Origin of the sequence: Corallococcus aberystwythensis, assembly GCF_003612165.1 — a bacterium.
GTDB lineage: Bacteria > Myxococcota > Myxococcia > Myxococcales > Myxococcaceae > Corallococcus > Corallococcus aberystwythensis.
The window spans coordinates 1-55560 of record NZ_RAWK01000007.1 but is presented as its reverse complement, the minus strand read 5'-3'; the positions used below and the strand labels follow the sequence as shown (position 1 = coordinate 55560).

Genomic DNA, 55560 nt, shown 5'->3' with positions numbered 1-55560 from the left:
CTCACGCACGCGCTCGAGCGCTCGCGTCTGCGCGGGGAGGTGGCCGAGCTGCGGCGGCGCATGGGGGAGGAGGGCGAGCCCCTGCTCCTGGGCGTCAGCGAGGCCATTTCGCGCGTGCGCGAGGTGATTGCCCGCATTGCCCCCACCGACGCCACCGTCCTGCTCACTGGCGAGAGTGGCACCGGCAAGGAGCTGGCGGCGCGGATGCTCCACGTGCTCTCGCGACGCAAGACGGAGCGCTTCGTCGCCGTCAACTGCGGCGCCCTTCCGCCAGAGCTGCTGGAGAGCGAGCTGTTTGGACACGTGAAGGGCGCGTTCTCCGGGGCCGTGCGCGAGCGCGAAGGCCTGTTTGGCGCGGCCAACGGCGGCACGCTGTTCCTGGATGAGATTGGCGAGGCGTCTCCGTCCGTGCAGGTGAAGCTCCTGCGCGTGCTGCAGGAGCAGCGGCTCACGCGCGTGGGCGCGGACGAGGAGGAGTCCGTGGACGTGCGGGTGGTCGCCGCCACCAACCGGGACCTTGCGGAAGAGGTGGCCGCGAAGCGCTTTCGTCAGGACCTCTACTTCCGGCTGCACGTGGTGCCCATCGAGCTGCCACCCTTGCGTGAGCGGCTCGAGGACATCCCCCTGCTCGCGCAGCTCTTCCTGGAGCGCACGGCGAACCGCTACGGCCTGCGTCCGCCGCGCCTCGCGCCCGCGACGGTGGAACTGCTGCAGCGCTATGTCTGGCCTGGCAACGTCCGGGAGCTCATCCATGAGATGGAGGCCGTGGTGCTCCTGGCCGGCGCGGACGAGCTCCAACCGCGGCATCTGTCCCGCCTCGGTCAGGCGCTGGAGCGGCCCCCAGCGGAGAGCGCGCAGCTGCCAGGGGTTCCAGGAGGGACCGAGGCATTGCCCTCGCTGCGCGAAGCACGCGATGCCTTCGAGCGTGCCTACCTCGCGGAGGCCATGCGCCGCAGCAGCGGCAGTGTCAGTGCCGCGGCTCGAATGGCCGGGCGCAACCGGAGTGACTTCTACGACCTGCTCAAGCGGCACGGACTGTCCGCCGCTGACTTCAAGGGAACAGTCCGTTCCGAGCCCCCTGATTGAGTCAAGGCGCCGCGCGCCCGCCAATCTCCGGAAAGCGCTCGTAGGTCTGCTTGAGCGTGTCCAGGTGGGCGGGGTCGTCCAGGTCAAGCGGCACGTCGGTGAGCTGAACGATCCAGCCTCCCGATACCGTGCGCCGGGCTCGTGAAAGCAGCTCGGCGTCGCGGGCCGGGTCCGGGAACCCGATGGCCTCCGCGGCAGCGGCCGACCAGTAGTTCAGCCACCCGAGGTAATAGGGAATCTGGGGCGCGCGGATGTGCTCGAGGCGCTTCAGGGCGGGCAACCCTCGGCGTGGGGACGGCGGCCCTTGCAGCGTGGGTGCTGTCTGGTACGCGATGTCCAGCGCAGCGTCGTCTGGCGTCGCATGCCCCCAGTACGCGCGCGCGCCCTCCGCAACGCGCTCCAGCACCTCCGCCCCTGCCGCGATAACGGCAGCGTCTAGCGGCAGCTTTGCATGGACATCAAGCAATGACTGCCCGCCCGGAGCCAGGCTTGCAGGTGTTGTCAACCCGCTGATCTTCACGGGGAAACGCTCATCGCCATTGCATACGAAAGGGAACTTTCCTCCTGCCGCAGCCTCAATGAGCCATTCGTCTCGCTGTGGCAACATGGCAAGCTGTCGCTTCTCGGTAACTTCCCACTCCAGGCGCAAGCCGGGCAAAGCTCTTTCCATGCCATGGACTACTGCGAGCGTGCGGTCATCATTTCGCACGAGTGACGAGGCGTAGACGGCCAGAACGAGGCGCTTTTTTGTGGTCATCGTTTGCATCCCGTGACGACGATTTTGAGGGAGGAGTCGAGAGCAAACAGCGCATCTTTGTGTGCTTGGGTGCTCACACCGACAACGAAGTCGTAGCCACAGGCTTGTGCCACCTGGCGCTCATTGCGCAATTGCTCAATCTCCTTCTCGATCTCCTGATCCCGGATGAATTCGTTGTATGTATCAAACTGGTGGGTCTTGATCTCCCACAGCACTCGCACGCCGACTTGCAGCGCATCGAAGCGAACACCGCCAACAAGCACGTCCATTCCAGGATAACGGTTGGGAGGAACCCTATCGGCGCACTGATTGTGCATGTCGTCTCCTCCCCGGTGCTTTACCGGAACAGGCTCACAACTGGCGCGGCCCGTCCGGTCCACGGGCACAGGCGGCACTGGGGGCTGCCAGTCCTGTCCCGCTGGCTCGGGCTTCAGCTTGGGCTTGCGTTGCGCTTCAGCGTCCCGGGATGCCACCTTCGTTCCTCGTGAGGTCCCTGCTTCCTCGGGGTAGGCGTGGCGGAGTTCATATGCATCCAGCGCTTCTTTGATGGCGACGGCGACCACCACCACGCCAAGCACGATCACGGCTCCTACCGCGATCTCAGGAGCCGCCAGCACGCAGAACCCGACGCCCACGGCAGCGGCGCCAGCGGAGGCGACCGCGCATCTTCCCGTGGTGTCGTGAAACTCGAGCCGGTCATGGTCGAGGGCCTGATAGCACCGCTCCACCAGGACAGGCCAAGGCTGGGACGCTTCGCGGACCACGCACCGCCCATTGTCAGCCCAGGGCAGCCTCGCCGCCCGCTCAAGGTTGGTGAGTCCCTGACTCCGCGTTTCGCGTGTGCCGCGAGCCGGCGTAGCGCACGCCGAAAGGAGAAGCAGGAGTGCGATGCAAGCGCGGAAACGCATGGCGATATCCTCGCAGCAAGAGAGGTCCTCCCGCTGCTGACTTCAAGGGAACACCCGAGGGTGGGCCCTTGCGCCCGACGCCCCGCGATCCTTGACAGCATCCCTTCACGTGGGGAACGTGCGCGCCCCTCATGTGAAAGGTCCCGCGTGTCCGCCTTCTCCGCCGCCCACCTCGTCACCCTGGGGTCGCTGCTGCTCGCCGCGTCCCCGGCCCGCGCCCAGGCGACCGAGCCCGAAAAGCCCCCGGAGCCCCCCAGCGTCCAGCTCTCCGAGGAGGGCTACACCTTCTCCACCGCCGACAAGGCCTTCGTGCTCAAGGTCCGTGGACAGCTCCAGGGGGACGGCCGCTTCTACGTGGCGGACTCGGACCGAAGCGGCACCAACACGTTCCTCATCCGGCGCCTGCGCCCCTTCCTGGACGGGACGCTGTTCGGCTTCGTGGACTTCCGGCTCATGCCGGACTTCGGCGTCAATCAGCCGCTCATCCAGGACGCGTATGTCGACCTGCGCCCCGTCGAGTGGCTTCGCCTGCGCGCTGGCCGCTTCAAGGCGCCCTTCGGGCTGGAGCTGCTCCAGGCCAACACGGACGTCCCCTTCATCGAGCGCTCGCTCACCTTCGACCTGGTCCCCGTCCGCGACGAGGGCCTGCAACTGCACGGCGACATCGCCGGGGGGCGCCTCCACTATGCGTTCGCGGTGATCAACGGCACTCCTGACGGTGCCAGCATCGACGTCAACACCGACGACAGCTTCGACCTGGTGGCCCGCGTCTTCGCCCAGCCCTTCAAGGGCGATACGGACTCCGCGCTCCAGGGCCTGGGCCTGGGCGTCGCCGTCTCCCGGGGCCTCCAGTTCGGCACGCCCTCCAGCACCGCGTCCGCGACCGGCCTGGTGCCCCAGCGCAGCACCGGCCAGGAGATCATCTTCAGCTTCCTGAACAACGGGACCACCGGACCGACCGCCATCGCGGACGGAGAGCACGTGCGCCTCTCGCCCCAGGGCCACTTCTACTGGGGGCCGGTGGGGCTCCTCGCGGAGTACGTCCTGTCGTCACAAGAGGTGAGCATCGGGGATCAGCGTGCGCGCCTGCGGCACCACGCGTGGCAGGCGTATGCGTCGTATGTGCTGGGCGGGGACGCGTCCTTCACGGGCCCCAAGCCCCACCGCCCCTTCGACCCCAAGACAGGGAAGGGCGGGGCGCTGGAGCTCTCCGTGCGCTACCAGGGTTTGGACATGGACGACGATGCGTTCCCCGTCTTCGCGGACCCCACCCGCTCCGTGAGCCAGGCCCGGGGCTTCGGTGTCGCCACCCTCTTCGCCCTCAACCGGCGCGTGCGCGTCGCGTTGAACTACCACCGCACGAACTACGTGGGCGGGGCTCCAGAAGGGGACAGGGAAGCGGAGAACGTCGTGATGTCCCGGTTCCAGGTCGCGTTCTGAGACACGGGCACCGGGTGGGTAGCAATTGCACGGGCCTCCGGTGTTTGGTTCGCACACCGCGAATTCACCTGGAGGACTTCGGATGCTCACCCATCGGTCGGGTCGATGCGTACTTGGCGTAACGCTGTTGCTGTGGGTCTCGGGTTGCGAGAAGGATGATGGCCCTGTCTGTGACCGGCTCGCGCCCCGGCTGCAGCACGCGCTCGAGGAGGCCGCCTCGGCCGGGGATCTCCCAGGGGTCACGGCCTCGCTGCGTCTCCAGGACTGTACGTGGCGGGGCGCGGCGGGCGTTTCCAGGATGGAGCCCTCCACCGGACTGAAGGCCGAGGACCGGCTGCGCGTGGGCAGCATCACCAAGACCTTCACCTCCGTGGTCGTCCTGCAGCTCCAGGCCGAGGGAAAGCTGTCCCTGGACGCGCCGCTGGCCACCTGGGCGCCGGACTTTCCCCGCGCGGACCGCATCACCGTGCGCCAGCTCCTCAATCACACGAGCGGCGCGTTCAACTACACGCAGAGCCAGGACTTCCTTGCCCAGGCCGAGGCGAACCCCGGGAAGACGTGGACCGCCGAGGAACTCATCGCGCTGGGTGCCGCGAAGTCCCCCGCCTTCGAGCCAGGGACGCGCTGGGATTACTCCAATACCAACTACATCCTCCTCGGCCACATCCTTGAGTCGGTGACGGGGACGCCGCTGGCGCAGCAGATTCGCACGCGCATCCTCGAGCCGCTGGAGCTGGGCAGCACGGGGCTGGACGGCGCCGAGCCGCTGCCGCCCCTCGCCGTGCGGGGCTATTCGCGGGATCCGCGCGATGGCTCGTGGATGGACTTCACCGACTTCATCCATCCGTCCGCAGCCGGCGCGGCTGGCGCCCTTGTCTCCAGCGCCGACGACCTCAGCGCCTTCTACCAGGCCCTGTTCGAGCGCTCGCTGCTCGCCCCGGTGCAGCTTGCGGAGATGACCGACTGGGTGGCGACGCCCATCCCAGACATGCCCGGGTATGGCCTGGGCCTGGTGCGGGCCGTCACCCCCGTGGGCCCTGGCCATGGCCATGACGGCGAAATTCCCGGGTTCTCCGCCCTGGCCTTCTACCTGCCCGAGCGCAAGGCCTCACTCGCGGTGCTGACCAACCGCGAGAGGGCCGCCGTGTCGGGTGTCACCCAGAAGTTGCTGGAGGTGCTCGCCACGGAGTGAGGTGTGGAGGCAGCGTGGTGCGCCATTGCCCAGCCGGGATGCGTGACCCCGATGTAGTCCGGGGCCGGAGCGCCCGGGACTCACGCAAGCCCGTCCCGGGCATTCCGACTGCGCTCCGCCGTCATCCCCCCTTGTGCTGCCAGCCCTTGAGCTTCGCGTAGAGCGAGCTGCGGGAGATGCCCAGCTTCGCCGCCGCGCGCTCCACGTGGCCGCCCTCGCGCGCCAGCACGCGATCGATGTGGCGGTGCTCCAGCTCCTCCAGCGTGAGGTCCTCGCCCAGCGGCTCCTCCGCGGGCAGCAGGGACTCGAAGCGCAGGGCGCTGCGCGACAGGCGGGGGCTGCCGGACAGGAGCACCGCGCGCTCCAGCACGTTGCGCAGCTCGCGGATGTTGCCCGGCCAGCTGTAGGTCATGAGGGCGCGCTCGGCGTCGGGCTCCAGCTCCACCTGACCGCGCCCCCGCTGCGCGCCCATCTCCGCCAGGAAGTGGCGCGCGAGCACCGGCACGTCCTCCGCGCGCTCGCGCAGGGCCGGCACGTGCAGGATGAGCGTGCTGATGCGGAAGTACAGGTCGTTGCGGAAGCGCTTCTCCCTCGCGGCCACCTGCAGGTCCTGGTGCGTGGCGGCCACGAGCCTCACATCCACGCGCCGGTCCTTCACGTCGCCCAGGCGCCGGAAGCGCTTCTCCTCCAGCACCTTGAGCAGCTTGGGCTGGACGGCCACGTCCATGTCGCCAATCTCATCCAGGAACAGGGTGCCCCGGTCCGCCACCTCCAGCAGCCCCTGCTTCGCGGCCACCGCGCTGGTGAAGGCTCCCTTCTCATGGCCGAACAGCTCCGAGTCCAGCAGGTCCTTGGACAGCGCGGCGCAATTCAAATCCACGAAGGGGGCCTCCTTGCGCGGTCCGCCTTCGTGCAGCCAGCGCGCGAGCACGCTCTTGCCGCTGCCCGTCTCACCGGTGACGAGCACCGGGCTGTCGCTGTCGCGCACGCGCTCCGCCTCGTCGCGCAGCGCGCGGATGGCGGGGCTGTTGCCCAGGAACGGATCCACCTGCGTGCGCGCCGTGCGCGAGCGGTCCGCCAGCAGGCGCTGCCGCTCCCGGCGCTGGGCCACGAGCCGCTCCAGCACCACCTTGAGCACCGCCAGCTCCAGCGGCTTGGTGAGGAACTGCTCGGCGCCTTCCTTCACGGCCTGCACCGCCAGCTCGATGGAGCCGTGCCCGGTCAGCACCACCAGGGGCACCGCCGCGTCCAGCTCCTTGAGCCGGGGCAGCAGCTCCAGCGCCGTGCCGTCCGGCAGCCGGTAGTCGATGACGGCCACGTCGGGCCGGTGCGTGCGGAAGCCCTCCTGGGCCTCCGCCACGCTGGTGGCTTCGTCCACGTCGAAGCCGTGCTGCGTGAGGTAGCCCTTCATGCCCAGCCGGACGCCGGGCTCGTCGTCCACGAGCAGGATGCGGGTGCGCGTCATGATACCTGTGACTTCGGAAGGGGCCCGGCGATCACAGCCGGGGGAAGGGCCGGCAGCAGGATGGTCACCTCGGCGCCTCCCTGGGGATGGTTGGACAGACGGATGCGCCCCTGGTGCTCCTCCAGGATGCGCTGGACGATGGACAGCCCCAGGCCGGTGCCTCCCCGGCGCTTGCTGAAGAAGGGCTCGAAGACGTGGGGCAGGTCCTCGCTCTTGAAGCCGGGCCCTCCGTCGTGGACGGTGCAGCGCACCCACGGGCGCCCTGCCTCCTCCACGGCCTCCGCCGTCACGTGGACGGTAGCGCCCTGGGGTGAGTGCTGCACGGCGTTCTCCACCACGTTGCGGAAGACGTGGAACAGGCGGCGCGCGTCCATGCGCACGGGGGGCAGCGCGTCCGACAGCTCGCGCGCGAGCTTCACGGAGGCCTTGTCGCCCGTGAGCGCGCAGGCGGACAGGGCTTCGGCGACCACCGCGCCCACGGCTCCGTCCGTCCACTCGCCCCGGGTGGGACGGCCGTATTCGAACAGCTCCTGGGTGAGGTGGGTGAGGCGGCGCACCTCGCCGCGCAGCACGTCCAGGTACGGCTTCAACTCCGGCTGGGCGCCGTAGGTGGCCTCCACCGCGTCCACGACGGCGGAGATGGAGAACAGGGGGTTGCGCACTTCATGGGCCACGCCCGCGACGATGGCGCCCATGGCGGCCATGGTTTCACCGCGCCGCACGTGGGCCTGCAACTCCAGCAGCCGCGTGACCTCCGTGGCCACCAGGATGATGCGAGGGTCCTCGCTGGCCTTCTCATCCACCCAGGCGGCCGACAGCTCCCAGGTGCGTCCGGACTCCGCGTCGTGCACTTGGCGGCTGGCGCTGGCATGCGTCGCGCGCAGCTCCTCCACCAGCGGCCCCGCGCTGGACCAGGGCGGGGCCCCGGCGGCGGCGGCGAGCGGCTGGCCCGCGGGGTCCGCCTCCCGGAAGAGCACGCGGGCCGCGTCGTTGAGCCGGTGGATGATGCCGTCCGCGCTCAGCACCAGCAGCGGCGACGACACCGCGTCGAAGGTGCGGCGCCACTCCGCCGCGGAGCGACGGAAGCTGTCGTTCAGCCGCTGGCGCAGGTCCTCGGCCAGGCGCCGGTCGGTGATGTCGGTGACGACGCAGCCCAGGTGCACGCCGCCCCGGTCGTCCAGGCCGGAGGCCGCGGCGCGGCTGCGCACCCAGCGCACGCGCCCGTCCGCGCAGATGATGCGGTGTTCAATCTCCACCTCGGTGCTGGGGGCCAGGGCCAGCGACTCGATGCACTCGCGATAGCGCGTCCGGTCCTCCGGGTGGATCATCTCCGCCCACAGCGGCGCGGGCGTACCCTCCGGGCCGGTGCCGGTGAAGGCGCTGGCCGGGTAGCCGGTGGTGCGCTCGATGACGGGCGTGCAATAGAAGTCACGCAACACGCCGTCCCGCAGCTTCCCGCCCCACAGGTAGTCCGGCAGCGACCGGGTGAGCACGTCCAGGCGCCCCTCATGGTCCTGGAGGGACGCCTCCGCGCGCATCCGCTCGGTGACCTCCGACAGGGACGCGATGACGCCCAGCACCGCGCCACCAGCGCCACGCACGCGCGAATAGCTCCCGAACCAGAAGCGCGTCTCGCCGGGCGCCGCGGGCGTCTCCACCTGGAGGCTCAGGTCCTGAAGAGGCGCGTCCGACTCCAGCGCGCGGGCCAGCCGGGGCGCGAGCGACGTGCCCAGCGCGGGCAGAACCTCCGAGACATGGCGGCCCAGGTGTGCCTTCGCGGGCAGGCCGTTCATCGCGGCGAGCGCGGCGTTGACGTGCACGTACTTCAGGTCGCGGTCGTAGAACGCGAAGCCCACCGGGGTGATGTCCATCACCGCGTCGCGCAGCGCCCGGGCGTCGTCCGCCTGTTCGCGCAGCCGGGCGCACTCGCGCTCGCTCCGGGCCAGCGCGCGCAGGGCGGACAGCGCGCCCACCGCCGCCAGCACGAAGGCGCTCACCGCCAGCACCGCGCAGCGAGGCCCTGTCGCCAGGTCCGCGGTCCCGGCTCCCACCAGGGCCATGATCACCGCGCAGGCCGCGGCGACGGCGGCGAGGCGGAGCAGCGTGGACATCGAGGAGGTCGTGGGCATGGCGCGCGACGAACGCACCTCACTCTACGGTTCCTCGCAGCTCCTTGCATCGCCGCACGGAAACATCCAACGCCGGCACTGGACGAAGGTCCAGGAGAGACAGGGAGTCGTTCTCTCCTGGTGAATGGGGTTGAACATCCGGTGTGTCAGGGTCGTGGGAACCCACCACCCGCGCGGACGCCTGCAATCTCAGACAGCGGGACCCGCGATGATCGCCGGCGGTCCCGGATGGTTGGGATCATGCGCGGGTGGCTCCTGGATGCCCGGCTTCACCTCGGGGTCCTGAAGGGGCGGCGGCGGTTCCTGGCGCCGGGGTTCGCCCGGCGGTGGATCCTTCTCCGGGGTGGACGGCCGGGGCGGCTCGATTTCAGGCGTGGGCTTCGGATCCGGCTCCTTCACCGGCTTCGTGGGCGGGTTCGTCTGTGGATTCGTCGGCATGTCCTTCCACACTGCGCACGCCGCTCTCCCAGGGAACCGCCGCACCCACCTCACCCGCGCGGGGTGCGTGGTTTTTGACAGGTGTCCCACGGGGCTGGGCCCAGACCTCCACCACCGGCTCGATGCGCGGGGTGAGCTGGAGCATGGAGCTGGGGAAGCAGCGCGCCGGCAGCCGGGCGAACAGCTGGCGTACGTCCTCCGCCTCCCGCGCGCTGGCCACGGCGACGTGCGGCCGGACGATGAGGTCGGTGAACTGGGCCGCCTGCTCGGGGCTACCGCGCACCAACCGGGCCGTGGCGGAGCTCTGGTAGAAGAGCACCCCCACGCCCGCCTCCCGGGCCCCGTCCAGGAACGCGTGCAGCGTGCGCCCCTCCACCGCGCCCACCAGCAGCGCCTCGGGGTCCCACCGCCCGTCCCCGGAGGGGGCCTCCTGGTCGCCCAGGGGACGGCCAATCGGCACGGGGGGCGCACGGTCGCTCGTCAGCACCGCGCCCCGTTCTCCTTGCCAGTAAAGGCGCGTTTCGTACTCGGTGATGGAAGCGGAGGTCATCGGGCATCTCCTCGGCAAGGGGCATGCGCCATGCGCCTTCAACACGCATGCCGGGACAATGCTTCACATCCCGAAGGCCCATGCCCTGGAGGACGAGTCTCCCCAGCCATGCCGATGATCGCGGGGCCACACGCGCACTGGCCGGGGATGCGGACCTCCACGAACAGCCCTTTTGGACGATTTCGCCCCCGCCGTTCTTGCTCCACATCACGCGCCTCAATGCCTGACATGGGGGGGCGGCATGGGTTCGTTGCGACGCGGTGGGGAGCGGTGTCCGTTGGCTGTATGGCTTTGCGAGGGCTTCCAGGGCCGCACGGCCTGATGGGAGCGCACCCCGCGCGAGGGGCACGCCCTGCGCCCGGAGGCCCGCCCGTGGACGGTTGGGCACCCTCCAGACGCATGGTCACCCTCAACGGGGAACCCCTTCTTGAACATGTCCATGCACGAAAGACGTGAGGCACCGATGGCCGAGGCGTATGCGAGTCAGCTCATCCAGGCACCCGCCGACGTGGTCTGGGACCGCGTGGGAGGCTTTGACAGCCTTCCGCGCTGGCACCCCGGCATCGTCTCCAGCGAGCGGGTGACGCATCCCGGGCCGGGGACCGGCCCCCTGCGCCGGCTCACCACGCGCGACGGCGAGGTGTACCTGGAGGCCCGGCTGGCGTACGACCCGCATGCGCGCAGCTATGCCTACGAGATGCTGGAAGGCCCGCTGCCGGTGCGCGACTTCGTGGCGAAGCTGCGGGTGACGCCGGTGACGGCGACCGGGCAGACCTTCGTGGAGTGGCACGCGACCTTCGGCCTGTCGCCCGGGCACGAGGGCGAGGCGGCGGCGCTGTGCCAGTGGATCCGCGAGGAGCTCTTCGCGCGGGGCCTGCGGGGATTGGCGCACACCTTCCTGCCGCCTCCGCCCCGGGTGTCGGCGCCGGAGCTGGAGTGGCGGCGCTGAAGGGGCCTCACAGCCGCTGGAGGAAGCGCACCAGGTCCTGCTTCTGCGCCGGGGTGAGGGACTCCGGCGGCCCGCCCGGGAACTCGGGCGGGTGCAGCGGCAGGCCCACGGTGGGAACGCCCGGGAGGATGAAGCGGCTGTAGGTGTCCACCGTCTCCGCGAGCGTCTCGTGGCTGTTGTCGTGGAAGTACGGCGCGGTGCGGGCGATGCCGCGCAAGGACGGCACGTCGAAGGCCTCGAACTCCGCGGGGTCGCCGCTGATCAGCGCGCGGCCCGGGTCGGTGGAGTACCACTGGGGGAACAGCGCGGGGCCCACGATGGGCGCGCCGTTCTCATCCAGGGCGGGGTTGATGTCATCCGGGTGGCCGCTCGCGGTGACGGGGATGGGAGGCAGGTCGGTGACGGGGTGCTGGCGCGTGCCGTCCGTGTAGAAGCGGAAGCGGTACTGGGGCAAGTCGACGGACATGTTGTAGAGGGGCACGACGCCGCGCTGTCCCAGGTAGGTCATGAGCGCATAGCCGGCGTTGATGAACTCGCTGTGAGGCCGGGGCACATTGACGGGCCTGGGCGGTGCCCCGGGCGCGGCGGTGTACTGGACGTTGCCGTCCGGCTTGAGGGCATAGAAGAGCGCGTCATGCGTGGCGCGGTTCACGATGCGGTTGCGCGTGCGGTCGCCGTGGCAGGCCTCGCAGGCCAGGTTGTAGACGTCGCGTCCGCGCCGCTCGGAGGCGTTGAGCAGCATCAGGGCGTCCGGATCCGGGATGGCGCTCAGGGGCCAGCCGCGCTCCAGCAGCTCCGACACGAAGCGGGCACGGGGGGAGCTGAACACGCTGCGCTCGAACGCGGCGATGCGCTGGAGCACGTGCGGCGCCACGGTCCCGCCCTCGCTGTGGTTGGTGACGGCGCTCTGGGCCTGGGTGACGAGGTCGGTCTCGCGGCCGTCGAACTGGAAGGGGCCGGAGAAGCCGGTGTCGGCGATGCTCGGCACGCCGCGCCAGACGGAGACCTTCCGGTCCGGCGCGGTGATGACATTCCCGTGCACGTCGATGACGTCCATGTTCGCGGGCAGGGGGAGCACCACGCGCACCAGCCCCTTCTTCAGGTGCTCGTAGGTGGGCACGGGGGCGGTGGGGTCATCCGCGTCGATGCGGTTGAACAGCGGATCCGCGGGGTTGCGCGCCCAGAGCGCCTCCACGTGCGCGGGCGTGAGCGCGGTGTCGTCCGCGAACACGTGGCACGTGGCGCAGGAACGGCCGTTGGTGCCGGGCAGGGCCTCCTGGAAGTGCTTCCTGCCGGCGGCCGCCTGGGCCACGGAGGCCAGCTCCGCCTGGGACGTCGCCAGTGTGGCGGTGGCTTCCACGGGTGATGCGTTGTCGGTGCAGCCCACGAGCCCGGCGAGCGCCAAGGCCCCAACGGTGCGCGCGATGAATCGATGCCCTGCCATGTGTTCCCCTCCCGGTTGCCGCGATGGAAGGGGAACACCGCGCGCCCTTTCTCGTGTCACCGCGAGGAAGAGGGGAGTTGTTGCGGCTCGCGAAGCGGTGAGGCTCAGGACTTCCGGCGGCGGGCGCGCGCCACCAGGCCCGCGAGCAGCGCGCCGGCCCACATGGCCGGAGCAGGCGTCGCGGCGCCGCAGCCCAGGCCGCCGCCGAGCATCTCGTCGTCGGGCGTCTGGCCAATCACGCCGGAGTCGTCCGGCGTCTGGCCACCGCCGGTGCCCGGGCCCGGATCCGTGGTGCCTCCCGTGCCGCCATCGACACCCGTGCCGGTGCCACCATCCGAGCCCGTGCCACCGCCGGCCGCCGGGATCATGTCCCAGCTGTGGCGCACCGCGATGCCGATGTTGCCCGCCGCGTCCACCGCGCGGACCTGGAGCGTGTGCGTCCCGGGCAGCAGGTTCTCCAGCGTGATGTTCGCCAGGCAGACCTGGAATGCCAGCCCGTCCACGCTGCACTGGAACGTGGCCGGCGTCTCGTTCGCGGAGAAGCCGAACGGCGCCACCGTCCCAGTGAGCACCGGCGGCGGATACGTCACCAGCGTCACCACCGGCGCCACCGTGTCCACCGTCCACGAATACGTGGCCGGCGTGGGGTCCGTCAGGAGCCCGAACAGGTCCCTGGAGCGCACCTGGAGCTGGTGCGGGCCCTCGGCCAGGCCCGTGAAGTCTCGCGGGTTGTCACACGCCGCGAACGTGTTGCTGTCCAGCGCGCACTGGTACGACACCAGCAGCGCGGACGACGCGAACACGAAGCGCGCCTTCTGCTGCGCGCTGTAGGCCGCCGGACCGCTGACGATGACCGTCTCCGGCCCCAGTGCCAGGATGCTGAACTGCACGCTCGCGGCGGGGCCCGTCTGGCCCGCGACGTTGGTGCTCACCGCCACCAGCGTGTGCACGCCGTCGGACAGGAGCTCCAGCAGCGACGGCGCGTAGCTCCAGTGGCCGTTCACGTCCGCCGTCACCGTCGCGATGACCTTGCCGTCCAGGCTGAGCGTCACCTTCGCGCCCACCTCCGCGGTGCCGCTGTAGAACGGCAGCGCGGTGGACAGCAGCAGGCCCAGCGTGGGGGTCAGGATGACAGGCGCCGCGGGGGGCGTGTCGGGGAGCGCCGCGGCCAGTGGATGCGGGGACACGGCGGGGGAAACAGGCGAGGCCTCGGCGGTCGCACGGGCATTCAGGCAAAGCGCGGCCAAGGCCCCCACGAGGAGGCGGTAGGAAGAGGTCGTCATGAGGGGCTCCGAATGAGTGAGGTGGGTGCTGCGGATGAAGGAGGGAGAAGGGGACGGACAGCGGCTCAGTCGTGCGGGACGATGTGGAACTCCACGCGCCGGTTGAGCTCACGGCCGGACGCGGTGGTGTTGGAGGCGACGGGCGCATCAGGGCCACGGCCGGCGGCCATCAGCCGGGCCGTCGCGACGCCGAGCGACTCCAGCTTCTGGATGACCGCGGCGGCGCGCTGCTGCGACAGCGTCCGGTTGGTCTCCGGACGGCCGCGCGAATCGGTGTGGCCCTCCACCAGGATGGCCGTCAGCTCCGGGTGGTTTTCGAGGACCTTCGCCACCTGCTCCAGCAGCGGGAACGAACGCGGCAGCACCTGCGCCTTGCCGGAGGCGAAGTAGACCTTCTCGCGGATCTCCAACCGGTCCTGGGTGATGACCACCAGCTGCTTCTGCTTCGCCGGGCAACCCTGGTTCGACGCGGGACCGGACTCCAGCGGGCAGTTGTCCACCACGTCCGCCACCGCGTCGCCGTCGTTGTCCACCTCCGGGCAGCCGTCCTCGTCCAGGAAGCCGTCGCGGTCCTCGGGGTCCACCGGGCAGTGGTCCTTCGCATTGGCGACGCCGTCGCTGTCGTCATCCAGGTTCGGACACTGCTCCAGCGAGTGGCTCTGATTCGGAGCGCACACGTCCACCACCGCCACCGGGGGCGCGACCGGCTCCGGCTCCGGCGCGGGGGCCTCCGCGACGCGGGGGCGCATCACCGGCCGGTCCACCTGGAGCGCGGCCACCGACAGGCCGGCCATCACGCGGAAGGCGGGCGTGCCCGGCGCGGTGCCCAGGCCGGGACCGCCCAGCGCGAAGACCTCCATCCGGGACCCCAGCGCGTAGCGGCCGCCCGCCAGCAGTTCCAGAGGCACCGGGCTGTCCGTCAGCGGCACCGCGGAGCGCAGGCCCAGCTCCCCGCGCAGCTTGTGGCCCGTGGTGGCCACCGTGGCCGCCCAGGGCAGCTCCGAGCCGACCTCACGCGACCCCACCGCCGTGCGGTTGCGCAGCCGGACGCCCGCCTCCAGCCCCAACACCACCGGCCCCACCGTGCGGCCCGCGGCCACGCGCGGCGTGACGTCCCAGCCGCCGCTGCCCTGGAGCGCGTCCTTGTTGCCCACGGGCAGCCCCACCGCCAGCTCCGCCGCAAGGGACACCGGCGCGGACGCCTCGTCCAGCAGCCCCAGCCGGCCCTGTAGCACCGGCGTCCCCAGGCCCCACGACTCCGGCGACGTCATGCCCACATTGGAGAAACCGCTCGTTCCCTGGTGGGCCATCAGGGGGAGGATGGCGCCCACCTCCACCCGTTTGCTCACCGTATAGGTGCCCGCCAGCTGCACCTGCGTGCGCGACCCGATGAGCGACTCCCTCCGCTCGCCATCCCGGTAGAGCGTGAGCGGCGAGCGCTCGTGGTGCGCCGCCAGGGACAGCCGCAACTCACCCGGCTCGCGCAAACCCCCGGCCGATGTGCCGAGCGCGGCGCGCGACGTCGGATTGAGGCTCAGCCGCTCCAGGTCGAACGCGGGGGCGGGGGTGGAGGCGGCGCTGGCCAGCGTGGGCAGCAGCGCCAGGGTGGACAACAGTCGCAGGGGGGGCCGCAGGATCATGAGGGGCCAGGACTGAAGGCCTTCGCGACGTGGCGGGTCGTGAAGGCGAAGGAGCAGGGGAGATGGGGGGAAGGCTGGAATTGCGAGAGGGATTGAATCCGGGAGGCTCTTGTCTGGATTGAAGAGCCCGATAGGCGTTCGCACTTCTTGTCGTAGGACGCTGGAGGCGGAGGTTCCGTGATTCAGGAGGGATGTAGTTCCCAGGAAAGGTTCGACTCGGACGTTTTGCCGCCGCCCTGGCCCGGGACGGTATGAATCCGCCCTCGCTCCGGGCACGCTGCCGCCGGCATCAGGAGCGAAGGGGACCATGGACATCATCCGCAATGACAAGCAGGGCGCGAAGGTGAAGCTGGAGCGCATCCCCACGTCGCCGCCAAAGAAGGCGGACCGGGAGGAGGCGAAGGTGGAGTTCGAGGCCCTGGGCGAGGAATTGTTCGACCTCCAGGACCTGCTGTGGGGCGCGAAGATGAACTCCGTCCTCATCGTCCTGCAGGGGCGCGACACCGCCGGCAAGGACGGCACCATCAAGCACGTGGTGGGCAGCCTCAACCCGCGCGGCGTGGTCGTGACGTCCTTTGGCGTGCCCAGCACGGAGGAGCGGGAGCACGACTTCCTCTGGCGCGTGCACCGCGCGGCCCCGCGCCAGGGCGAGTTCGCCATCTTCAATCGCTCGCACTACGAGGACGTGCTCGTGGCGCGGGTGAACAACCTGGTCCCCAAGCCGCTCTGGAAATCGCGCTACCATCACATCCGCGACTTCGAGACGCTGCTCACCGAGCACGGCACCGTCATCCTCAAGTTCTTCCTCCACATCAGCCAGGAGGAGCAGGAGCAGCGGCTGCTGGCGCGTGAGCAGGAGCCGCGCAAGGCGTGGAAGATTTCCGCCGGGGACTGGGAGGACCGCAAACACTGGGCGGACTACACGCGCGCCTACGAGGACGTCTTCGCGCAGACGTCCACCGAGCAGGCGCCCTGGCACCTGGTGCCCTCGGACGCCAAGTGGTACCGCAACCTCGTGGTGGCCCGCGCGGTGGCGGAGGCCCTGCGTCCCTACCGTGAGCAATGGCAGGAGCGCTTGGACGCGGTCGGCAAGGAGAAGAAGGCGGAGCTGCGCGCCTGGCGCAAGAAGCGCTGAGCGCACGGCTTCTCGCGTCATCCATGACGCGTGGGGCCCATGTCGCACGACGTGGGAAGCGCTGACCCGGCCGTGACATGCGGATGGGACAACGCTGACGGTCAGCCCGTCCCGGTGTGTCGCCGGGCGGTCACCGCCGGAGCCCTGTCGACATGGAACGAACCGCGTCGCCGTCGAACAAGGACCTCATCGCCCGCACGCGTCCCTTCGCGGCCCAGGACACCGGGCGCTCCATCGGGGCGCTCGTCTCCACCTACGCCGCGCTCGCGGGCGCGGTGGCGCTGGCGGCCGCGGCGCCCTGGTGGCCGCTGCGCATCCTGGGCGGCCTCATTGAAGCGCTGGTGCTCATCCGCTGCTTCATCCTCTTCCACGACGCGATGCACGGGGCGCTCCTGCCGAAGTCCCGGTGGGCGAAGGCGCTCTTCCAGGTGCAGGGCCTGCTCACGCTCACGCCCGCGCGCATCTGGAATGACACGCACAACCATCACCACGCCAACACCGCGCGCATCGCGGCGGACTCCGCGGGCACCTTCGTCACCTGGACCACGGAGCAGTGGCGGAAGGCCACGGGGGCCGAGCGCCTGGGCTACGTGGTGGAGCGCCACCCGGTGACGCTGATGCTGGGCTACTTCACCGCGTTCCTCTACAGCCTGTGCCTCCAGCCGTTCGTGAAGAACCCGAAGCGCTACTGGACGTCCGGGCTCGCGCTGGGTGTGCACGTGGCGCTGTCCGCGGCCGTCTGGCACTTCTTCGGCCTGGGCGTCTACCTGTGCGCCTTCGTGGGGCCGCTGATCGCCGCGTACGCGCTGGGCACGTACCTGTTCTACGCGCAGCACAACTTCGACGACGTGGCCATCCTGCCGGAAGCCGCGTGGAACCACGCGGACGCGGCGCTGGAGGCCAGCAGCTACATGCGCTTCGGGCCGGTGATGGCGTGGTTCACGGGCAACATCGGCTACCACCACGTGCACCACCTCAATCCACGCATCCCGTTCTACCGGCTGCCGGAGGCGATGGCGGCCATCCCGGAGCTGCAGGGGCCACACGTCACCGCGCTCACGCTCAAGGACATCGTGGGCTGCCTGCGGCTGAACCTGTGGGACCCGTCGCTGAAGCGGATGGTGCGCTACCGCGACGCGCGGCTCACCCCGAGCACCTGAGGAACCACGGCCCGGCGGATCCGTTCAGGACCCGCCCGAGGGATCCACCGGGCCGGGGTCTCAAGGCTCCAGGAGCGCGTGCAGGGCGCTGGCGTGCGCCTCCTCCTCGGTGAGGAGCTCCTCCAGCAGCCGCTGCGTGGTGGGGTCGTGCTCCGCGAAGTAGGGGATGAGGTCGCGGTACGTCGCGATGGCGAGGCGCTCCGCCTCCAGGTTCTCGCGGAGCAGCTCCACCAGCGTGCGTCCCTCGTCGTCATGGGTGTCACCGCGGGGCATGAGTCCTCCAAGGTTGAAGTCCGGCCGGCCGCCCAGCTGCTGGATGCGCTCGGCGAGCCTCAGCGCGTGGTCCTGCTCCTCGCGCGCGTGCTGGCCGAACGCGGCCTTCACCGCCTGGTGATGAGGGCCATTCGCGCGGAGGGCGTGACGCGTGTATCGCCGCACGCAGACGACCTTGGTCGCGAGCGCGGCGTTGAGCAGCGTGAGGCGGACCGCCAGGTCATCCCCGGTGTCGTCACCAAGCGGCTGTGGATGCGGGTCGGCCATGGCATTGCCTCCGGACGGCTGCGTGTCGGGAAGCTGGGCGGCCCTGGCATGGCCGTCCATCCCTCCTGCCCCCGCGTGCCGGAAGCGCCGCGCCTGTCCGTCCCGCCCCGGGGCGCGAGCCCTCCGTGAACAGGGGCTCGCGGCGCTTCCGCCGACGCCTGCTTCCACGCTGGGCGCGGGCAGGGACGTTGCTCGCGAACATCCCTTGCGGCCTCCGGGGCGGAGCAGGGGGTTCAGGGTTAGTCTTCGCCAATGAGCTCGAGCCCATCCAGCCGGCCGTCCGTCGTCGTGGCGGAGCTGGGGCCCACGAACACCGGGAAGACCTACCGCGCCATCGAACGGATGCTCGAGCACGACTCAGGCATCATCGGCCTGCCGCTTCGCCTGCTTGCCCGGGAGGTCTACGACCGGGTGACCGCGAAGGTGGGCGAGGGCCGGGTCGCGCTGATGACGGGGGAGGAGAAGCGCATCCCGCCCCGGCCCGACTACTGGATCTGCACCGTGGAGGCGATGCCGACGGACCGGCCCGTGGACTTCCTCGCGGTGGATGAAATCCAGCTCGCCGCGCACCGGGAGCGCGGGCACGTCTTCACGGACCGGCTGCTCCACGCGCGTGGCCGGAAGGAGACCTGGTTCCTGGGCGCGGAAACGATGCGGCCCATGGTGCAGGCGCTCATCCCGCATGCGTCCCTGAAGCGCGCCACGCGCCTGTCGCAGCTGCGCTATTCCGGCCGACGCTCGCTGAAGAGCCTGCCGCCGCGCTCGGCGGTGGTCGCGTTCTCCGCGGACCGCGTGTACGAGCTGGCCGAGTCCCTGCGCCGCCTGAGGGGCGGGGTGGCGGTGGTGCTGGGCGCGCTGTCGCCCCGGACGCGCAACGCGCAGGTGGCGATGTATCAATCCGGCGAGGTCCAGTACCTCGTGGCCACGGATGCCATTGGCATGGGGTTGAACCTGGACCTCAACCACGTGGCCTTCGCGACGCTCAGCAAGTACGACGGCGCGGAGCAGCGCGACCTGTATCCGGACGAACTGGCGCAGATCGCCGGCCGCGCGGGGCGGCACCTCAACGACGGGAGCTTCGGCGCGCTGAACACGCTGCCGGAGCTTCCGCCGCGCATCGTCTCCGCCATCGAAACCCACCGCTTCCCGGCGGTGCGCAGCCTCATCTGGCGCAACTCCTCGCTGGACTTCACCAGCCCGGAGGCGCTGCTGGATTCCCTGTCGCGAGCGCCGCGCGACAACGCCTTCGTCCGGGTGGAGCGCGCGGACGACTTCGACGCGCTCAAGGGACTGTCGGCCGTGCCCGCCATCCGCGAGCTCACCACCGACAAGGCCTCCGTGGAGCTGCTGTGGCAGGTCTGCCAGGTGCCGGACTTCCGCAAGGGACTCTTCGGTCAGCACGTCGCCTTGCTGCGTGAGACGTTCCTCCAGCTGACGGCAGGGGATGGAAAGCTGGATCCCACCTGGCTGGGCCGGCAGGTGTCGCCATTGGACGACGCGTCCGGGGACATCCACACGTTGATGGACCGGCTCGCGGCCATCCGCATCTGGACGTACATCAGCCACCGTCCGGGCTGGCTGAATGACGCGGAGGACTGGCAGGAGCGCACGCGCCGCATCGAGGACGCGCTGGGGGACGCTCTGCATGAGCGGCTGGTGGAGCGCTTCGTGCAGCGGGCCGCGAGGAGGAGCGCGCGCCGCTTCGTGAGGGCCAGCGCGCAGTCGCAGGCCAGTTCGGACAGCCCGTTCGCGAAGCTGGGCCAATTGCTGACGGAGGTGCCGGGCGGCGAAGGCGCGCTGATGACGGAGGAGCAGTTCGTCCAGCGCGTGGTGGACGCGACGCATGACGCCTTCGAGGTGGACCCCCTGGGGCGCATCTCCTTCGAGTCGCAGCCGCTGGGCCGGCTGGTGCGGGGACGCGACCGGCGCTCCCCGCAGCTGGCGTTGGCGGAGCCGGAGGTGTGGACGGGCGGCGCGCGGCAGCGGCTGGAGCGGCGGCTGGTGGCGCTGGCCAGGGACCTGGTCACGGAGGCCATGGGAGGCTTTCCCGCGGAGTCCTTCACGGGCGAGAGCCGCGCACCGGCGATGCGAGGCGTGTCCTACCGGCTGGCGGAAGGACTGGGGATCATCTCCCAGGGCGAGGCGCACGAGCAGTGGCGGCTGTTGGACGAGGAGTCACGGGAGCGGCTGAAGGCGCAGGGTGTCCACGAGGGCCAGCGCTTCCTCTACGTCACCGGAGCCCTGTCGCCCCAGGCCCTGGAGCGGCGGGCCATGCTGACGGCGCTGTTCCAGAACGCCCCGTGCCCGCAGGGCATCCCCCAGGAGCCGGCGCTGAACGTCGCGGTGCTGGCGGGCCGCAACGCGCGGGCCTTCGGCTACGAGGTCATCGGGCCGGTGGCGCTGCGCATCGACATCGTGGAGCGCCTGGGGGAGGGGTTGCGCAATCCCCAGAGCGCCCGGCAGGCGCAAGCGCTCATGCAGCAACTGCGATTGGAAGGCAGTGTGCGCGCACAGGTGCTGCGGGCGTTGGGAGGACAGCCTCCGGGGGCCACGTCGAAGCGGCGGCGGCGCAGGCGGGGACGGAAACCGTCGGCGACGGCGCCAGACGCGAGTGGCGTTCGCGGGCGTGAGCCGGCAAGCTCGAGTCGGTTCAACGACCGCCCATGAAACGATTCCTCATTTTCGCCGGAAGCGTCATCGCGCTGCTCCTCGGAGTGTTTGTCCTGATCGTGGCCATGGAACCCGCTCACCACGGCGGCGGCTACGACGGTGGCTTCGCGATGGGGCTCGCCGTCATCGTCGTCACGGGCGCGATGGTGGCGGTGGGAGTCATCGCGGCAGGTGGGATGCTGATGTTCCTCCGGCACCTCTCCCAGGGCAGGGCTCCGAAGGGTCCTCCGGCGCCCTGAAGCCCCTCGCGAAGCGGCCCTGCCTCCTGCGAGCAGGCTGGCCGCCTGGGCGGCGGGGAGGCGACGAATCCACGCGGGTCCTGGCGGGTTTCGCCTACGCTGGCGTCGTCTCTCTCCCAGTTCGGTGGTCGTCCCATGAGCAGTGGTCGTGCCCTCTCGCCAGTCCTCCTCGTCGGTGCCGGAACGGGCGAAGCCACGTGCGGCATCCTCTACCTGGCCAGCTACCTGCGGCGCGGCGGGATTGAAGCCTTCGTGCGGCTGTGGGACGGCGACGAGAGCGCAGGGGAGGTGAAGGACTCCTTCGAGCGCCTCATCGCCCGCGTGCGCCCGAAGCTCATTGGCATCAGCCTGAAGTGGTTCCACCACGTGGACCGCGCGCTGCTCATCGCGCGGACGGTCCGGAAGATCGACCCGTCCATCCGCATCGTCGTGGGAGGCAACTCCGCGTCGTACTGGTGGAAGGAGCTGAGCGGCTACGACTGCATCGACCACGTCGTGCTGGGTGACGGAGAAGTCCCCCTGCTGGCGCTCTGCAATGGGGAGGAAGCCCCGCCCAACTGTGTGACGCGGACCCCGGACGGGCGCCCCCGCAGGCTGCCGCTGGCGTACGTGCAGCGCGCGACCAATACAGAAGACGTCTACTACTCGCACTTCAACGACATCTTCCTGAGCCAGCGGGACGCGCACTCCTTCTCCGGCTGGGTCGCGCCGGGCAAGGGCTGCGGTGAGAACTGCCTGTATTGCGGCGGGGCGCGCGGCAACCAGAAGGCGGACTTCGGCCGGGCGAAGCCGTTCCTGCGCTCCGAGGAGAACGTGCGCAGGGATCACCAGGAGATCGCCGGCCGGACGTGGCAGATGCGCTACGACTTCGCGGGCAGCACGGCGGAGTTCCTCGGGAGCACCTGGGCGGGCGTGGACCTGTCGCGCCACTGCTGCACGTATTTCCTCTGGGGCGTGCCGCGCGTGGAGCTGGTCGCGGCACTGGCGGCGACCTTCCAGCGCATCTACATGGTCATCGACATCGGCTGCTTCTCCGAACAGCAGCGGCTGGAGCAGATGTCCAAGGGCCTGCTCAAGCCGTGCGCGAAGGACGGCGAGCTGCTGGAGGTCATCGAGTCCGTGCGCCGCCATCCGAACGTGGACGTCGAAATCTCCGGCATCGGAGGCCTCCCGTTCACGAACAAGGCGCGGCTCGCGGAGGAGCTCCAGCTGGTGGAGCGCGTCATCGGGATGGACTGCGTGGTGGGCTACCAGCGGCTGGAGGCTCAGCCCGGGGCGCTCGTCACGGAGCACCCCGCGCGCTTCGACATGGTGACGGAGGCGAAGACGTTCGCGGAGTTCCTCGGCTACTTCGAGCGGCGCGAGCCCGGCGACGTGTCCGTGCCGATGATCCGCTTCAAGGACGCGGAGCTGGAAGCGGCGGTGCAGCGCAACTCGGACCGGGTGGACGAACTCGCCTGGAAGCACCGGGACGCAAGGAAGCGCGTCACGCTCAACGGGCGCACGCGGCTCAAGAACACCGCGCCCTCGACGGAGCGCTTCACCTTGGGGGACTGGCTGGGCAGTCACCGCGCGCCCGCGAAGCTGGCGAAGGAGCCGGTGACGGTCCTGCGCTCCGTGGACGGCATCACCCTGAGCTGCGCCCCGTCCGTCAGCCCGCGAAGGTTCAACGACCCCACGCTCACGCAAGGGGACGACGGCGCCATCCTCCTCGCCGCCCTGGATGCCTTCAAACAGCCCACCACCGTCTCCCAGGCGGTGACGTACCTGGGCGCCAAGGCCAGGCTGGATCCGCAGTCCGCCCATGACGTCATCGACCACCTGGTGGACGGCCGGTTCCTTCAGCCCACATAGGCGTGGAATAGCTTTAATTCGAGAATATGCTGACAGCTCCTCTTCTTGGAAGGAGCTGTCAGATGTTCAGGAATGCTTCCTTGTGGCTCACCGTGGCAGCCGGCCTGCTGGCGTCGGGGGCCGGCGCGGCGACGGTGACGAACTACCGGGGTGGCAACACGCCGGTGTACTCGCGCACCTCGTATGACTACGTGCCGAGCGTGATGAAGGACGGCGTCTACCGCATGTGGTGGTGCGGCGGCATCGCGGGCGACTACATCCTCTACGCCGAGGCGGACAGCTTGAGCGGCCCCTGGCACGCGCGAGGCTCCACGGCGGCCAACAGCTACAACACGGTGTTCCGGCCCACGGGGAACGCCGCGCAGTTCGACGGCATCCACGTCTGTGATCCGTCCGTCATCCGCGTCGACGCGACGTATTACATGTATTACGGCGGCTACGGCGACGGCACGGGCACCACGATGATTGGCGTGGCGTCCAGTCCGGACGGCCTCAACTGGACGCGCCTCAACGGCGGCAATCCCATCATCGTGCCCGCACGGGACTACCGCACGGTGTCCAACCCATACGGCGCGGGGCAGCCGAGCGTCACGTACGTGGATGGGAAGTTCTACCTCATCTTCACGGACTCCACGGGCTACGCGGTGGACGGCAATGGCGGAGGCCAGTTCGTGCTGCGCTCGTCGGACCCCACGTTCCAGACGGGCGTGGAGGAGCTGACGGCCACGGGCTTCGCGCCGAGGACGGCCGCGAACCACACGCGGCACTCGCTGATTGGCGCCTTCTCCGTGGACTGGCAGTACGTGGACACGAACGACACGTTCGCCATCGCGGTGGACGGAAGCACCTCCAGCGCGACGCGGGTGTTCCTCTTCAACCGCGAGCTGAGCCAGCAGGTGGATCAGTTCGACGTCGCGGGGACGTGGACGGAAGGGCCGGCCATCGTGTCGCGTCCGGACAAGCACGCCGTCGCGTCGTCCACGTGCGGCACGGTGCCGGTGGACATCCTGCGCTCGGTGGGCACGGGCGACGTGAACAGCTGGAACCTGGCGCGCAGTGGCGTGGACCTGCTGACGGGACGCTCGTGCGACCAGGTGCCGGTGGGACGCGTCTACGAGGGCTCTCTCATCCAGAGCGCCGGGCTGCCGCTCACGCTGGTGCGGAACGCGACGCGGCTCCAGTTCGCGCTGGCCGCGCCCGCGCAGGTCCTGTCACGCAACGCGATTGCCGTCTCGGCCGACATCTTCCACCGCATCCCGTATGGGGCTTCGATGCACTCGGGAGCGGCCGTCTACGGCGCGGCGGGGCGCCCCGCCGCGTTCTACCTGGATGACGGACGGCTGTGGCCGGTGAGCTGCCTGGAGGCCATCACGCACAACAACTCGTCCATCGCGTCCATGAGCGTGAGCCAGTGGGACAGCATCGCTAAGGGCCCTAGCCTTCACTGCGTGAAGTAGCCGCGTGCGCCTCCACCTTCCGCCACACGCGGAAGACATTGCCGGAGGCGATCTTCTCGATGTCCGTCTCGCTGTACCCGCGCTCCAGCAGCACGCGGAACAGGTTCGGGTACTGCGAGACGTCCTTGAGGCCCGTGGGCAGGGTGGGCCCGACGCCGTCGAAGTCGGAGCCCAGCCCCACGTGGTCGATGCCCGCGAGCCTCACCACGTGGTCGATGTGGTTCGCCACGTCCTCCACCCGGGCCAACGGGGCCGGGTGTTCGCGCAGGTAGGTTTCGATGAAGGCCTTCATCTCCGGGCGGTCCTTCGTCAGGCCATGCTCTTTCGCATAGGCCTGGAACACCGTGTCGACCTGCCGGCTGTAGTCCTGCGCCTCCGGGATGAGGAACGAGGAGCCGAAGTTGATCATCACCACGCCGCCCTTCGCGGCGATGACGCGAATGAGCTCATCCGGCAGGTTGCGCGGAAACCCGGGCGTGAACTGGCGGCAGGACGAGTGCGACGCGATCACCGGCATCTGGCTCAAGTCCACCGCCTGCCGGATGGCGTCGTCGGACAGGTGTGAGACGTCCACCATGATGCCCACCCGGTTCATCTCCGCGACCACCTGCTTGCCAAAGGGGCTGAGCCCATTCCAGGTGCCGTGCCCCTGGCTGGCGGCGGAATCGCTGATGAGGTTGTCCTCGGTGTGCGTGAGGGTGATGTAGCGCACGCCGCGCTGCTGGAAGTGGCGGAGGTTCTCCAGCCGGTCCTCGATGGCCGCGCCGTTCTCGATGCCCAGCGCGAAGGAGACCTTGCCCGCCTGGGAGTTCTGCTCGGCCGCCTGGACGGAAGGGGCCATGGCGAACTTGTCGGGAGCGCCGCGTGCCACCTTCTCCATCATGTCGATGAGCGAGTCCGCGAGCACCTTCGCCCCGCCGGTCTTCTGGAGCTCCGCGGGGATGTAGATGGACATGAAGGCCACGTCGAACCCGCCCTCCACGGCGCGCGGGTGGTCGAAGTCACCTCCGGTGGTGCGCTGGGAGATGTCCTCGGTGGGCGCCCCGTTGGGCCCCAGCGCCTCATGGAGGCGGTAGGGCACGTCCACGTGGCCATCCGCGATGATGACGCGCCGGGCGAGCTGACGGGCCCGTTCCGCGGGATCCACCGGAGCCGGAGGCGCCTGCACGTTCGTGCCATGGGTGCAGGCCGGGGCTGCGAGCAACACGAGGCTGAGGAGCGCGGAGGTCGGTCTCATGGCCGACCTCTTACCCAGGACCGGGCCCCTCCGTCACCGGTGTCGGTGGGCGCCTTCGGAGTGCCCACCCTCGGCCTGCGCACTCGGCGGATGTCCCGTGGGCGGCGTCATCGGCTTCGCGAGCGGCACGGGTTGCCCCGTGGCACGCGCGACCACCTCGGGCTCCGGCCCCCGGTTCCAGTGCCCCTCGCTGGCCACCACGTGCTCGCCCACGGGCTGCGTCTGGCGCATCAGCTCCTGGACCCGCGAGGCTGGGAGGCGATGCGTGCCCACGTCGGGCCGCACGAAGTCGTTCGCCCCCACGAAGGTCCAGCTCAGCCCGGTGCTGATGCCCGGAGGCGAGAGCGGCTGCCAACCCACGAAGCCATTCCCCCACCGCCAGTCCACCCACGCGGGTGCCCACTCACTGTCAGGCCACCACACCCAGCCGGCCGACGGCGTGCTGAACCACCGGCCGTAGTGGAACGGCGCCCAACCCCAGTCCCAGTCACTCTCGAAGGTCCATCCCCAATCGCTGGACACCCACTGGCCACCGGTGGAGTAGGGGACGAAGTCCGCGCCCACGACGTTCGGATCCGGCCGCCAGACCCAGCCGGCGTCCGGCAGGTCCAGCCAGGTGCCATGGGGAGCCAGCACCTGCCGGAACTGCGACATGTGATTGTCCATGGGCGCCGAGTCCGACGTCACCTGCGGCCCGAATTCGTCCGGGCCCATGGCGCAGCCGCTGGCTGCCAGGATGGCGATGACGGCGGCGCCGCCGGTCCGAGACCAGCCCATGGCCGGTTTCCTTTCGTGGGGGTTCCTGTCCTGGAAGGTGCGGATGACTTCACGCAACTTCACGAGCCGGGCGCGGGAGGAGGGGCGTATGAACGCCTGAACGGAGGTTCCAATGGCATCCGCGAAGGCCATGCTGGGAAGCATGCTGGGCCGCTTCCTCTTCACCGAAGCCCGCGTCACCCAAGTGCGAGAGGTGTCCCGCGCATTCCGACAAATTGACTGCGAGGGGCCCGCGTTGCGAGGGCAGGGATGGACCCCCGGCGACAAGGTGCAGGTGTTCCTGCCAGGGCTGGGCATGCGCACGTACACGCCGCTGTCCTGGGACGAAACGCGCGGGGCCACGGCCTTCCTGGTGTACCTGCACGGTGACAGCCCGGGAGCGAAGTGGGGCCGCGACGTGCGGGTCGGGGACACGGTCCAGTTCTTCGGGCCCCGGCGCTCGTTGGCACTGGAGGCCGGCGATGCGCCGGTGGTGCTCTTCGGTGACGAGACGTCCTTCGCGGTGGCGCACGCGTTCCGCACCGCGGCGAAGCGCGACGTCACGCCCCTCTTCGAGGTGACCCGCCGCGAGGACTGCGCGCCCGCGCTGCGCGAATTGGGCTTCGAGGGCCACGACGTCGAGCGCACGGCCGGGGACGCGCACCTGACCCAGGTCCACGAACGGCTGCGTGAAGCCCTGCGCGCGAAGCCCGGCGCGACGCTGGTGATGACGGGCCGGGCGCAGTCCATCCAGGCCCTGCGCTCACGGCTGCGCGGCGACGGCGAACATGCCACGCCCAAGGTGAAGGCCTACTGGGCGGTGGGCAAGATGGGGCTCGACTGATTCAGGCCGGCGCGAACGGGAGGCCGCGCAGGAAGTCGTCGCGGTCCCGCGAGACGCCCGCCGGGCGGCGCTTGGACTTCTGCCGCAGGAAGCGCGACGCGTCCTGGCGGCGGTAGCAGGTGAGGAGCCGGTCCTCGTCGTTGAGGATGAGGATCCACCCGCGCGCCTGCCGGGCCAGCGACGAGTCGCGAAGGGCCACGGGCAGGTCGCGCTCGTGCACGGTGACGTGGGTGGCGCCGCAAGCGCGGGCGGGAGTGCCGAACTCGAGGATGAACGCGATGACCTCCTCGCGCAGCCTCCAGCGGGCGCACTGCTCGACGAAGAGGCGGGTGAGGGAGAACACGGACGACGCGGGGCTCTGGCGCATGGCGGGCAATCTCCTTGCGTGCTTCCCAATACACACGGCGTTCCAACCGCCCGCGCACGCGATTCCGCGCACTTGCGCGAAGCCCCGGGGCCCCTCGAAAGACATTCCGTCAATCCCGCCCACGGCCTGTGTCACCCAGGCACGGCGTGCGACGATGCCTTCACGAGGGCTGCCGTCCCCCACGCGGCGTGACGGCGCGGTCCACTCTCAGACTGAACCCGTTCTGAAGAAAACCTTCACAGGCCATGCGGCATTTTGACAGGCTCGCGGTGGGCTGGACCGGGGCAGCATGGCCCGTCTGGCCTCGCGGCGCTGTGCGCAGGGCCGGATGACCTCTGGCCGAAGGGATGGACGGGGCACGATGAGACTTCGCTCGAAGGCACTGGGAGCCGTGCTGGGCGCGGGGGCGGCGGGGCTGTCGCTGTCGCTCCTCTTCGGCGCGGGGTGTGGAGGCCGTGCGATGCATGTCGCCGCGGTGCCTCCACCCGAAAATCCGCAGGTGCTCCGGCCGCCGGAGGCCTTCGCGGGCATTGGCGACAAGAAGGAGCGCTCGCGCGCGCTGTTCCTGGAGGCGAGCCGGGTCATGTTGCATCCGCGCTGCGTCAACTGCCACCCCGTGGGTGACAGCCCCCTGCAGGGCATGAACAGCCAGCTCCATGATCCGCCGGTGGCCCGGGGCCCCGAGGACCAGGGCGTGCCCGGCCTGGAGTGCACCTCCTGCCACCAGGACCGCAACGCGCAGCTGGCGCGGGTCCCGGGGGCGCCCAACTGGCACCTGGCGCCCAAGGTGATGTTCTGGGAGGGGCGCACGCCGCGCTCGCTGTGCGAACAGCTGAAGGACCCGGCGCGCAACGGCGGCAAGAGCCTGGCGGAGATCATCGAGCACTCCGCGCATGACGAGCTGGTGGGCTGGGGCTGGAAGCCGGGCGCGGACCGGGTGCCGGCGCCGGGGACGCAGGCGGAGTTCGGGGCCCTGGTGGCCGCGTGGGTGAAGGACGGCGCGGAGTGCCCGCGCGAGGAGAGCCGACCGTGAGCATCCGTCTGCGAGTGAATGGAACCGAGCACGTGCTGGACGTGGATCCGGAGATGCCGCTGCTCTGGGCGCTGCGCGACGTGCTGACGTTGACGGGCACGAAGTACGGCTGCGGCCAGGCGCTCTGCGGCGCGTGCGTGGTGCACATCGACGGCGCGGCGGTGCGCTCGTGCGTGACGCCGGTGCGCCGCGCGGATGGCCGCGAGGTGATGACCATTGAAGGCCTGTCGCCGGACGGCTCGCACCCGTTGCAGAAGGCCTGGGTGGACCTGGCGGTGCCGCAGTGTGGCTTCTGTCAGGCGGGGCAGATCATGACGGCGGCGGCGCTGCTGGCGAAGAAGCCGAAGCCCACCGACGCGGAGATCGATCAATCGCTGGCGGGCAACCTCTGCCGCTGCGGGACGTACACGCGCATCCGCACCGCCGTGAAGAAGGCGGCGGGACTGCCGACGGAGTGAGGACCCCGACCATGCAAGACACGCGCATCCGTCTGTCGCGCCGCTCCGTGCTCGCGGGAATGGGCCTCGTGGCCGGGGGCCTGGGGCTGGAGGTGATGCTTCCCGCCAGGGCGCACGCCGCGCCCATGCCCACGTCGCTGCCCGCGGTGCCCACGGAGGGCCTGCGGGCGAACGTCTTCGTGCACGTGGCGCCGGACGGCGTGGTGACCATCGTCTGCCATCGCTCGGAGATGGGGCAGGGCGTGCGCAGCTCGCTGCCGGTGCTCATCGCGGACGAGCTGGGCGCGGACATGGCCCACGTGAAGGTGGTCCAGGGCGACGGCGACGAGGCCTACGGCGACCAGAACACGGACGGCTCCAGCAGCGTGCGGAAGATCTTCGACGACCTGCGCTACGCGGGCGCGACGGCGCGCACCATGCTGGTGGCGGTGGCCGCGAAGCGCTGGAAGGTGGCGCCCACGGAGTGCGAGGCGCGCGACCACGCGGTGTTCCACAAGGGCACGCAGCGGGCGCTCAAGTTCGGCGACCTGGCCAGTGACGCCGCGAAGCTCAAGGTCCCCAAGAAGGACGCGGTCACGCTCCGGCCGCGCAGCGAGCTCAAGAACCTGGGCAAGGAGCTGCCGCTCCTGGACGGACCGGACATCGTGACGGGCCGGGCGGTGTTCGGCGCGGACGTGGTGCTGCCCGGGATGCGCACGGCGGTCATCGCGCGTCCGCCGGTGGCGGGAGGCCGGGTGGCCCGCTACGACGCGGCGAAGACGCTGGCGGTGCCGGGCGTGCGGCAGGTGGTGGAGCTGCCGGCGGCGAAGAAGCCCTTCCTGTTCCAGCCGCTGGGAGGCGTGGCGGTGGTGGCGGACAACACGTGGGCGGCCATGAAGGGCCGCGCGGTGCTGGACGTGGAGTGGGAGGGCGGGGACAACGCCGTCTACGACTCGGCGGCCTACCGCGAGCAGCTGCTGGAGGTGATTGGCAAGCCGGGCAAGGTGGTGCGCAACGTCGGCGACGCGGAAGGCGCGTTGGCGAAGGCGGCGAAGCGGGTGCAGGCCACGTACAACACGCCGCACCTGGCGCACGCGCCCATGGAGCCGCCCGCGGCGGTGGCGAAGGTGGAGAACGGCACCTGCGAGGTGTGGGCCACGACGCAGAACCCTCAGGCCGCGCGCAGCGAGGTGGCGAAGGCGCTGGGCATCGACCCGTCGAAGGTGACGGTGCACGTGACGCTGCTGGGCGGCGGGTTCGGCCGCAAGTCGAAGCCGGACTACGTGGTGGAGGCGGCGCTCGTCGCGAAGGCGGTGGGCGCTCCGGTGCGCTTGCAGTGGACGCGCGAGGACGACGTGCGCCACGACTACTACCACTCCACGAGCGCGCAGCGGCTGGAGGCGGGCCTCGACGCGAACGGCAAGGTGGTGGCGTGGCACCAGCGCATCGCGTTCCCGCCCATCGGCTCCACGTTCGCGGACACGACGTTCGCGGGCGAAGGGGAGATGGGGCAGGGCATCGTGGACCTGCCGCTGGCCATCCCCGACATCCGCATGGAGAACTGCGAGGCGCGAGCGCACACGCGCATCGGCTGGCTGCGCTCCGTGGCGAACATCTACCACGCGTTCGCGGTGCAGAGCTTCATCGACGAGCTGGCGCACGCGCGCGGCACGGATCCGCGCGACACATTGCTGGAGGTGCTGGGGCCCTCGCGCATCGTGACGCCCAAGGACCTGGGCGTGGCGAAGGTGCCGAACTACGGCCAATTGATTGAAGAGCACCCGGTGGACACGGCGCGGCTGCGGCGCGTGATTGAGCGGGTGACAGGCCTGGCGCGCTGGGACGAGCGCAAGCAGCAGGGCAGGGCGCTGGGGCTGGCGGCGCATCGCAGCTTCCTGTCGTACGTGGCGGTGGTGGTGTCGGTGGTGAAGGACGCGGACGAGCGCATCCGGGTGGACGAGGCGTGGATCGTCGCGGACGCGGGCACCATCGTGAACATGGAGCGCGTCCGGGCGCAGATGGAGGGCGCGGTGGTGTTCGGCCTGAGCCTGGGGCTCTACGGCGCCATCACGATGAAGGACGGCGCCGTGGTGGAGAGCAACTTCCGCGACTACCGCCTGGCGCGCATCGCGGAGACGCCCCGGAAGATCCACGTGGACATCATCCCCAGCGACGGCCGTCCGGGAGGCATTGGAGAGCCCGGAGTGCCCCCCGTGGCCCCGGCCCTGGCCAACGCCGTGTTCGCGCTCACTGGGACACGCGTGCGCGAACTGCCGCTGGTGAAGACCGTGAAGGTGTGAGGAGCCGCGGCTGGGGAGCCACACCTGCCCCGGCCCGGCGGTTGCAATTCCGGAGGGCATGCGAATGCCCCTGCTCGCCGTTGCCCTGATGTGCGCCGCGCCCGTGGCCGCCGAGCCGCAATCCGCCGGAGGAAGCCAGGGTCCGTCCCTGCTGGTGGCCCAGCTGGGCGGCGGCGACAACGTCGGGCTGATGCTCATGCCCGTGCTCCAGTTCCAGCAGGGACGGTGGCAATCCCTCACGACGGAAGCCGCGATGCGGTTGATGGGGCCCGCGACCTGGTCCTCCTTCGCGCTCTGGGATGCGCAGGCGGACGGGAGGCCCACGCCGCTGCGGACGGCCACGACCGTGAAGCCCTTCAAGGTCCTCTGGGGGGATGCCTATCCGGGCTTCCTGCTCCATGAGCGGCCCTCGACACAGGTGTCGTTGGCGGTCACGCTGGAGCCGAAGGACGCACGGGCCCGTGCCTTCCTCTCGCCGCCCTCCGAGCCGCTTCGCGACGCGCTGAAGCGCAAGGTCCTCAAGGCCTTTCCCTCGCTGGAGGAAATGGGCCAGCAGCTGGTGACGCAGCCCGAAACGCGCTGCGCGGGTGCGGGCGCCTGGAAGGAAGAGGCCCTTGCGTCGGAGGAACTCGACGAAGCGCAGGAGCAGTTCGTGGGTTGCGCGCGAGGCACGAAGGCACTGCCACTCGTGTGCAGCGTCCGCCTCACCCGCCGGATGGTGTCGACGAAGGCCCCATGCCGGGCGGTCGTCTGGGTCGACGCGTGGCTGGTGGGCACGCCGGAGCGCTTCGAGGTGGTTCGAAGCGAACGCGGTGTGTACGAGCACGAAGACGGAACCGGTATCTCGGGCAATCGGGCATTGATGCTGCTGGAACTGGAGGGCCGGCTCTTCGCGCTGACACGGCCCCTCTGCTTCGAGGGCTGCACTCAACTGTCCGTGGTGGAGGTGAAGGCCCAAGGCATCCAATCCCTGGTCACCGGGCCGGTGGTTCCCGACGAGTTCTGAGGGGCAATCACGGCACCCACAGGGCGCCATCCGAGAGAGGAACCTCCGAACCGCCGCCTCCCATCCCGCCCCAGATGAAGAGGGCGTCCCCGGTCCAAACGCCCACCTGTCCCGAGCGCGCGGAAGGAGCACCTTCGGTGCGCAGCGGGGTCCACGTGTCCGTGGCGGGGTCGTAGGCCGCGCCGTCCGAGCAGGCGCCACCGGAGCCACACTTCGACGAGGCGCCACCCCAGACGAGCATCTTCGTCCCGGTCCACACCGCGGAATGGCCGGTGCGGGGGGAGGGCGCGTCCTTGTCGGACAGGGGCGACCAGGTATCGAGCAGCGGGTCATACGCGGCGCCTCCTTCGCAGTAGCGCGGCGAGTCCCGCCCGTCGCTGCCACAGCCCAGCCCGCCCCAGACGAGCATCTTCGTCCCGGTCCACACCGCCGTGTGCGCCCACCGGGCCTGGGGAGCGCCCGCGGAAGACAGCGGGCGCCAGGAGTCCGTCTCGGGGGAGTACGCCGCGCCATCGCTCAGCGCCACGTCCACGGAGGCTCCGCCACTGCCGCCCCAGACCATCAGCGCCTGCCCCGTCCACACCGTGGAGTGGTAGCGGCGGGCCACGGGTGCCCCGGCGCCGGACATGGGCGTCCAGGCACCGGCCTCCATGTCGTACCGGGCTCCATCGCCCAGCACGCGCGCCTGCTGGGGCTCCTCACCGCCCCACACCAGCATCCACCGCCCTGTCCATGCCGCCGAGTGCCAGCCGCGAGCGGAGGGCGCGCCTTGGGCCGAAAGCGCGCTCCAGGAGTCGGTGGACGGTGCGTAGGCCGCTCCGTCGCCACAAGGCGTCTGGGGCCGCTCACCGCAGCCGACGCCGCCCCAGACGAGCATCCGCTGGCCGGTCCACACCGCCGTGTGCAGGGTGCGCGCGGCGGGAGCCCCCTGGGACGACAGGGGCGTCCAGGTGCGCGATGCCACGTCGAACCGGGCCCCATCCGCGCAGACCCCGTTGACGGTGCAGCCGCCCAGTCCGCCCCAGAGCAGGACGTCCTGGCCGTCGAACACCGTCGCCACCTGGAGCCCCGCGCCAGGGCCTGCGCCCGTGGGCAGGAGCTCCCAGGTGCCCTGTTCCTCCACCCCGGTCTTCCGCGGACTCGAGCAGCAGACCAGGGAGAGGAGGAACAGGCCCGGCATCAGGCGCATCCGAAACGGCTTCACTGCGTCACGCTCCGAATGCGCCATCGGTGGTTCCTCCGACTACCAGGGACGCGGGCTGCCGCAGGTGTAGCCGGGGCCGTTGATGAAGCGAGACGCTGCGCGGCCGTTGGCATCCGCGGCGGCAGTCTGCCGCACGCTCAGCGGGATCCACCACTGGGATTGATCCGCCACGTCGCAGAGGAACTCCACCTGCACCTGGTTGGGTGAGTGGAACCGGCTGGCGGTGCCATTGTTCTCCCACATGGCTCCAAAGACATACTTGGAGATGCCGTGGAAGTAGAAGTAGTCGCAGCCGTTGACGGTGCACGCGCCCTGCGGACCGGGCCGGTGGCCGCCGGTGTTGCCGTTGTCGAAGCTGTACTTGTCGAAGTTGGCGTGCCAGCCCTCGTGCATGTAGTCACCCGCGCGCGAGCCCGGGTTGGAGTTGCTGACGGTGGGGTTGTAGAGCGGGCACGCGGTCTCCACGCGGTCCGTGTCCCACGGCCAGAAGCGCGGGGTGAAGGTCCCGAAGACGTCCGTGCGGTCGGTGATGCTGTGGTAGAGGCTGTCGTGGAAGTTGCTGCTGCGCGCCTCCGCCGTGGCCCGGTAGTCCTCGGTGCCGTGGAAGGACTGGTCCCAGTTGTCCAGCATGCCGTACGTCAGCAGGTAGGACGCGTTCCAGTGCTTGGGGAACTCCAGGTTGACGTTGCAGGCGTCATTCCAGCCGCGGTTGCTCCAGTCCCCGGAGCGCAGGCCGTAGGCCTGGTACTGCCAGAGGAAGAAGTCCTGCCAGCAGCCGTGGGTGTTCCAGAGGTCCCGGTCCGCCTGGCTCGCGGCCGTCTGGGTGCAGACGGCGCCGGCTTCGGTGGCCAGGCCGAAGGCCAGGACGGACGACATCAGGGCAATGCCTTGCTTGAGATTCATGGGCGTTCTCGCTCCTCAGGTCGTGAGGGAAGGTCAGAACTTCGGAGGGGTCACGTCGAAGGTGTTGGGCTTCTCCTCGGGCGGGCGCGGGTCCTTCCGCACGGGATTGGGCGCCTGCACTTCGGGGTGGGCCTTCAGGTAGGCGGTGAGCTTGCGGTTGAACGACTCCGCGCCTTCACCGCTGACGCGCCGGACGCGGTCCAGGAACAGGCGCTCCTCCTTGCGGACGAACGGCTCCAGTGCCTTGCGGGCCTCCAGCGAGTCTCCGCGGTTCCAGAGGTACGCGCTGATGGCCTCCGCGCGGACGATGACGGAGGGGTGGTTGCCGGCCTGGTACGCCACCTCGCGGTCGAACTCCGGGTCGCGCAGGTACGCGACGCCCGCGATGGCCTTCGCCTGCAGGCGGGCCTGCTGCGCCTCTTCCTGGAGCTCGCCCTCGATGACGGTGCCCTTCGTGGGCAGGGGCATGCGGACGAACTCGGCGAGGAACTTCGCGCCGTCGTAGGTGCGCATCTCTCCCAGCAGGCCCAGGCCGACGAGCGCGCGGCTGGTGTCCCCGGACTTGTGGGCTTCGAGGATGGCCTCGGTGAACGCCTGGACGAGCTCCGGCTTCTTCGCGGCGGAGGCCAGTACGCGGCGCGCGTCGTTCTGTTCTTCGACGACGGACTCCCCGGCCCAGGTGATGAAGGCATTGACGCTCTTGTAAGCATCCGCCGCATCCAGCTTCGGAGGCGAGTGCAGGGGCCGGCCGGCGATGACGCGGCTGGGAGGAATGCTCGACCCGTGTTCCGAACCGGGCTGGTCCGCGCCGAACGCCACGGAGCCGGACATCAGCCCCAGGGTCACGACAACGGTGCCCGTGCGCGAGATGACGCGCCATTTGTTGCGCTGCATGGTGTTGCCTCCATTCACAGAAGTGAAGGAAGTGCCCGCCGAGGGGCTCCCCCTGCCACGACGCGCCGGTACCGCCGCGACCCGTGGATGGAGTGACTCACTTCAACAGCCGTACCAACGCGAAGCCAGTGGGGCAGGGGACGTCACGCCGGAGGGCACTTTCCCCTCGGAGATAGGGGGTGTGGAGGACTGAAGTGCCCTGGGTCCGGCGTCTCCCAGTTGTTGCTTCTGGAGCGAAAGCTTGTGTTGCCTGCGTTGTCTGGCAGGCACACGTGACAAATTACTGCCTCATGTCGTCCGCATCATCACTCGTCACGACAGCGGTTGCATCCTCTCCGCAGTCGGAATCATCCAGCACTCGCGCCATACGCGACTCGCCGGCGAGCGATTCAACCCGAGGGGCAAGCGTCTCCCCGGATGCTGCCGCCTGGAGTTCCTCTCTCAGCAGCAGACCGCTCATGGCGCGCTCGTTGATCAGCTCCCGCACGATCCTTCCCACCTCATAGGGGACATCACCACGCGCCTTGTTGTTGGGGTGATGGTAGAATCCCGCGACATGCAGCCACTCATGAATGAAATGGCTTGCCAGGCTCGCGACGTCATCAGTCTTGATGCAATCGTTGATGAACCAGTAGGCCGTGCGAAAAGGCAGCTTTCCTGGAGTCGTCGCTCCGAGAACTCCTACCTTGATGCGATCGAGTTGGATTTTCAGGTCGATTTCAGAGTCGCTTGGAGTCGCGCGTTCGGCCCCCGAAACGACGTACGAATGGACTTTGTCCGCAGGCACCGACAATGTTCGGCCGTCAGCGTCCCTGAATCGAGTTTCTTTGTATTTCGCCTTTGCCACACGTGCGCTGAACTCGGGGTGGTTGAGCGCCTCCTCCAATGACACGCACGCGCGCTGTGCTATGGATTTCTGCTTTGGGCCGGCATCCATCAATTCGTGAAGCGTCACCTTGACTGTCATGGTCCCCTCGCCGCAATTGATTCGGATTGCCATTCCAGGGTCGCACACCAGACAGCAGCCCGACAAGCGTCAGAGCCCAGCGCCTTTCGCCGCCGCCACAAGGGCCTTGACCTGGGGCGAATGCGCTGTGGCTCCCACCGCTGGTCCATTTCCGGCCCCTTCCGACCCTCCAGCACAAAGTCCATCCCATCGATGGGTGGCTGGCGCGCGGCGCGCTGCTGGTGGCGCTGGCCTTTCCGGTGATCTCCCTGGCGACGGGCGTCTTCGCCAACCCGTGGCCATCTATAAGCGCGACCAGGGGTCCACGGCGGGACTCTTCAATCCGAAGGTGTATGTCGTGGCGTTGGTGGGGGGCCCAGGGGCGCCGTCGTCCTGTCCGACAGCGACGACCGGGAGGAGGCCCTGGAATTGGCCCAGGCGCTCTCCGGGTTCCTCGGGTTGGGCCTCAGTGTGGAGGGCGGTCAGAGCCGTTCCGTGACCGCGCGGCTGGAGGAATCGCCGCTCACGGACGAACGCCTCCCGAACCTGCCTCATGGCAGCGGGATCCAGTTCAAGCAGGACGCCCGGGGGCTGACGCTGGAACTGCCGCCGTGCGGATGGCGGCTCGAATACGCGGCGCAGGCAGCCTTCGCCGTCCTCATCGCGGTGGGCGCGCCGCTCTTCTTGCTGAAGCAGTTGAATCAGAAGCTCGGCCTGCAATCCGCTGCTTCGACGGTGCCAATCCTCGTGAGCGCCTGGGCCAATTCCAGGGCCTCCTCCCGGGGCATCGAGGTGACGCGGCACGGCCCCTGGCGAGCCCGGAAGGTCCAGCGGTTCCCAAAGTCACGCATCCAGGACATCGACGTGCGCGACGCGCGCACGAGAGTCTCTCGGGGCCGGGGCATCGTCATCGAGCACGACCAGGGCAGCGAGCTGCTGGGGATGGATTTGTCGCAAGCGGAGCTCGGATGGGCAGAGGCTGCACTGCGCCGCGCACTGGCGACCTGTTCTCAGCCGGCCCGAAGCGAAGTCGCCTGAGCCCTCCCCGCAGGGCCACCGTGCGTCCACTGTCCCCGGGCTCAAGGCCACCCGGGTTGAAGCGCGCTTCCCCCTGCGCTACACCGCTCCGCAGTCGCTAGGGGTGCCTCCGGAAGGGGGCTGAGACGAACGCGTGGCCGCGTCCGATCCCTTTGAACCTGAACCGGTTAGTACCGGCGGAGGGAAGCGGTGTGGGTGCTCCAGGCCCGTCCCGACTCCCGTCCGTTCTCACGAGGGAGCCGTCCGATGAGTGGAGCGTCCAAGAGCCTGAAGGTCGATGGGAAGGTGCTGGAGGGAATCAGCCGCGGCCCGCTTCCCGCCTCGCAGAAGGTCTATGTGCCCGGGTCCCTGCACCCCGACCTCCGCGTCCCCCTGCGCGAGATCGCCCAGACGCCCACGCGTCACCATGGCCACTCCGGCCCGGAGACGCCCAATCCTCCCGTCTACGTCTACGACTCCAGCGGCCCCTACACCGACTCCACCGCCGACATCGACCTGCGCCGCGGTCTGCCCGCCGTCCGTGAGAACTGGATCCGCGCCCGCAACGACACCGACGAGCTGTCCGGCATCACCTCCGAATACGGCCGTGCTCGCGAAGCCGACCCGCGCCTCAATGGCCTGCGCTTCAGCCACATCCGCAAGCCGCGCGTCGCCAAAGCCGGCGCCAACGTCAGCCAGATGCACTACGCCCGCAAGGGCATCATCACCCCGGAGATGGAATACGTCGCTGTACGCGAGAACCAGAAGCTCGACGCTTCACTCGCCGCCCAGCACGCGGGCCACTCCTGGGGCGCCGCGATTCCGCGCGTGATTACGCCGGAGTTCGTGCGCGATGAGATTGCCCGGGGCCGCGCCATCATCCCCGCCAACATCAACCACCCGGAAGTGGAGCCGATGATCATCGGCCGCAACTTCCTGGTGAAGATCAACGCCAACATCGGCAACTCCGCCGTCACGTCCTCCATCGAGGAGGAGGTGGAGAAGATGGTCTGGTCCATCCGCTGGGGCGCGGACACCGTCATGGACCTGTCCACCGGCCGCAACATCCACGAGACGCGCGAGTGGATCCTCCGCAACGCGCCCGTGCCCATCGGCACCGTGCCCATCTACCAGGCGCTGGAGAAGGTGAACGGCAAGGCGGAGGAGCTCACCTGGGCCATCTTCCGCGACACCCTCATCGAGCAGGCCGAGCAGGGCGTGGACTACTTCACCATCCACGCCGGCGTGCGCCTCCAGTACGTCCCGCTCACCGCGAAGCGCCTCACCGGCATCGTCAGCCGAGGCGGCTCCATCCTCGCCAAGTGGTGCCTCGCCCACCACCAGGAGAACTTCCTCTACACGCACTTCGAGGAGATCTGCGAGATCATGAAGGCGTATGACGTCAGCTTCAGCCTGGGTGACGGCCTGCGCCCCGGCTCCATCGCGGACGCCAACGACGCCGCGCAGTTCGGCGAGCTGGAGACGCTGGGCGAGCTGACCAAGGTCGCCTGGAAGCACGATGTGCAGGTGATGATCGAAGGCCCTGGCCACGTCCCCATGCACCTCATCCAGGAGAACATGACGAAGCAGCTCGCCGTGTGCCACGAGGCGCCGTTCTACACGCTGGGGCCCCTCACCACGGACATCGCGCCGGGCTACGACCACTTCACCAGCGGCATTGGCGCGGCGATGATCGGCTGGTTCGGCACGGCGATGCTCTGCTACGTGACGCCCAAGGAGCACCTGGGCCTGCCCGACCGTGACGACGTGAAGGAAGGCGTCATCACGTACAAGATCGCCGCCCACGCCGCGGACCTCGCCAAGGGCCACCCGGGCGCGCAGGCCCGCGACAACGCCCTGTCCAAGGCGCGCTTCGAGTTCCGCTGGGAGGATCAGTTCAACCTGTCCCTGGACCCCGAGCGCGCCCGCGCCTTCCACGACGAGACGCTCCCCGCGGAAGGCGCCAAGGTCGCGCACTTCTGCTCCATGTGCGGCCCGCACTTCTGCTCCATGAAGATCACCCAGGACGTGCGCGACTACGCGGACAAGGTCGGCGTCAACGAAGGCCAGGCCCTGGAGCAGGGGATGAAGGACAAGAGCGAGGAATTCAAGAAGTCAGGCCACGAGCTGTACCGCTGAGAGCCGGCCGGCGGACGGGGGCCCCCTGGTATGGCCCCTGTCCACTGGATGACAGGCACCGACACGGCATGCCATGTTGCGCCATCCGGGCGCACCCGTTGCGCCCATTCAGATTTGGGAGGGCGTTTCATGGAGCCAGGGCAGCGCGAGGATCAGCAGTTCGGCACGTTCATCACCGGTTCGCCGTCGGCGACGCAGGATGAGAAGACGATGGGGATGTTGGCCCATCTGGGCTCCATCGCCGGCCTGGTGGTGGGCGCGGGTTTCCTGGGCTGGGCGGTGCCGCTGTTCCTGATGCTGGCGAAGGGGAAGGAGTCGTCCTTCATCCGCGGCAACGCGGTGGAGTCGCTCAACTTCCAGATCACCACGCTCATCGCGATGGTCATCTCCGGCGTGCTGATGTGCGTGGGCGTGGGCTTCATCCTGGCGCCCATCGTCGCGCTGGCGTCGCTGGTGTTCAGCGTCATCGGCGGCCTCAAGGCGAACGAGGGCCAGCTCTACCGCTACCCCGTGAACCTGCGGCTGGTGAAGTAGCCCTCAGCCGCCAATGCCCATCATGGGCAGGAGCGTGGCGCCGTTTCCGGCTTCCGTGAAGCGGTGCCCCTCCGGCTTCTCCCCCAGCGCGCGGCGCACGGCCACGGCCAGCTCAGCGTCCGTCGCGCCACCCCGGATGAGCTGATGCAGCGGGGCCTGCGCCCGGCCGCCCAGGCAGCTGCGCAGGTCGCCGTTGGACGCCACCCGCACCCGGTTGCAGCCGCCGCAGAAGTTCTGCGTCAGCGGGGAGATGAACCCCACGCGCCCACCCTCCGTGCGCCAGTAGCGCGCGGGGCCGGACGTGGGGGACGCGGCGTCCTCGGACGGCTCCTCGGTGAGGACGCGGCCCGAGGCCGCCAGGCGCTCCAGCAGCTCCGCCGTGGGCACCGGCGTGCCCTGCCCGAAGGGCATCAGTTCGATGAAGCGCGGGGTGATGCCGCGCGCGTGCGCGTACGTCACCAGCTCCGGCACCTCCGCGTCGTTGAGGCCGCGCATCACCACGACGTTGAGCTTCAGTGACTGGAAGCCCGCGCCCGCAGCGGCGTCGATGCCGCGCAGCACCGCCTCGAAGTCTCCCTGCTTGGAGATGCGCCGGAACACCTCCGCGGACAGCGTGTCCAGGCTCAGGTTGAGCTGGGTGACGCCCGCGTCGCGCAGCGGCACGGCCAGGGACTCCAGCCGGCTGGCGTTGGTGGTGATGGCCAGGTGCTCCACCCCGGACACCGCGGCGATGCGCCGGGCAATCTCCAGGATGTCCGGCCGGGCGAGCGGCTCGCCGCCCGTCAGGCGCACGCGGCGGATGCCCATGCGCGCGAAGACGGAGACGATGCGCTCGAACTCGCCCGCGTCCAGCAGGTCCTTCTTCCCACCCCACGACGCGGGCGAGCAGTAGGTGCAGCGGAAGTTGCAGCGGTCCGTGACGCTTAGCCGCAGGTACGTCATGCGCCGCCCCTGTGCGTCACACAGCGGCGGGGCGAGCGGATCAGGAGCGGGCAGGGGGGCGGTCATCGCGGGGCCTTCCGCCTTCATGGATAGCAACCCCGGCGCGGAAAGCCACCGCTTCCCGAGGGCGGGGTCAGCCCTCGGTGCCGGACGCGGAGCGGATGACGGCGGGCGGCGCGCCAATGGGCGTGGCGGTGCTGCCCACGGGCGGGGAGTCCGGCTCGTCGTCCAGGTCGGTGAGCCGCGCCAGCTCGGCCTCGGACTCGGCGGCGTCCGCGGCGGCCTGCATCGGGTTGAGCTTCTTCTCCGCCATCTCCTTCTTGATGCGGATGAGGCCCTCCTCGCCGATGTCCAGGAACGCCTTCACGACGTCCGGGTCGAACTGCGTGTTGGCGCAGCGCTTGATCTCCTGGATGGCGTTGGCGAACGTCGTGCCCTTGCGGTACGGCCGGTCGCTCGTCATCGCGTCCAGCGTGTCCGCCACCGCGAAGATGCGCGCGCCGATGTGGATCTCGTTGCGCTGGAGGTTGCGGGGGTAGCCCGCGCCGTCGTAGCGCTCCTGGTGCGACAGGACGATGTCCGCCGGAGTGGAGAGGAAGGGGATGTTCTGGATCATCTGGAAGCCGATCTCCGGATGACGCCGCATCTCCAGCCACTCGTCGGGGGTGAGCTTGCCGGGCTTGAGCAGCACCGCGTCCGGCACGCCGATCTTCCCGATGTCGTGCAGGAGCGCCCCTCGGCCGATCTCCTCCATCTCCTTGCCGCGGATGCCCATGCGGCTGGCGATGGCGCTCGTGTAGCTGACCACGCGCTGGGAGTGGTCGCTCGTCTCGTGCTCGCGCGCGTCCAGGGCCGCCACCAGCGCCAGCAGCGTGTTCTGGTACGTGTTGGCGATGTTGTGCAGCGCGCTGCGCAGCTCGGCGGTGCGGTCGCGCACCTTGCCCTCGAGCTTCTTCTGGTAGCGCTTGCGCGCCATCTCGATGCGGCGCTTGGCGAGCGCACGCTCGATGGCCCGGATCAGGTCGGTGAGCTTGGGTGGCTTGAGCAGGTAGTCCACGGCGCCCCGGCGCAGACAGTCCACGGCGGACTCGGTGTCGCCGTAGCCGGTGAGCATGATGACGGACGTGTCCGGCAGCCGCTCGCGCAGGTTCTCCAGGAGCCACAGCCCGTCGCGGCCCGGCATCTTCATGTCGCTGATGACGAGCGGCGTCTCTTCTTCACCCGCCACGTCGAGGGCCATCTCGGCGCCGTTTGCCACGACGCAGTTGTAGCCCTCCTCACGGAGGAGCACGGAGATGACGTCGCGGACGGAATCGTCATCGTCGACGATCAGGATTCTGGGCGGTGCGGGGGGGATGGCTTCCACGGCGGAAGATTCTAGAGGTTTCCAGGGATTAAAGGCGAACGAGTGCGAGAAATCATCACCCCCTCGCCTCCCTGCCATCCAGGGTGGGGTGCGAGCCCTGGCGCCCAGGTGAACGTCTCCAGTCCCAGGTGAATTCCCCGCCGTCCTGAGTAGGGCGGGCAGGCGCCCTGCGTCATCCGCGCGCCACCGTCCCGCGGTCGTAGCGGAAGGGGGTGAGGTCCACCGAGGGCTTCTCCCCCAGCACGGCCTGGGCGACGAGCTTCGCGGTGATGGGGGCCAGGAGGATGCCGTTTCGGAAGTGGCCCGTGGCCAGGAACAGGCCGGGCGTGGGGCCTTGGCCGATGTATGGAAGCGCGTCCTGCGTCCAGGGGCGGAAGCCGGCCCACATCTCCGAGACGGGAGCGCTGCCCAGGTCCGGGCAGAGCTCCAGCGCCATGTCGAGGATCCGCGCCAGGCCCGCCGCGGTCACCTGCTTGTCGAAGCCCACGTGCTCCATGGTGCTGCCGGCGATGATCCGCCCGTCCGCGCGCGGCACCAGGTAGCCCTTCGCGGACGTCACCACGCGCTCCAGCAGCGGCAGCCGCGTCTGGAGTTGCACCATCTGTCCGCGCGCCGGGCGCACCGCCTGCGCCGACACGCCCGCACCCTGGACCAGGGACGACCATGAGCCCGCGGCCAGCACCACGGCATCCGCGCGCAGCACCTCGCCGTCCAGGTCCACGCCCACCGCGCGGCCGTGCTCGTGCACCACGCCGCGCACGTAGCCGCTCCGGAACACCGCACCCACGCGCGCGGCGGCCATGGTGAGCGCGCGCACGAGGAGCCGGTTGTCCACCTGGTGATCATCCGGGAAGTGCGCGGCGCCCACGGCGGTGGGGGCCAGGTGCGGCTCCAGCTCGCGCGCGGCCTTGCCGTCGAGCAGCTCGGCGCGCAACCCCATGCCGTGCTGCCAGCCCACGGTGGACTCCACGTGGTGGAGGTCCGCTTCGTCGAACGCGACGCGCAACAGGCCGCACGGCCGGTACGCGATGTCCACGCCGGAGAGTTCCCGCAGCTCGGCGGCGAAGCTTCCATAGAGGGCGCGGCTTCGCAGGCACAGCTCGAAGAAGGGGCCCGGTCCGTCGGCCTCCCACTGCGGCGCGAGGATGCCGCCCGCGGCGCTGGAGGCTTCGGCGCCGGGGATGGAGCGCTCCAGCACCGTCACGCGCGCACCGGCCTGACGGAGTTTCAGCGCGATGCCACAGCCCATCACGCCACCGCCCACCACGAGGACGTCGGAGGTTGCCATGCGCCGCTTGTGCTCAAGCGAGCACGGGTTTGCAAGCGTCAAGACAGGCGATGACCCGGGGTGACTTGACGTCATGGCCTCCGGTCGTTAACCCTAGGGCCGTGCGTTCCACGTCCCTGCATCACCACCATGCGCATCATCGGCCGGCCCATGACGGGACCGTTCGCCGCGCGCATGCCTGGGTGACGCACTAGAACGCACCCACTTCCGGCAGATGCCCGCAGTGACCGAAGGCCCGTCCCCCCAGGACGGGCCTTTTTTCGTTTCCGCCACCGCAGTCCCCCGAGCCCACCCATGTTGAAGATTGCCCTGCCCAACAAAGGACGTCTGTCCGAGGAAGTGCGCGAGCTGTTCAACGACGCGGGCCTGGAGGTGCGCGCCCGGGGCGAGCGGGCGCTCACCGCGTCCCTGGGCGGCGAGTTCGAGGCCATCTTCGTCCGCGCCCAGGACATCCCGGAGTTCGTCGCGGACGGCGCCGCGCAGGCGGGCGTCACCGGCTGGGACCTGGTGAACGAGGCCGGCCGCGAGCTGGAGCCGCTGATGGACCTGGAGTTCGGCCGCTGCCGGCTGGTGGTGGCCGCGCGCGACGAGAGCGGCATTGCTCGTGCGGAGGACGTGAAGGACGGGATGCGGGTGGCCTCCTGCTTCCCCCGGCTGACGCAGGCCTTCTTCCAGCAGCGGGGCCAGAAGGTGACGGTGGTGCCGGTGAGCGGCGCGGCGGAGATCGCCCCGCACCTGGGCATCGCGGACATCGTGGTGGACCTCACGTCCACGGGCTCCACGCTGAAGATGAACGGCCTGCGGGAAGTGGCCACGGTGCTGGAGTCGAGCGCCCGGCTGGTGGCGTATCCGCGCAACGGCTCGGACGCCCGGCGCGCGCTGGAGGAGCTGACGCAGGCGCTGGGGTCGGTGCTGGCGGCGCGCGGCCAGCGCTACCTGATGGCCAATGTTCCGAAGACGTCCCTGGAAAAGGTGCGCGAGGTGCTGCCCGGGCTCAACGGCCCCACGGTGGTGGATGTGATGAACGGGGGCCACTTCGTCGCGGTGCACGCGGTGGTCTCGACGCGGACCCTCTACCGCACGGTCAACGCGCTGAAGGCGCTGGGCGGCCAGGGCATCCTCGTCACGCGCATCGAGAGGTTGATGGCATGAGCGCCTCCATCCTCAAGTACCAGGGAGCGTTGTCCGCGCTGGAGCCCGACGCGCGGCGGAAGCTGCTGGCTCGCACGGGGGAGTCGGATGCCCTCGTGGCCTCCCGCGTTCAGGCACTCATCGCCCGCGTGCGCACGGAAGGGGACCGGGCCCTCTTCGACTTCGCTCGGGAGTTCGACCGTGTGGAGTTGAAGGCCCTGGAGGTGCCTCGTGAACGGTGGAATGCGGCGCTGGAGTCGATTCCGTCCGAGGTCCGTGAGGCGCTGACGCGAGCGGCGCGCAACATCGCCCGGGCGCATGAGGCGCAGCGGCCTCAGGCCATCGAAGTGGAGACGGAGCCCGGCGTTGTCGTGGGCCGCCGGCCGGATCCGCTGGGCCGCGTCGGGGTGTACGCCCCTGGCGGCCGGGCGGTGTACCCCAGCAGCGTGCTCATGGGCGTGGTCCCCGCGAAGGTGGCGGGCGTGGGCGAGGTCATCGTCTGCTCTCCGCCCGGGCCGGACGGTCTGCCGAGCGCGGGCGTGCTCGCGGCGGCGGCGTTGGCGGGCGCGGACAGGGTGTTCGCATTGGGCGGCGCTGGGGCCGTGGCCGCACTGGCTTACGGCACGCAGAGCGTTCCGCGGGTGGACCGCATCGTTGGACCGGGCAACGCGTATGTGGCCGCGGCGAAGCTCCAGGTCGTGGACGCGGTGGCCATCGACGCTCCCGCGGGCCCGAGCGAAATCCTGGTGGTCGCCGACGCGAGCGCTCGACCGGAAGCCGTGGCTCGCGAGCTGCTGGCCCAGGCGGAGCACGACCCCGAGGCCTGCTGCGTGGCGCTGGTGGTGGGCGCTTCGCTGGCGGAGGCGGTGCGGAGCGCGGTGGAGCAGCAGGCCCGCGTCGCACGGCGCGGAGACATCGTCCTGTCAGCGCTGGGGAGCCGGGGCGCGGTGTTGCGCATCGACTCACTGGAGGAGGCGTGGCCCTTCGTCGCGGACTTCGCGCCGGAGCACCTGCTGCTCGCGACGTCGAAGCCCTCGGAGGACCTGGCGCGCGTCCGCAACGCGGGCACGGTGTTCCTGGGGCAGTGCGCGTCGGTGGCCTTCGGCGACTACCTCACGGGCGCCAACCACGTGCTGCCCACGGCGGGACTGGCCCGGGCGTACTCGGGGCTGAGCGTGCTGGACTTCTACCGGTGGACCACGTGGCAACGCGTGACGCCTGAAGCGGCGGCGGCGATGGCTCAGGACGTGGGAACGCTGGCGGACAGCGAGGGGCTCTTCGCCCACGCGGCCGCGGCGCGGGCCTGGAGGGTGCCGTGATTCCGTTCCGCGACACGTACCGGGACATCCCCCTGTACTCCCCGGCGAAGAAGCCGTGCCGGGTGGACCTGAGTGACAACACCAACCTCTTCGGCGCGCCACCTTCGGCGGATCGCGTGCTGCGCGAGGAGGGCTTCCTGCGGCTGGCCCGGTATCCCGCCGGCTATGCGCCGGACCTGAAGCGCGCTGTGGCCCGCTACGCGGACGTCGCGGTGGAGAACGTGACGACGGGGTGTGGCTCCGACGACGTCATCGACTGCGCGCTGCGGGCCTTCCTGGAGCCCGGGGACGTGGTGGCCTTTCCGGATCCCACGTTCGTGATGGTGCCCCTGTTCGCCCGCTTGAGCGCGCTCAAGCCGGTGCCGGTGCCGCTGCGGGCGGGTTCGGACCTGGACCTGGACCTGGACGTGGAGGGGCTGCTCGCCACGGGGGCGAAGCTCATCTACGTGTGCACGCCGAACAACCCCACTGGCACGGTGGCCTCGCGCGCGGCGGTGGAGCGGCTGGTGGACCGGGCCCCGGGCGTGGTGCTCATTGATCAGGCCTACGTGGAGTTCGCGCGGGGCGGGGACTTCCTCGACCTGGCGCGGACGCGGCCCAACGTGCTGGTGACGCGCACGATGTCCAAGGCGTTCGGACTCGCGGGCCTGCGGGTGGGCTGGGGCGTCGGCTCTCCGTCGCTGGTCGCGGAGGTGGAGAAGGCCCGCGGGCCCTACAAGCACACGACGCTGGGAGAGGCCGTGGCGGTGTCCGCGCTCACGGAGGACGTCGCGTGGATGGAGGCCTGCGCGGCGGAGGCGGTGGAGAACCGCGAGCGGCTGCGCGGCGGCCTGAAGGCGCTGGGCCTGGAGCCGCTGCCCTCGGAAGGGAACTTCCTCCTCGTGCCCGTGCCGGAGGCCCGGCGGGTAGGGGAGTCACTGCGGGAGCGCAACGTGAACGTGCGGGTATTCGAAGGGCTCACGGGCGTGGGCGATGCGCTGCGCATCGGCTGCGGTCCCTGGCCGATGATGGCGTCGGCGCTGAAGGCCTTGAAGGAGGTGCTGTGATGCGGGTGACCCTGTTCGACTATGGCGCGGGCAACCTGCACTCGCTGATCAAGGCGCTGGCCACCACGCCCGGCGCGGACGTGCGCGTGCAGGAGGATCCGCTGCGCGCGCTGGACACCGACGTCCTGGTGCTGCCCGGCGTGGGCGCGTTCGGTTCCGCGGCGGCGCGGCTGGCTCCGGGACGCGAGGCGATGCGGAAGGCGCTCGACGCGGGCCTGCCTTGCCTGGGCATCTGCCTGGGCATGCAGCTCCTCTTCGAGGAGAGCGACGAAGGGGCAGGGCAGGGACTCGGTTACTTCCCGGGCCGGGTGACCCGGTTGGCCGCGCGGCAGGTCCCTCAGATTGGATGGAACGATGTAGAGGAAGACCGGGCGCTGAAGTCCGCGGGGTCGGCCACCGTGTACTACGCGCACAGCTTCGTGTGCCGCGCCGTGGAGTCGCGCGAGGTGGTGGGCTGGACGACCCACGAGGGCGACCGGTTCCCCGCGTCCGTCCGGCGCGGCAACGTGCTGGGCGTGCAGTTCCACCCGGAGAAGTCCTCCCACGCGGGCGTGCGCTTCGTGCAGGCGTTCCTCCAGGAGGTGGCCTCATGATCGCCATCCCGGCCATCGACCTGCGGGAGGGCGCATGCGTGCAGCTCGTAGGCGGTTCCTACGAGGCGGAGCGCGTGCGCGTGAATGATCCGCTGGACGCCTTGAAGCAGTGGCTCGCGCTGGGCTTCCGCACGTTCCACGTCGTGGACCTGGACGCGGCGCTGGGCAAGGGCTCCAACGCGGACGTGGTGGCCCGGCTGGTGTCGCATGCCCCGGGCCTCACGTTCACGGTCGGCGGCGGTGTTCGCGAGGTCTCGCGCGTGGAGGCGGTGCTCGCGGGCGGCGCGTCCTCGGTCGTCGTGGGGACCCGCGCCATCGAGGACCTGGCCTGGCTCACCGAGGTCGCGGAGCGCTTCCCCGGCCGTGTCGTGGTCGCCGCGGACGTGAAGGGCCGCGAGGTCGTGACGCGGGGCTGGACGGCTGGCAGCGCGCGGGACATCCGCGACGTGCTGTCCGCGCTGGAGCCGCTGCCGCTGGGCGGGCTGCTCGTCACGGCGGTGCACAAGGAAGGGCAATTGGGTGGCGTGGACCTTCCCCTGATGGAGGAGGTGGCCCGTTCGAGCCGGCACCGGCTCCATGCCTCTGGAGGAGTGACGACGCTGGAAGACCTGCGTGCGCTGGCGAAGGTGGGCGCGCACGGGGCGGTGGTGGGCATGGCGCTTTACACAGGACGGCTGGATGCGCGCGCGGTCGCGCGGGAGTTCACACAATGAGCACGGTCACCACGGTCGTCCGCGAAACGAAGGAGACCCAGGTCACGGTGGAGCTGGCGCGCGGTTCAGGCGTGGCCCGCGTGGACACGGGCCTCAAGTTCTTCGACCACATGCTCGCCACCTTCGCGCGCTACGCGGGGCTGGACCTGACCCTGCGCGCTCGGGGCGACCTGCGCCACCACCTGATGGAGGACGTGGCCATCACCCTGGGCACCGCCGTCCAGCGCGTCATCCCCGCCACCGCGGCGCGCTACGGCGAACGCACCCTGCCCATGGATGACGCCCTGGTGCAGGCGTGCCTGGACGCGGGCGGGCGCTTCTACTACCGGGGCCCGCTGAAGAACCGGCTGTACGAGCACTGGATGCGCTCCTTCTGCGAACACTCGCGCATCACGCTCCACCTGCGCGTGCTTCGTGGGAAGGACAGCCACCACCTCACCGAGGCGGCCTTCAAGGCGCTGGGGCTCGCGCTGCGCGACGCGATGGTGGACTCCGGCGTCGTCTTCAGCATGAAGGGCAGCGTCTCCCTGGAGGTGAAGTGATGCTCCGCCGACGGATCATCGTCTGCCTGGACGTGAAGGGCGGGCGCGTGGTGAAGGGCGTCCAGTTCGAGGGCCTGCGCGACGTGGGCGACCCGGTGGAACTGGCGCGCCGCTATGAAGAGGCGGGCGCGGACGAGGTCACCTTCCTGGACATCTCCGCGAGCGCCGAGGAGCGGCAGACCTTGTGGGACCTGGTCCAGCGCACGGCCGAGCACCTCTTCATCCCGCTCACGGTGGGCGGAGGCGTGCGCACCGTGGACGACGTGGGCCGCGCGCTGCGGGCCGGCGCGGACAAGGTGAGCATCAACTCCGCGGCGGTGGCCACGCCCGAGCTGCTCACCGGCTGCGCGGAGCGCTTCGGTGCCCAGTGCGTCGTCGCCAGCATCGACGCGAAGCGGGAGGGAGACCGCTACCGCGTCTACACGCACGGCGGCCGGCGGCCCACCGGCCTGGACGCCGTGGCCTGGGCGAAGGAGTGCGTCCGGCGCGGCGCGGGCGAGGTGCTGCTCACCAGCATCGACCGGGACGGCGCGCGCACGGGCTATGACCTGGACCTGACGCGCGCGGTGGCGGAGGCCGTGGACGTGCCCGTCATCGCGTCCGGAGGCGCGGGCCGCGCGGAGCACGTGCGCGATGCCCTGACGCTGGGCGCGGCGGATGCGGCCCTGGTGGCGGGCATCCTCCACGACGGCCTCACCACCGTCAGCGCCTTGAAGTCCCTGCTGCAAGACAACGGCATCGCCATCCGGAGCACGACATGAACGCGGACCCGCGAGACTTGATGGAGGCCGCCGCCGACGTGGCGCGCAAGGCCGGTGACGTGGCGTTGGACTTCTTCCGGCGCGGCATCGCCGTGGACACCAAGAGCGACGGAACCCCCGTGACGGTGGCGGACCGCACCGCTGAATGGACCGCCCGCGAGTGGCTGGAGGCGCGCTTCCCCGAGGACGGCATCCTCGGCGAGGAGTTCGGCGAGTCGCGGCCGGGCGCGAAGCGCCGGTGGATCCTGGATCCCATCGACGGCACGAAGACGTTCATCCGGGGCGTGCCGCTGTGGGGCACGCTGGTCGCGGTGGCGGAAGGGGAGACCATCCTCGCGGGCGCGGCCTACTTCCCGGCGGTGAACGAGCTGGTCGTCGCGTCCCCGGGCCTGGGCTGTTTCTGGAATGGATCCGCAGCGCGCGTGTCGGAGCAGGACTCGCTGGCCCAGGCCGTGGTGCTCGTCACCGACGAGCGCTTCCTCCAGAACCCCGCGAAGGGCGCGGCCTGGCGGGAGCTGTCCCAGCAGGCGTCCCTCTCCCGCACGTGGGGGGACTGCTACGGCTACCTCCTCGTCGCCACCGGCCGCGCGGAGGTCATGGTGGATGAAGGCCTGTCGCCCTGGGATGCGGCGGCCCTGCAGCCCATCATCGAGGAGGCCGGCGGCGTGTTCACCGACTGGAAGGGCACGCGCACGGCGTTCGGCGGTGACGGCATCGCCACCAACGCGGCGCTGGCGAAGCGCGTACGCGAAGTCCTTCGCACGGGAGTCCCGTCATGACGCTGGACCTCTCCAAGCTGGACTTCGACAAGGGCCAGGGACTGGTGACCGTGGTGACGCAGGACGCGAGCACCGGCGACGTCCTGATGGTGGCGCACGCCGACCGCGAGGCCCTGGAGCGCACGCTCGCCACGGGCGAGATGCACTACCGCTCCCGCACGCGCGGCCTCTGGCACAAGGGCGCCACCAGCGGGAACACCCAGCAGGTCGTCTCCCTCTCCGCGGATTGCGACGGCGACGCGGTGCTCGCGCGCGTGCGCAAGGCCGGCCCCGCGTGCCACACCGGCGAGGAGACCTGCTTCGGCGAGGGCCGCTGGGACGCGCTCGCGCACCTGGACGCGACGCTCGCCGCCCGCGCGTCAGCGCCTGCGCCCGAGGGCGCGAAGCCCAGCTACACCCGGCGCCTCCTGGAGGACCGGAACCTGCGCCTGAAGAAGCTGGGGGAGGAGGCCGCGGAGCTCGTCACCGCCTGCGCGGACGCGGATGCGCACCGGGCCGCCGAGGAAGCAGCCGACGTGCTCTACCATGTGCTCGTCGCGGTGCGTCCCCTGGGCCTGTCGCTGGACGACGTGAAGGCCGTGCTGGCCGCCCGTGCACGTCCGAAATCGCCCTGAACTCCCCGGATTGACCGGCGTGTCGGTTGCGACCCAGGCGGAGTTGTTCAGTCGCACTGCATCCTCACAGCGTGGCTGGCACACAGGCGCCCCAAAGGTGCAGGCGTGTGTCCGCTACTCTTCAACCGCCTCTGCGATCCTGGTACAGATTCCGGCCTGCAACGCGGGCCGTGCCCGACGAAGCGGCCCCGTCGTCATCAGCGTTCGCATCCCGGAGGCTTCGTGTCTGCCACGTACCAATCCGAACTCATCGACCGCGTCCTGTTCTCGCGCTGGCACAACCCGCCGACGAAGGACGACGTCCAGGCCATCATGGCGCAGATGGAGGAGGCGACGCAGCGGCTGGGGCAGAACGTTCTCTACATCGCGTCCATCAGCCCCAAGGCGAAGGTTCCCGACGCGACCGAGCGCGCGCACCTGAACCAGATGGTGGCCGAGGGCCGCCGCTACTGTGAGCAGTCCTGGCTCGTCTACGAGGGCACGGACCTGCAGCACAACCTCCAGCGAGTCATCATCTCGGGCGTGCTCATCCTCACGCGCACGTTCGACAACTACCTGTCGGTCGCCAAGTCGGCGGACGCCATCGTCAAGGACGTCTCCACCGCGCTGAAGAAGGACGCGTCCTCCATCTTCCGCCAGGCGCGCGACCGCGGCCTCATCGCCTGAAGACCCACGCGGGCGACGTCGGAGTCCCCTCCGACGCCGCGTGCGTCATGGCGCCCGAGCCTACCGGGCGCCGATGATCTCCAGTTCCTTCAGCTCCACGCCCGGCCGCTCCGGAAGGACGCTCACTGCGTCCACGTCGAGCAGGGGGACGGCGGGCTTGCAGATCTCCCACCTGCCCGTGCCGTGAAAGCGGCAGACGGTGGGGTCCACGAAGAAGCCCGTGCCCTCCGGCCCCGCATGCCCCACGCCGTCCGGCGCGCGGACGTGTGCCCGCAGCGAGCCCGGTCCCGTGGCCCGCACCTGGAACGACACGACGTGCTTCAACGACGGCGCGTACCCCAGCCGCAGCGCGCCGTCCTTGCCCGAGCCCGCCATGGGCAGCTTCACTCCGGACAGCTCGTCCCGGTCGAACGCGCGGAACGCGTCCCCGGGCCCTGTGTGCTGATCCGGTTCGACGGGCTTCGTCTCCACCACGCCTTCTCGATTGAGCGTCGCCAGCAGGGGGGCGCGTGAGGCCTGTTGCACCGCCGCGGCGTTCAGGAGCGGCGCGGGCAGCTGCCCCGTCTTCACGCACGTGGGCGCCAGCGCCTCCGTGAGCGCCAGCAGCTGCGGCTCCAGGTCCGAGCCCGTCACGGCCGCGGGGCCCACGGCCTGGCGCACGAGCTCCTGGCAGGCCGTGCCCAGGGCGGGCCCCGCGTGCTCCAGGTTCCAGGTCGCCTCCTGCAGGGCCGGGTTGCCTCGTTGCGCGGCTTCCTGCAGCGCGTGCGCCACGGCCCGGCCGCAGGGATTGTCAGCCGGCGCACAGCGCTCGCACAGGGTGGCGAGCAGCTCCCGGGGCAGCCCGTCCTTCGCGGTGACGGGCGCGCGGGAGGCCAGGGCAGGGCCCCTGGCGCAGGCGGCGGCCGGAGGGGTGGGGCAGTCGCCGAGCTGGCGGCGCGCATCGCTCCAGGCGGTCCCGGCATCCGTCCCGGTGCCACCGTCGGACTGGAGGAGGTCTCCCAGGACGGCGTCCAGGCCCCGGCACGCGGCGGGGCCCAGGTCGGGCGGGGTGATCCTCACCGGGGCCGCGCCCGGCGCCTTCCCGGGGGCCGGAGCGGGCGGGGTTTGATGCGACACGTAATAGAGGCGCGCGAACGCCAGCAGCGCTACTAGCATCAAGAGAAGCGTGTGGAGCGGGAAGCGACGCACGAGCAAACTCCTTGATTCCAACCGGGACCGGGGGTTATCAGCGCCCGCGAGTTCCATCCGCAAAAATGACCGGAGGCGTGTGTGGCTGAGACTTTCGACGTGGTGATCATCGGCTCGGGTCCTGGCGGTTACGTGGGCGCCATCCGCGCGGCCCAGCTCGGGCTGAAGACGGCCATCATCGAGAAGGACAAGCGCCTGGGTGGCACGTGTCTGCACCGCGGCTGCATCCCCACCAAGTCGCTGCTGTGGACGGCGTCCCTCTTCCACCACATCAAGGAGTCGTCCGACTTCGGCATCGACGTGGCGAACCCCACCGTGAACTGGGCCAACGCCCAGAAGCACAAGGACAAGGTCGTCACCAAGGGTGCCAACGGCATCGACTTCCTGATGAAGAAGAACAAGATCACCGTGGTGAAGGGCCACGGCCGCATTGCCGGCAAGGGCAAGGTGGAGGTCACGGCGGAGGACGGCTCCAAGCAGACGCTGGAGACGAAGAACATCATCGTCGCCACGGGCTCCGTGCCCAAGTCCCTGCCGAACGTGGCGGTGGACCACAAGCGGGTGATGAACAGTGACTCCATCCTGGGCATCGACCGCATCCCCAAGAGCATCATCGTCCTGGGCGCGGGCGCGGTGGGCTGCGAGTTCGCCTCCGTGTTCAACCACGTGGGCAGCAAGACGGCCATCGTGGAGTACATGCCCGCGCTGCTCCCCATCGAGGACGCGGACGTCTCCAAGGAGCTGGACAAGATCTTCCGCCGCCGCGGCATCGACGTGCACACGGGCGCCAAGGTGGAGAAGGTGGAGCACACGGCGGACGGCGTGCGCGTCACCATGACGGTGGGCAGCGAGACGAAGACGCTGGAGGCTGAAATCCTCCTGTCGGCGGTGGGCCGCTCGCCCGTCACCGAGGACGTGGGCCTCAACAAGACGGCCGTCCAGGTGGACCGCGGCTTCATCAAGGTCGACACGCTGTGCCGCACCAGCGAGCCCAACGTCTACGCCATTGGCGACGTCATCCCCACGCCGATGCTGGCGCACATGGCCAGCGCGGAGTGCGTGATGGTGGTGGAGCACATCGCGGGGAAGAACCCGCAGCCCATCAACTACGACCTGACCCCGTCCGCCACGTACTGCTACCCGGAGGTCGCGTCCGTGGGCCTCACGGAGAAGAAGGCCAAGGAGCGCGGCTACGACGTGAAGGTGGGCATCGCCCCCTTCGGCGCCGTGACCAAGTCGGCCATCTCCAACGAGTCGATCGGCATGATCAAGATCGTCTCCGACCGGAAGTACGACGAGGTGCTGGGCATCCACATCATCGGGCCGCACGCCACGGAGCTGCTCGCCGAGGCCTGCGTCGCGATGAAGCTGGAGATCACCACCGAGGAGCTGGCCCACACCATCCACGCGCACCCGACGCTCTCGGAAATCATGCACGAGGGCGCCGAGGCCACGTTGGGTCACCCGCTGCACTTCTAGCGGGCACGGCGGCCCGGCCTCTGCTGGCCGGGCCCGCCGTAGAGCGCCTGGAGTGAGGCCGCCAGCGCGGCCAGCCGTTGGCGCAGCGGTTCCGGGGCGAGCACCTCCACGCCCGCCCCGATTTCGCACAGCTGGGAGACCGCGATGGCCTCCCGCTCGAAGTCCAGCGTCACCTTCCGCTTCCCACCGCGTGCCGCGGGCGCCCTGTCCAGGCGCTCACCGTCGGCCGGGGGACGCAGCTTCCTGAGCGCCGCTTCGCCTTCCTGGGTGCAGGAGAGGGTGACGTCGTAGCGGGGGCGCTCCACGGCGAACTTCGCGCACCAGTCCTTCCAGAACGCGGGCAGGTCGAAGCCGTGGGGGCGGGTGAAGCCCTGGGGGCTCAGGCGCACGTCGCCAATGCGCCCGCCCCGGAAGACGCGGGGGCCCTTGTCCGTCCCGGCGACGAGGTACCAGCGGTCCGCCTTGATGACGAGCCCGTAGGCGTCCACCGTCCGGCGGGAGCGGGCGCCGTCGAAGTCCTGGTAGCTCAGGGACACGCGGCGGTCCTGCCATGCGGCGTCGCGCAGCTTGCCCAGGTGCGGCAGGGGCTCGCGGCCGGTGAACCAGCCGGAGGCGTCCACGTGGAGCCGCTGGCGCGCGTGCTCCAACGCGGGCTGCTGGAGCGCGGGGAGGGCCGCGGCCAGCTTCACCAGGCCCGTGCGCAGCGGCGTGGACAGGCCCAGGTCGTCCAGGGCTCCGGGGGCTCCCACCGTGGCCAGGGCCTGGAGCTCCGGGCGGGTGAGGCCGGTCAGCTGCGTGCGCCAGCCCTCCATCAGCGCCACGCCGCCCGTCGCTCCGCGTGTGGCGTACACGGGGACGCCCGCGGTGGAGAGCGCGTCCAGGTCCCGGTGCACGGTGCGGCTGGAGACCTGGAGCTCGCGCGCCAGCTCGCCCACGGTGCTGCGGGGCCGGGCCTGGAGGCGCATCAACAGGTGGACGAGGCGATCCGCGCGCATGGGCCCTCCGGCCGTGGGGAGACGTGCAGCCTGGCTTTGGAATCATGACAGGGGTTGTCAGGATTGGGCGTGCAAGGTGGCGCGTGAAAGGGGAGCACGAACATGAAGCCACTCGAGGGACAGGTTGCCCTGGTCGCGGGAGCGACGCGGGGCGCGGGCCGGGGAATCGCGACGATGCTGGGGGC

Annotated in this window: 50 protein-coding genes and 1 riboswitch (1 of these 51 only partly in view); of the genes, 29 read left to right on the top strand and 21 right to left on the bottom strand. The window is 70.1% G+C overall.

Annotated elements, in window-relative coordinates:
- A protein-coding gene (locus D7W81_RS02015; protein ID WP_120553603.1) for a sigma-54-dependent transcriptional regulator crosses the window boundary here: on the top strand, positions 1 to 1086 show its 3' portion. The gene continues 360 nt to the left of window position 1, outside the view; 1086 of the gene's 1446 nt are visible here — the last part of the coding sequence; the start codon falls outside the window, past its left edge; the stop codon is at positions 1084 to 1086.
- A 1-nt stretch (position 1087) separates the two neighbouring features.
- Here the strand turns inward: D7W81_RS02015 and D7W81_RS02010 are convergent, their stop codons facing one another.
- On the bottom strand, positions 1088 to 1843 hold the full coding sequence (locus tag D7W81_RS02010; RefSeq protein ID WP_120553602.1) for a DUF5953 family protein: 756 nt from the start codon (positions 1841 to 1843) through the stop codon (positions 1088 to 1090).
- Entirely contained in the window at positions 1840 to 2751 is a 912-nt protein-coding gene (locus D7W81_RS02005) for a DUF6310 domain-containing protein (protein ID WP_120553601.1), read from the bottom strand. The genes D7W81_RS02010 and D7W81_RS02005 overlap by 4 nt, the downstream gene beginning before the upstream one ends.
- Before the next feature lie 147 nt (positions 2752 to 2898).
- Here D7W81_RS02005 and D7W81_RS02000 point away from each other — a divergent pair, with 147 nt between their 5' ends.
- Positions 2899 to 4191, top strand: coding sequence for an OprO/OprP family phosphate-selective porin (locus D7W81_RS02000; protein WP_120553600.1), 1293 nt, complete (start codon positions 2899 to 2901; stop codon positions 4189 to 4191).
- 82 nt (positions 4192 to 4273) lie between these two features.
- On the top strand, positions 4274 to 5383 hold the full coding sequence (locus D7W81_RS01995; protein WP_120553599.1) for a serine hydrolase domain-containing protein: 1110 nt from the start codon (positions 4274 to 4276) through the stop codon (positions 5381 to 5383).
- 121 nt (positions 5384 to 5504) lie between these two features.
- On the opposite strand, the gene D7W81_RS01990 is transcribed toward D7W81_RS01995, so the two are convergent.
- The 3 genes from D7W81_RS01990 to D7W81_RS01975 all read right to left on the bottom strand — a co-directional run bounded on the left by D7W81_RS01990 (position 5505) and on the right by D7W81_RS01975 (position 9965).
- Positions 5505 to 6848 carry a sigma-54-dependent transcriptional regulator gene (locus tag D7W81_RS01990; protein WP_120553598.1) on the bottom strand — a complete coding sequence of 448 codons (1344 nt, stop codon included), beginning with the start codon at positions 6846 to 6848 and terminating at the stop codon, positions 5505 to 5507.
- Positions 6845 to 8977, bottom strand: a complete 2133-nt coding sequence (locus D7W81_RS01985; RefSeq protein WP_120553597.1) for a PAS domain-containing sensor histidine kinase — start codon at positions 8975 to 8977, stop codon at positions 6845 to 6847. The genes D7W81_RS01990 and D7W81_RS01985 overlap by 4 nt, the downstream gene beginning before the upstream one ends.
- 367 nt (positions 8978 to 9344) lie before the next feature.
- Positions 9345 to 9965 (bottom strand): OsmC family protein, encoded by a 621-nt coding sequence (locus tag D7W81_RS01975; protein WP_120553595.1) that lies wholly within the window; start codon positions 9963 to 9965, stop codon positions 9345 to 9347.
- A gap of 439 nt (positions 9966 to 10404) precedes the next feature.
- Here D7W81_RS01975 and D7W81_RS01970 point away from each other — a divergent pair, with 439 nt between their 5' ends.
- Entirely contained in the window at positions 10405 to 10914 is a 510-nt protein-coding gene (locus D7W81_RS01970) for an SRPBCC family protein (protein ID WP_158621399.1), read from the top strand.
- Positions 10915 to 10921: 7 nt separating this feature from the next.
- On the opposite strand, the gene D7W81_RS01965 is transcribed toward D7W81_RS01970, so the two are convergent.
- The 3 genes from D7W81_RS01965 to D7W81_RS43995 all read right to left on the bottom strand — a co-directional run bounded on the left by D7W81_RS01965 (position 10922) and on the right by D7W81_RS43995 (position 15281).
- The gene (locus D7W81_RS01965; protein ID WP_120553593.1) at positions 10922 to 12358 is read right to left on the bottom strand and encodes a cytochrome c peroxidase; all 1437 of its coding nucleotides are present in this window, start codon (positions 12356 to 12358) and stop codon (positions 10922 to 10924) included.
- Between the two features lie 104 nt (positions 12359 to 12462).
- Positions 12463 to 13641 (bottom strand): Ig-like domain-containing protein, encoded by a 1179-nt coding sequence (locus D7W81_RS01960; RefSeq protein WP_120553592.1) that lies wholly within the window; start codon positions 13639 to 13641, stop codon positions 12463 to 12465.
- A 65-nt stretch (positions 13642 to 13706) separates the two neighbouring features.
- Positions 13707 to 15281, bottom strand: coding sequence for an OmpA family protein (locus D7W81_RS43995; protein ID WP_120553591.1), 1575 nt, complete (start codon positions 15279 to 15281; stop codon positions 13707 to 13709).
- Between the two features lie 307 nt (positions 15282 to 15588).
- Between D7W81_RS43995 and D7W81_RS01950 the strand changes: the two genes are divergently transcribed.
- A complete protein-coding gene (locus D7W81_RS01950) occupies positions 15589 to 16416 on the top strand; it encodes a PPK2 family polyphosphate kinase (RefSeq protein WP_120553590.1) in 828 nt (275 codons plus the stop codon).
- Between the two features lie 152 nt (positions 16417 to 16568).
- Positions 16569 to 17576, top strand: coding sequence for a fatty acid desaturase family protein (locus tag D7W81_RS01945; protein WP_120553589.1), 1008 nt, complete (start codon positions 16569 to 16571; stop codon positions 17574 to 17576).
- A gap of 60 nt (positions 17577 to 17636) precedes the next feature.
- Here the strand turns inward: D7W81_RS01945 and D7W81_RS01940 are convergent, their stop codons facing one another.
- A complete protein-coding gene (locus D7W81_RS01940) occupies positions 17637 to 18116 on the bottom strand; it encodes a ferritin-like domain-containing protein (RefSeq protein WP_120553610.1) in 480 nt (159 codons plus the stop codon).
- A 252-nt stretch (positions 18117 to 18368) separates the two neighbouring features.
- On the opposite strand from D7W81_RS01940, the gene D7W81_RS01935 reads away from it, so the two are divergent.
- The 4 genes from D7W81_RS01935 (at position 18369) to D7W81_RS01920 (ending at position 24336) form a co-directional block, all read left to right on the top strand.
- Entirely contained in the window at positions 18369 to 20783 is a 2415-nt protein-coding gene (locus D7W81_RS01935) for a helicase-related protein (RefSeq protein WP_120553588.1), read from the top strand.
- Positions 20784 to 20851: 68 nt separating this feature from the next.
- Complete coding sequence (locus D7W81_RS42210; protein WP_158621397.1) at positions 20852 to 21025, top strand: hypothetical protein; 174 nt, start codon at positions 20852 to 20854, stop codon at positions 21023 to 21025.
- A gap of 135 nt (positions 21026 to 21160) precedes the next feature.
- On the top strand, positions 21161 to 22879 hold the full coding sequence (locus D7W81_RS01925) for a B12-binding domain-containing radical SAM protein (protein WP_120553586.1): 1719 nt from the start codon (positions 21161 to 21163) through the stop codon (positions 22877 to 22879).
- A 62-nt stretch (positions 22880 to 22941) separates the two neighbouring features.
- Entirely contained in the window at positions 22942 to 24336 is a 1395-nt protein-coding gene (locus D7W81_RS01920) for a glycoside hydrolase family protein (protein ID WP_120553585.1), read from the top strand.
- On the opposite strand, the gene D7W81_RS01915 is transcribed toward D7W81_RS01920, so the two are convergent.
- Positions 24314 to 25573, bottom strand: a complete 1260-nt coding sequence (locus D7W81_RS01915) for a dipeptidase (protein ID WP_120553584.1) — start codon at positions 25571 to 25573, stop codon at positions 24314 to 24316. The two genes, D7W81_RS01920 and D7W81_RS01915, sit on opposite strands and share 23 nt — an antisense overlap.
- 33 nt (positions 25574 to 25606) lie before the next feature.
- Complete coding sequence (locus D7W81_RS01910; RefSeq protein ID WP_120553583.1) at positions 25607 to 26350, bottom strand: DUF6600 domain-containing protein; 744 nt, start codon at positions 26348 to 26350, stop codon at positions 25607 to 25609.
- Between the two features lie 112 nt (positions 26351 to 26462).
- Between D7W81_RS01910 and D7W81_RS01905 the strand changes: the two genes are divergently transcribed.
- Positions 26463 to 27173 (top strand): siderophore-interacting protein, encoded by a 711-nt coding sequence (locus tag D7W81_RS01905; RefSeq protein ID WP_120553582.1) that lies wholly within the window; start codon positions 26463 to 26465, stop codon positions 27171 to 27173.
- A 1-nt stretch (position 27174) separates the two neighbouring features.
- Here the strand turns inward: D7W81_RS01905 and D7W81_RS01900 are convergent, their stop codons facing one another.
- Positions 27175 to 27540, bottom strand: a complete 366-nt coding sequence (locus tag D7W81_RS01900; protein ID WP_120553581.1) for a hypothetical protein — start codon at positions 27538 to 27540, stop codon at positions 27175 to 27177.
- 361 nt (positions 27541 to 27901) lie between these two features.
- On the opposite strand from D7W81_RS01900, the gene D7W81_RS01895 reads away from it, so the two are divergent.
- Genes D7W81_RS01895 through D7W81_RS01880 form a run of 4 tightly spaced genes read left to right on the top strand, consistent with a single transcriptional unit; the run spans position 27902 to position 32316 of the window.
- Complete coding sequence (locus tag D7W81_RS01895) at positions 27902 to 28573, top strand: Isoquinoline 1-oxidoreductase subunit (protein ID WP_120553580.1); 672 nt, start codon at positions 27902 to 27904, stop codon at positions 28571 to 28573.
- Complete coding sequence (locus D7W81_RS01890; protein WP_120553579.1) at positions 28570 to 29031, top strand: (2Fe-2S)-binding protein; 462 nt, start codon at positions 28570 to 28572, stop codon at positions 29029 to 29031. Before D7W81_RS01895 ends, D7W81_RS01890 begins: the two co-directional genes overlap by 4 nt.
- 11 nt (positions 29032 to 29042) lie before the next feature.
- Positions 29043 to 31310 carry a xanthine dehydrogenase family protein molybdopterin-binding subunit gene (locus D7W81_RS01885; protein ID WP_120553578.1) on the top strand — a complete coding sequence of 756 codons (2268 nt, stop codon included), beginning with the start codon at positions 29043 to 29045 and terminating at the stop codon, positions 31308 to 31310.
- Between the two features lie 58 nt (positions 31311 to 31368).
- A complete protein-coding gene (locus D7W81_RS01880) occupies positions 31369 to 32316 on the top strand; it encodes a hypothetical protein (protein WP_147445317.1) in 948 nt (315 codons plus the stop codon).
- A 7-nt stretch (positions 32317 to 32323) separates the two neighbouring features.
- On the opposite strand, the gene D7W81_RS01875 is transcribed toward D7W81_RS01880, so the two are convergent.
- The 4 genes from D7W81_RS01875 to D7W81_RS41800 all read right to left on the bottom strand — a co-directional run bounded on the left by D7W81_RS01875 (position 32324) and on the right by D7W81_RS41800 (position 36284).
- Positions 32324 to 33505, bottom strand: coding sequence for a Kelch repeat-containing protein (locus tag D7W81_RS01875; RefSeq protein ID WP_158621395.1), 1182 nt, complete (start codon positions 33503 to 33505; stop codon positions 32324 to 32326).
- 54 nt (positions 33506 to 33559) lie between these two features.
- Positions 33560 to 34423 (bottom strand): hypothetical protein, encoded by an 864-nt coding sequence (locus D7W81_RS01870; protein ID WP_120553575.1) that lies wholly within the window; start codon positions 34421 to 34423, stop codon positions 33560 to 33562.
- Between the two features lie 33 nt (positions 34424 to 34456).
- Positions 34457 to 35317 (bottom strand): hypothetical protein, encoded by an 861-nt coding sequence (locus D7W81_RS01865; RefSeq protein ID WP_120553574.1) that lies wholly within the window; start codon positions 35315 to 35317, stop codon positions 34457 to 34459.
- A 280-nt stretch (positions 35318 to 35597) separates the two neighbouring features.
- On the bottom strand, positions 35598 to 36284 hold the full coding sequence (locus D7W81_RS41800; protein ID WP_158621393.1) for a hypothetical protein: 687 nt from the start codon (positions 36282 to 36284) through the stop codon (positions 35598 to 35600).
- Positions 36285 to 36692: 408 nt separating this feature from the next.
- Between D7W81_RS41800 and D7W81_RS01855 the strand changes: the two genes are divergently transcribed.
- The 3 genes from D7W81_RS01855 to D7W81_RS01845 all read left to right on the top strand — a co-directional run bounded on the left by D7W81_RS01855 (position 36693) and on the right by D7W81_RS01845 (position 39953).
- Entirely contained in the window at positions 36693 to 37301 is a 609-nt protein-coding gene (locus D7W81_RS01855; RefSeq protein ID WP_120553572.1) for a hypothetical protein, read from the top strand.
- 89 nt (positions 37302 to 37390) lie between these two features.
- Positions 37391 to 37503: riboswitch (TPP riboswitch) on the top strand.
- 44 nt (positions 37504 to 37547) lie between these two features.
- Positions 37548 to 39419, top strand: coding sequence for a phosphomethylpyrimidine synthase ThiC (gene thiC, locus D7W81_RS01850; RefSeq protein ID WP_120553571.1), 1872 nt, complete (start codon positions 37548 to 37550; stop codon positions 39417 to 39419).
- A gap of 129 nt (positions 39420 to 39548) precedes the next feature.
- Positions 39549 to 39953: a DUF4870 domain-containing protein gene (locus tag D7W81_RS01845; RefSeq protein WP_120553570.1), complete on the top strand. Its 405-nt coding sequence runs from the start codon at positions 39549 to 39551 to the stop codon at positions 39951 to 39953.
- A 3-nt stretch (positions 39954 to 39956) separates the two neighbouring features.
- Here D7W81_RS01845 and moaA read toward each other — a convergent pair whose 3' ends face one another.
- From moaA to thiO, 3 genes are all read right to left on the bottom strand, one after another.
- Positions 39957 to 40961, bottom strand: coding sequence for a GTP 3',8-cyclase MoaA (moaA, locus tag D7W81_RS01840; protein ID WP_120553609.1), 1005 nt, complete (start codon positions 40959 to 40961; stop codon positions 39957 to 39959).
- A 67-nt stretch (positions 40962 to 41028) separates the two neighbouring features.
- Positions 41029 to 42261 (bottom strand): HD-GYP domain-containing protein, encoded by a 1233-nt coding sequence (locus tag D7W81_RS01835; RefSeq protein WP_120553569.1) that lies wholly within the window; start codon positions 42259 to 42261, stop codon positions 41029 to 41031.
- 172 nt (positions 42262 to 42433) lie between these two features.
- Positions 42434 to 43549 (bottom strand): glycine oxidase ThiO, encoded by a 1116-nt coding sequence (gene thiO, locus D7W81_RS01830; protein ID WP_120553568.1) that lies wholly within the window; start codon positions 43547 to 43549, stop codon positions 42434 to 42436.
- Between the two features lie 294 nt (positions 43550 to 43843).
- On the opposite strand from thiO, the gene hisG reads away from it, so the two are divergent.
- The 10 genes from hisG to D7W81_RS01780 all read left to right on the top strand — a co-directional run bounded on the left by hisG (position 43844) and on the right by D7W81_RS01780 (position 51713).
- Positions 43844 to 44701 (top strand): ATP phosphoribosyltransferase, encoded by an 858-nt coding sequence (gene hisG, locus D7W81_RS01825; RefSeq protein ID WP_120553567.1) that lies wholly within the window; start codon positions 43844 to 43846, stop codon positions 44699 to 44701.
- On the top strand, positions 44698 to 45999 hold the full coding sequence (gene hisD / locus D7W81_RS01820) for a histidinol dehydrogenase (protein ID WP_120553566.1): 1302 nt from the start codon (positions 44698 to 44700) through the stop codon (positions 45997 to 45999). The genes hisG and hisD overlap by 4 nt, the downstream gene beginning before the upstream one ends.
- Positions 45996 to 47045: a pyridoxal phosphate-dependent aminotransferase gene (locus D7W81_RS01815; protein ID WP_120553565.1), complete on the top strand. Its 1050-nt coding sequence runs from the start codon at positions 45996 to 45998 to the stop codon at positions 47043 to 47045. Before hisD ends, D7W81_RS01815 begins: the two co-directional genes overlap by 4 nt.
- Positions 47045 to 47638: an imidazole glycerol phosphate synthase subunit HisH gene (gene hisH, locus D7W81_RS01810; protein WP_120553564.1), complete on the top strand. Its 594-nt coding sequence runs from the start codon at positions 47045 to 47047 to the stop codon at positions 47636 to 47638. The genes D7W81_RS01815 and hisH overlap by 1 nt, the downstream gene beginning before the upstream one ends.
- The gene (locus D7W81_RS01805) at positions 47635 to 48351 is read left to right on the top strand and encodes a 1-(5-phosphoribosyl)-5-[(5-phosphoribosylamino)methylideneamino]imidazole-4-carboxamide isomerase (protein ID WP_120553563.1); all 717 of its coding nucleotides are present in this window, start codon (positions 47635 to 47637) and stop codon (positions 48349 to 48351) included. Before hisH ends, D7W81_RS01805 begins: the two co-directional genes overlap by 4 nt.
- Entirely contained in the window at positions 48348 to 48893 is a 546-nt protein-coding gene (locus D7W81_RS01800) for an imidazoleglycerol-phosphate dehydratase (RefSeq protein ID WP_120523712.1), read from the top strand. The genes D7W81_RS01805 and D7W81_RS01800 overlap by 4 nt, the downstream gene beginning before the upstream one ends.
- On the top strand, positions 48893 to 49654 hold the full coding sequence (hisF, locus tag D7W81_RS01795; RefSeq protein ID WP_120553562.1) for an imidazole glycerol phosphate synthase subunit HisF: 762 nt from the start codon (positions 48893 to 48895) through the stop codon (positions 49652 to 49654). The genes D7W81_RS01800 and hisF overlap by 1 nt, the downstream gene beginning before the upstream one ends.
- A complete protein-coding gene (gene hisN, locus D7W81_RS01790; RefSeq protein WP_120553561.1) occupies positions 49651 to 50433 on the top strand; it encodes a histidinol-phosphatase in 783 nt (260 codons plus the stop codon). The genes hisF and hisN overlap by 4 nt, the downstream gene beginning before the upstream one ends.
- Entirely contained in the window at positions 50430 to 51047 is a 618-nt protein-coding gene (gene hisIE, locus D7W81_RS01785; protein WP_120553560.1) for a bifunctional phosphoribosyl-AMP cyclohydrolase/phosphoribosyl-ATP diphosphatase HisIE, read from the top strand. Before hisN ends, hisIE begins: the two co-directional genes overlap by 4 nt.
- 222 nt (positions 51048 to 51269) lie before the next feature.
- The gene (locus D7W81_RS01780; protein ID WP_120523716.1) at positions 51270 to 51713 is read left to right on the top strand and encodes a DofB protein; all 444 of its coding nucleotides are present in this window, start codon (positions 51270 to 51272) and stop codon (positions 51711 to 51713) included.
- A gap of 60 nt (positions 51714 to 51773) precedes the next feature.
- On the opposite strand, the gene D7W81_RS01775 is transcribed toward D7W81_RS01780, so the two are convergent.
- Positions 51774 to 52901: a hypothetical protein gene (locus D7W81_RS01775; protein WP_244226915.1), complete on the bottom strand. Its 1128-nt coding sequence runs from the start codon at positions 52899 to 52901 to the stop codon at positions 51774 to 51776.
- Positions 52902 to 52982: 81 nt separating this feature from the next.
- On the opposite strand from D7W81_RS01775, the gene lpdA reads away from it, so the two are divergent.
- Positions 52983 to 54380, top strand: a complete 1398-nt coding sequence (gene lpdA, locus D7W81_RS01770) for a dihydrolipoyl dehydrogenase (RefSeq protein WP_120553558.1) — start codon at positions 52983 to 52985, stop codon at positions 54378 to 54380.
- On the opposite strand, the gene D7W81_RS01765 is transcribed toward lpdA, so the two are convergent.
- Positions 54377 to 55375 carry a helix-turn-helix transcriptional regulator gene (locus D7W81_RS01765; RefSeq protein ID WP_120553557.1) on the bottom strand — a complete coding sequence of 333 codons (999 nt, stop codon included), beginning with the start codon at positions 55373 to 55375 and terminating at the stop codon, positions 54377 to 54379. The genes lpdA and D7W81_RS01765 overlap by 4 nt on opposite strands.
- Between the last annotated feature and the right edge of the window lie 185 nt (positions 55376 to 55560).

Excerpts from the sequence above, each read along its gene's own strand:
- hisN (WP_120553561.1), top strand. The coding sequence starts at position 49,651 with ATGAACGCGGACCCGCGAGACTTGATGGAGGCCGCCGCCGACGTGGCG.
- D7W81_RS41800 (WP_158621393.1), bottom strand. The coding sequence starts at position 36,284 with ATGACAGTCAAGGTGACGCTTCACGAATTGATGGATGCCGGCCCAAAG.
- D7W81_RS01990 (WP_120553598.1), bottom strand. The coding sequence starts at position 6,848 with ATGACGCGCACCCGCATCCTGCTCGTGGACGACGAGCCCGGCGTCCGG.
- D7W81_RS01870 (WP_120553575.1), bottom strand. The coding sequence starts at position 34,423 with ATGAATCTCAAGCAAGGCATTGCCCTGATGTCGTCCGTCCTGGCCTTC.
- D7W81_RS01805 (WP_120553563.1), top strand. The coding sequence starts at position 47,635 with ATGATCGCCATCCCGGCCATCGACCTGCGGGAGGGCGCATGCGTGCAG.
- D7W81_RS01875 (WP_158621395.1), bottom strand. The coding sequence starts at position 33,505 with ATGCGCCTGATGCCGGGCCTGTTCCTCCTCTCCCTGGTCTGCTGCTCG.
- thiO (WP_120553568.1), bottom strand. The coding sequence starts at position 43,549 with ATGGCAACCTCCGACGTCCTCGTGGTGGGCGGTGGCGTGATGGGCTGT.
- hisF (WP_120553562.1), top strand. The coding sequence starts at position 48,893 with ATGCTCCGCCGACGGATCATCGTCTGCCTGGACGTGAAGGGCGGGCGC.
- D7W81_RS01895 (WP_120553580.1), top strand. The coding sequence starts at position 27,902 with ATGAGACTTCGCTCGAAGGCACTGGGAGCCGTGCTGGGCGCGGGGGCG.
- D7W81_RS01845 (WP_120553570.1), top strand. The coding sequence starts at position 39,549 with ATGGAGCCAGGGCAGCGCGAGGATCAGCAGTTCGGCACGTTCATCACC.
- D7W81_RS01950 (WP_120553590.1), top strand. The coding sequence starts at position 15,589 with ATGGACATCATCCGCAATGACAAGCAGGGCGCGAAGGTGAAGCTGGAG.
- D7W81_RS01920 (WP_120553585.1), top strand. The coding sequence starts at position 22,942 with ATGTTCAGGAATGCTTCCTTGTGGCTCACCGTGGCAGCCGGCCTGCTG.
- hisIE (WP_120553560.1), top strand. The coding sequence starts at position 50,430 with ATGACGCTGGACCTCTCCAAGCTGGACTTCGACAAGGGCCAGGGACTG.
- D7W81_RS01925 (WP_120553586.1), top strand. The coding sequence starts at position 21,161 with ATGAGCAGTGGTCGTGCCCTCTCGCCAGTCCTCCTCGTCGGTGCCGGA.
- D7W81_RS43995 (WP_120553591.1), bottom strand. The coding sequence starts at position 15,281 with ATGATCCTGCGGCCCCCCCTGCGACTGTTGTCCACCCTGGCGCTGCTG.
- moaA (WP_120553609.1), bottom strand. The coding sequence starts at position 40,961 with ATGACCGCCCCCCTGCCCGCTCCTGATCCGCTCGCCCCGCCGCTGTGT.
- D7W81_RS01910 (WP_120553583.1), bottom strand. The coding sequence starts at position 26,350 with ATGGGCTGGTCTCGGACCGGCGGCGCCGCCGTCATCGCCATCCTGGCA.
- D7W81_RS01935 (WP_120553588.1), top strand. The coding sequence starts at position 18,369 with ATGAGCTCGAGCCCATCCAGCCGGCCGTCCGTCGTCGTGGCGGAGCTG.
- D7W81_RS01900 (WP_120553581.1), bottom strand. The coding sequence starts at position 27,540 with ATGCGCCAGAGCCCCGCGTCGTCCGTGTTCTCCCTCACCCGCCTCTTC.
- D7W81_RS01915 (WP_120553584.1), bottom strand. The coding sequence starts at position 25,573 with ATGAGACCGACCTCCGCGCTCCTCAGCCTCGTGTTGCTCGCAGCCCCG.
- D7W81_RS01945 (WP_120553589.1), top strand. The coding sequence starts at position 16,569 with ATGGAACGAACCGCGTCGCCGTCGAACAAGGACCTCATCGCCCGCACG.
- D7W81_RS01885 (WP_120553578.1), top strand. The coding sequence starts at position 29,043 with ATGCAAGACACGCGCATCCGTCTGTCGCGCCGCTCCGTGCTCGCGGGA.
- hisD (WP_120553566.1), top strand. The coding sequence starts at position 44,698 with ATGAGCGCCTCCATCCTCAAGTACCAGGGAGCGTTGTCCGCGCTGGAG.
- D7W81_RS01985 (WP_120553597.1), bottom strand. The coding sequence starts at position 8,977 with ATGCCCACGACCTCCTCGATGTCCACGCTGCTCCGCCTCGCCGCCGTC.
- D7W81_RS02005 (WP_120553601.1), bottom strand. The coding sequence starts at position 2,751 with ATGCGTTTCCGCGCTTGCATCGCACTCCTGCTTCTCCTTTCGGCGTGC.
- D7W81_RS01960 (WP_120553592.1), bottom strand. The coding sequence starts at position 13,641 with ATGACGACCTCTTCCTACCGCCTCCTCGTGGGGGCCTTGGCCGCGCTT.
- D7W81_RS01995 (WP_120553599.1), top strand. The coding sequence starts at position 4,274 with ATGCTCACCCATCGGTCGGGTCGATGCGTACTTGGCGTAACGCTGTTG.
- D7W81_RS42210 (WP_158621397.1), top strand. The coding sequence starts at position 20,852 with ATGGAACCCGCTCACCACGGCGGCGGCTACGACGGTGGCTTCGCGATG.
- D7W81_RS01905 (WP_120553582.1), top strand. The coding sequence starts at position 26,463 with ATGGCATCCGCGAAGGCCATGCTGGGAAGCATGCTGGGCCGCTTCCTC.
- D7W81_RS02010 (WP_120553602.1), bottom strand. The coding sequence starts at position 1,843 with ATGACCACAAAAAAGCGCCTCGTTCTGGCCGTCTACGCCTCGTCACTC.
- D7W81_RS01800 (WP_120523712.1), top strand. The coding sequence starts at position 48,348 with ATGAGCACGGTCACCACGGTCGTCCGCGAAACGAAGGAGACCCAGGTC.
- thiC (WP_120553571.1), top strand. The coding sequence starts at position 37,548 with ATGAGTGGAGCGTCCAAGAGCCTGAAGGTCGATGGGAAGGTGCTGGAG.
- hisG (WP_120553567.1), top strand. The coding sequence starts at position 43,844 with ATGTTGAAGATTGCCCTGCCCAACAAAGGACGTCTGTCCGAGGAAGTG.
- D7W81_RS01965 (WP_120553593.1), bottom strand. The coding sequence starts at position 12,358 with ATGGCAGGGCATCGATTCATCGCGCGCACCGTTGGGGCCTTGGCGCTC.
- D7W81_RS01865 (WP_120553574.1), bottom strand. The coding sequence starts at position 35,317 with ATGCAGCGCAACAAATGGCGCGTCATCTCGCGCACGGGCACCGTTGTC.
- hisH (WP_120553564.1), top strand. The coding sequence starts at position 47,045 with ATGCGGGTGACCCTGTTCGACTATGGCGCGGGCAACCTGCACTCGCTG.
- D7W81_RS01975 (WP_120553595.1), bottom strand. The coding sequence starts at position 9,965 with ATGACCTCCGCTTCCATCACCGAGTACGAAACGCGCCTTTACTGGCAA.
- D7W81_RS01940 (WP_120553610.1), bottom strand. The coding sequence starts at position 18,116 with ATGGCCGACCCGCATCCACAGCCGCTTGGTGACGACACCGGGGATGAC.
- D7W81_RS01970 (WP_158621399.1), top strand. The coding sequence starts at position 10,405 with ATGCACGAAAGACGTGAGGCACCGATGGCCGAGGCGTATGCGAGTCAG.
- D7W81_RS01765 (WP_120553557.1), bottom strand. The coding sequence starts at position 55,375 with ATGCGCGCGGATCGCCTCGTCCACCTGTTGATGCGCCTCCAGGCCCGG.
- D7W81_RS01880 (WP_147445317.1), top strand. The coding sequence starts at position 31,369 with ATGCGAATGCCCCTGCTCGCCGTTGCCCTGATGTGCGCCGCGCCCGTG.